The sequence below is a fragment of the Streptomyces sp. SCL15-4 genome (assembly GCF_033366695.1).
In the GTDB taxonomy this organism is placed as follows: domain Bacteria; phylum Actinomycetota; class Actinomycetes; order Streptomycetales; family Streptomycetaceae; genus Streptomyces.
The window spans coordinates 5,344,303-5,401,073 of sequence record NZ_JAOBTQ010000001.1; the positions used below are offsets into that span (position 1 = coordinate 5,344,303).

The 56,771-nt window shown below is 72.4% G+C and carries 48 protein-coding genes, 1 tRNA gene and 1 pseudogene (2 of these 50 only partly in view); 25 read left to right on the forward strand and 25 right to left on the reverse strand.

Annotated elements, in window-relative coordinates:
- Positions 1-278 carry the 5' end (the start) of a phosphatase PAP2 family protein gene (locus SCK26_RS23950; RefSeq protein WP_318203374.1) on the reverse strand. 667 nt of this gene lie to the left of the window's left edge, so only the first 278 of its 945 coding nucleotides appear in the window; it begins with the start codon at positions 276-278; its stop codon lies beyond the left edge, outside the window.
- 243 nt (positions 279-521) lie between these two features.
- Here SCK26_RS23950 and SCK26_RS23955 point away from each other — a divergent pair, with 243 nt between their 5' ends.
- Positions 522-1,118, forward strand: coding sequence for a histidine phosphatase family protein (locus SCK26_RS23955; protein WP_318203375.1), 597 nt, complete (start codon positions 522-524; stop codon positions 1,116-1,118).
- Between the two features lie 236 nt (positions 1,119-1,354).
- Here the strand turns inward: SCK26_RS23955 and SCK26_RS23960 are convergent, their stop codons facing one another.
- Positions 1,355-2,815: a hypothetical protein gene (locus SCK26_RS23960; protein WP_318203376.1), complete on the reverse strand. Its 1,461-nt coding sequence runs from the start codon at positions 2,813-2,815 to the stop codon at positions 1,355-1,357.
- Between the two features lie 273 nt (positions 2,816-3,088).
- Here SCK26_RS23960 and SCK26_RS23965 point away from each other — a divergent pair, with 273 nt between their 5' ends.
- Entirely contained in the window at positions 3,089-3,499 is a 411-nt protein-coding gene (locus SCK26_RS23965) for a hypothetical protein (RefSeq protein WP_318203377.1), read from the forward strand.
- A 96-nt stretch (positions 3,500-3,595) separates the two neighbouring features.
- Positions 3,596-4,459, forward strand: coding sequence for a fused MFS/spermidine synthase (locus tag SCK26_RS23970; RefSeq protein ID WP_318203378.1), 864 nt, complete (start codon positions 3,596-3,598; stop codon positions 4,457-4,459).
- Positions 4,460-4,544: 85 nt separating this feature from the next.
- On the opposite strand, the gene SCK26_RS23975 is transcribed toward SCK26_RS23970, so the two are convergent.
- Entirely contained in the window at positions 4,545-5,084 is a 540-nt protein-coding gene (locus SCK26_RS23975; RefSeq protein WP_318203379.1) for a hypothetical protein, read from the reverse strand.
- A gap of 118 nt (positions 5,085-5,202) precedes the next feature.
- On the opposite strand from SCK26_RS23975, the gene SCK26_RS23980 reads away from it, so the two are divergent.
- From SCK26_RS23980 to SCK26_RS23990, 3 genes are all read left to right on the forward strand, one after another.
- A complete protein-coding gene (locus SCK26_RS23980; protein WP_318203380.1) occupies positions 5,203-5,922 on the forward strand; it encodes a response regulator transcription factor in 720 nt (239 codons plus the stop codon).
- On the forward strand, positions 5,919-7,322 hold the full coding sequence (locus SCK26_RS23985; RefSeq protein ID WP_318203381.1) for a HAMP domain-containing sensor histidine kinase: 1,404 nt from the start codon (positions 5,919-5,921) through the stop codon (positions 7,320-7,322). Before SCK26_RS23980 ends, SCK26_RS23985 begins: the two co-directional genes overlap by 4 nt.
- A 110-nt stretch (positions 7,323-7,432) precedes the next feature.
- Entirely contained in the window at positions 7,433-8,878 is a 1,446-nt protein-coding gene (locus SCK26_RS23990; protein ID WP_318203382.1) for a cellulose binding domain-containing protein, read from the forward strand.
- 106 nt (positions 8,879-8,984) lie between these two features.
- Here the strand turns inward: SCK26_RS23990 and SCK26_RS23995 are convergent, their stop codons facing one another.
- Both SCK26_RS23995 and SCK26_RS24000 read right to left on the reverse strand, forming a co-directional pair.
- On the reverse strand, positions 8,985-10,409 hold the full coding sequence (locus SCK26_RS23995) for a GH1 family beta-glucosidase (protein WP_318203383.1): 1,425 nt from the start codon (positions 10,407-10,409) through the stop codon (positions 8,985-8,987).
- Between the two features lie 134 nt (positions 10,410-10,543).
- Positions 10,544-11,593, reverse strand: coding sequence for a LacI family DNA-binding transcriptional regulator (locus SCK26_RS24000; protein ID WP_318203384.1), 1,050 nt, complete (start codon positions 11,591-11,593; stop codon positions 10,544-10,546).
- Between the two features lie 491 nt (positions 11,594-12,084).
- Here SCK26_RS24000 and SCK26_RS24005 point away from each other — a divergent pair, with 491 nt between their 5' ends.
- The 5 genes from SCK26_RS24005 to SCK26_RS24025 all read left to right on the forward strand — a co-directional run bounded on the left by SCK26_RS24005 (position 12,085) and on the right by SCK26_RS24025 (position 18,700).
- Positions 12,085-13,407 carry an ABC transporter substrate-binding protein gene (locus tag SCK26_RS24005; RefSeq protein WP_318203385.1) on the forward strand — a complete coding sequence of 441 codons (1,323 nt, stop codon included), beginning with the start codon at positions 12,085-12,087 and terminating at the stop codon, positions 13,405-13,407.
- Between the two features lie 328 nt (positions 13,408-13,735).
- Complete coding sequence (locus tag SCK26_RS24010) at positions 13,736-14,728, forward strand: sugar ABC transporter permease (protein ID WP_318203386.1); 993 nt, start codon at positions 13,736-13,738, stop codon at positions 14,726-14,728.
- Positions 14,729-14,742: 14 nt separating this feature from the next.
- Complete coding sequence (locus SCK26_RS24015; RefSeq protein ID WP_318203387.1) at positions 14,743-15,663, forward strand: carbohydrate ABC transporter permease; 921 nt, start codon at positions 14,743-14,745, stop codon at positions 15,661-15,663.
- A 415-nt stretch (positions 15,664-16,078) separates the two neighbouring features.
- On the forward strand, positions 16,079-17,521 hold the full coding sequence (locus SCK26_RS24020) for a GH1 family beta-glucosidase (RefSeq protein ID WP_318203388.1): 1,443 nt from the start codon (positions 16,079-16,081) through the stop codon (positions 17,519-17,521).
- Positions 17,522-17,644: 123 nt separating this feature from the next.
- Entirely contained in the window at positions 17,645-18,700 is a 1,056-nt protein-coding gene (locus SCK26_RS24025; RefSeq protein ID WP_318203389.1) for a LacI family DNA-binding transcriptional regulator, read from the forward strand.
- A 108-nt stretch (positions 18,701-18,808) separates the two neighbouring features.
- Here SCK26_RS24025 and SCK26_RS24030 read toward each other — a convergent pair.
- From SCK26_RS24030 to SCK26_RS24045, 4 genes are all read right to left on the reverse strand, one after another.
- Positions 18,809-18,881: transfer RNA gene (locus tag SCK26_RS24030), tRNA-His, on the reverse strand.
- A 107-nt stretch (positions 18,882-18,988) separates the two neighbouring features.
- Complete coding sequence (gene orn, locus SCK26_RS24035) at positions 18,989-19,591, reverse strand: oligoribonuclease (RefSeq protein WP_318203390.1); 603 nt, start codon at positions 19,589-19,591, stop codon at positions 18,989-18,991.
- 119 nt (positions 19,592-19,710) lie between these two features.
- Complete coding sequence (locus tag SCK26_RS24040) at positions 19,711-20,934, reverse strand: helix-turn-helix domain-containing protein (protein ID WP_318203391.1); 1,224 nt, start codon at positions 20,932-20,934, stop codon at positions 19,711-19,713.
- A 379-nt stretch (positions 20,935-21,313) separates the two neighbouring features.
- On the reverse strand, positions 21,314-21,583 hold the full coding sequence (locus tag SCK26_RS24045) for a hypothetical protein (RefSeq protein ID WP_318203392.1): 270 nt from the start codon (positions 21,581-21,583) through the stop codon (positions 21,314-21,316).
- A 315-nt stretch (positions 21,584-21,898) separates the two neighbouring features.
- On the opposite strand from SCK26_RS24045, the gene SCK26_RS24050 reads away from it, so the two are divergent.
- Complete coding sequence (locus SCK26_RS24050; RefSeq protein WP_318203393.1) at positions 21,899-22,426, forward strand: universal stress protein; 528 nt, start codon at positions 21,899-21,901, stop codon at positions 22,424-22,426.
- Positions 22,427-22,553: 127 nt separating this feature from the next.
- Positions 22,554-23,114: a hypothetical protein gene (locus SCK26_RS24055; RefSeq protein WP_318203394.1), complete on the forward strand. Its 561-nt coding sequence runs from the start codon at positions 22,554-22,556 to the stop codon at positions 23,112-23,114.
- 70 nt (positions 23,115-23,184) lie between these two features.
- Here the strand turns inward: SCK26_RS24055 and glmS are convergent, their stop codons facing one another.
- Positions 23,185-25,002 carry a glutamine--fructose-6-phosphate transaminase (isomerizing) gene (glmS, locus tag SCK26_RS24060; protein ID WP_318203395.1) on the reverse strand — a complete coding sequence of 606 codons (1,818 nt, stop codon included), beginning with the start codon at positions 25,000-25,002 and terminating at the stop codon, positions 23,185-23,187.
- 72 nt (positions 25,003-25,074) lie between these two features.
- On the reverse strand, positions 25,075-25,332 hold the full coding sequence (locus SCK26_RS24065) for a hypothetical protein (protein WP_318203396.1): 258 nt from the start codon (positions 25,330-25,332) through the stop codon (positions 25,075-25,077).
- A 165-nt stretch (positions 25,333-25,497) separates the two neighbouring features.
- Here SCK26_RS24065 and SCK26_RS24070 point away from each other — a divergent pair, with 165 nt between their 5' ends.
- Positions 25,498-27,060, forward strand: a complete 1,563-nt coding sequence (locus SCK26_RS24070; RefSeq protein WP_318203397.1) for a metallophosphoesterase family protein — start codon at positions 25,498-25,500, stop codon at positions 27,058-27,060.
- Positions 27,061-27,085: 25 nt separating this feature from the next.
- Here SCK26_RS24070 and SCK26_RS24075 read toward each other — a convergent pair whose 3' ends face one another.
- Complete coding sequence (locus SCK26_RS24075) at positions 27,086-27,958, reverse strand: DUF4429 domain-containing protein (RefSeq protein ID WP_318203398.1); 873 nt, start codon at positions 27,956-27,958, stop codon at positions 27,086-27,088.
- A gap of 83 nt (positions 27,959-28,041) precedes the next feature.
- Here SCK26_RS24075 and SCK26_RS24080 point away from each other — a divergent pair, with 83 nt between their 5' ends.
- The gene (locus SCK26_RS24080) at positions 28,042-29,652 is read left to right on the forward strand and encodes a beta-N-acetylhexosaminidase (protein WP_318203399.1); all 1,611 of its coding nucleotides are present in this window, start codon (positions 28,042-28,044) and stop codon (positions 29,650-29,652) included.
- 68 nt (positions 29,653-29,720) lie between these two features.
- Here SCK26_RS24080 and SCK26_RS24085 read toward each other — a convergent pair whose 3' ends face one another.
- The 10 genes from SCK26_RS24085 to SCK26_RS24130 all read right to left on the reverse strand — a co-directional run bounded on the left by SCK26_RS24085 (position 29,721) and on the right by SCK26_RS24130 (position 42,840).
- Positions 29,721-31,490 (reverse strand): IucA/IucC family siderophore biosynthesis protein, encoded by a 1,770-nt coding sequence (locus tag SCK26_RS24085; protein ID WP_318203400.1) that lies wholly within the window; start codon positions 31,488-31,490, stop codon positions 29,721-29,723.
- Positions 31,487-32,011 (reverse strand): GNAT family N-acetyltransferase, encoded by a 525-nt coding sequence (locus tag SCK26_RS24090; protein WP_318203401.1) that lies wholly within the window; start codon positions 32,009-32,011, stop codon positions 31,487-31,489. Before SCK26_RS24090 ends, SCK26_RS24085 begins: the two co-directional genes overlap by 4 nt.
- Positions 32,008-33,321, reverse strand: a complete 1,314-nt coding sequence (locus tag SCK26_RS24095) for a lysine N(6)-hydroxylase/L-ornithine N(5)-oxygenase family protein (RefSeq protein ID WP_412080776.1) — start codon at positions 33,319-33,321, stop codon at positions 32,008-32,010. Before SCK26_RS24095 ends, SCK26_RS24090 begins: the two co-directional genes overlap by 4 nt.
- A complete protein-coding gene (gene desA, locus SCK26_RS24100) occupies positions 33,278-34,744 on the reverse strand; it encodes a lysine decarboxylase DesA (RefSeq protein WP_318203403.1) in 1,467 nt (488 codons plus the stop codon). The genes SCK26_RS24095 and desA overlap by 44 nt, the downstream gene beginning before the upstream one ends.
- A gap of 117 nt (positions 34,745-34,861) precedes the next feature.
- Positions 34,862-35,707 (reverse strand): siderophore-interacting protein, encoded by an 846-nt coding sequence (locus SCK26_RS24105; protein WP_318203404.1) that lies wholly within the window; start codon positions 35,705-35,707, stop codon positions 34,862-34,864.
- Positions 35,708-35,759: 52 nt separating this feature from the next.
- Positions 35,760-36,806: an ABC transporter substrate-binding protein gene (locus SCK26_RS24110; RefSeq protein ID WP_318203405.1), complete on the reverse strand. Its 1,047-nt coding sequence runs from the start codon at positions 36,804-36,806 to the stop codon at positions 35,760-35,762.
- Between the two features lie 385 nt (positions 36,807-37,191).
- Entirely contained in the window at positions 37,192-38,352 is a 1,161-nt protein-coding gene (locus SCK26_RS24115) for an acyl-CoA dehydrogenase family protein (RefSeq protein ID WP_318203406.1), read from the reverse strand.
- Between the two features lie 5 nt (positions 38,353-38,357).
- The gene (locus tag SCK26_RS24120; RefSeq protein WP_318203407.1) at positions 38,358-39,299 is read right to left on the reverse strand and encodes a hydroxymethylglutaryl-CoA lyase; all 942 of its coding nucleotides are present in this window, start codon (positions 39,297-39,299) and stop codon (positions 38,358-38,360) included.
- Complete coding sequence (locus tag SCK26_RS24125) at positions 39,296-41,212, reverse strand: acetyl/propionyl/methylcrotonyl-CoA carboxylase subunit alpha (protein ID WP_318203408.1); 1,917 nt, start codon at positions 41,210-41,212, stop codon at positions 39,296-39,298. Before SCK26_RS24125 ends, SCK26_RS24120 begins: the two co-directional genes overlap by 4 nt.
- Before the next feature lie 11 nt (positions 41,213-41,223).
- Positions 41,224-42,840, reverse strand: a complete 1,617-nt coding sequence (locus SCK26_RS24130) for a carboxyl transferase domain-containing protein (protein ID WP_318203409.1) — start codon at positions 42,838-42,840, stop codon at positions 41,224-41,226.
- Between the two features lie 96 nt (positions 42,841-42,936).
- Here SCK26_RS24130 and SCK26_RS24135 point away from each other — a divergent pair, with 96 nt between their 5' ends.
- The 4 genes from SCK26_RS24135 to SCK26_RS24150 all read left to right on the forward strand — a co-directional run bounded on the left by SCK26_RS24135 (position 42,937) and on the right by SCK26_RS24150 (position 46,838).
- Positions 42,937-43,533 (forward strand): TetR/AcrR family transcriptional regulator, encoded by a 597-nt coding sequence (locus tag SCK26_RS24135; protein ID WP_318203410.1) that lies wholly within the window; start codon positions 42,937-42,939, stop codon positions 43,531-43,533.
- A gap of 510 nt (positions 43,534-44,043) precedes the next feature.
- Positions 44,044-45,201 (forward strand): acyl-CoA dehydrogenase family protein, encoded by a 1,158-nt coding sequence (locus SCK26_RS24140; protein WP_318203411.1) that lies wholly within the window; start codon positions 44,044-44,046, stop codon positions 45,199-45,201.
- Between the two features lie 36 nt (positions 45,202-45,237).
- A complete protein-coding gene (locus tag SCK26_RS24145) occupies positions 45,238-46,113 on the forward strand; it encodes an acyl-CoA thioesterase II (protein ID WP_318203412.1) in 876 nt (291 codons plus the stop codon).
- 305 nt (positions 46,114-46,418) lie between these two features.
- The gene (locus tag SCK26_RS24150) at positions 46,419-46,838 is read left to right on the forward strand and encodes a hypothetical protein (RefSeq protein WP_318203413.1); all 420 of its coding nucleotides are present in this window, start codon (positions 46,419-46,421) and stop codon (positions 46,836-46,838) included.
- Between the two features lie 110 nt (positions 46,839-46,948).
- Here SCK26_RS24150 and SCK26_RS24155 read toward each other — a convergent pair whose 3' ends face one another.
- On the reverse strand, positions 46,949-47,737 hold the full coding sequence (locus tag SCK26_RS24155) for a phosphatase (RefSeq protein ID WP_318203414.1): 789 nt from the start codon (positions 47,735-47,737) through the stop codon (positions 46,949-46,951).
- A gap of 78 nt (positions 47,738-47,815) precedes the next feature.
- A pseudogene (locus SCK26_RS24160) lies at positions 47,816-49,326 on the reverse strand (PucR family transcriptional regulator ligand-binding domain-containing protein).
- 173 nt (positions 49,327-49,499) lie between these two features.
- On the opposite strand from SCK26_RS24160, the gene SCK26_RS24165 reads away from it, so the two are divergent.
- From SCK26_RS24165 to SCK26_RS24175, 3 genes are read left to right on the forward strand one after another with little or no spacing between them, the layout of a single operon-like run.
- Positions 49,500-50,966 (forward strand): sodium:solute symporter, encoded by a 1,467-nt coding sequence (locus SCK26_RS24165; protein WP_318203415.1) that lies wholly within the window; start codon positions 49,500-49,502, stop codon positions 50,964-50,966.
- A 57-nt stretch (positions 50,967-51,023) separates the two neighbouring features.
- A complete protein-coding gene (gene speB / locus SCK26_RS24170; protein ID WP_318203416.1) occupies positions 51,024-52,004 on the forward strand; it encodes an agmatinase in 981 nt (326 codons plus the stop codon).
- On the forward strand, positions 52,001-53,686 hold the full coding sequence (locus SCK26_RS24175) for a thiamine pyrophosphate-binding protein (RefSeq protein ID WP_318203417.1): 1,686 nt from the start codon (positions 52,001-52,003) through the stop codon (positions 53,684-53,686). Before speB ends, SCK26_RS24175 begins: the two co-directional genes overlap by 4 nt.
- Here SCK26_RS24175 and SCK26_RS24180 read toward each other — a convergent pair.
- Positions 53,674-53,925: an ATP-binding protein gene (locus tag SCK26_RS24180; RefSeq protein WP_318206190.1), complete on the reverse strand. Its 252-nt coding sequence runs from the start codon at positions 53,923-53,925 to the stop codon at positions 53,674-53,676. The genes SCK26_RS24175 and SCK26_RS24180 overlap by 13 nt on opposite strands.
- A gap of 52 nt (positions 53,926-53,977) precedes the next feature.
- Here SCK26_RS24180 and SCK26_RS24185 point away from each other — a divergent pair, with 52 nt between their 5' ends.
- The 3 genes from SCK26_RS24185 to SCK26_RS24195 form a co-directional block, all read left to right on the forward strand.
- Positions 53,978-54,151 carry a UTRA domain-containing protein gene (locus SCK26_RS24185; RefSeq protein ID WP_412080864.1) on the forward strand — a complete coding sequence of 58 codons (174 nt, stop codon included), beginning with the start codon at positions 53,978-53,980 and terminating at the stop codon, positions 54,149-54,151.
- 741 nt (positions 54,152-54,892) lie between these two features.
- Positions 54,893-55,816 carry a serine hydrolase gene (locus SCK26_RS24190; protein ID WP_318203418.1) on the forward strand — a complete coding sequence of 308 codons (924 nt, stop codon included), beginning with the start codon at positions 54,893-54,895 and terminating at the stop codon, positions 55,814-55,816.
- Between the two features lie 53 nt (positions 55,817-55,869).
- Positions 55,870-56,771: the 5' portion of an esterase-like activity of phytase family protein gene (locus SCK26_RS24195; protein ID WP_318203419.1), read on the forward strand. The gene runs 124 nt beyond the window's last position; the window shows 902 of its 1,026 coding nt (coding positions 1-902); the start codon lies at positions 55,870-55,872; its stop codon lies beyond the right edge, outside the window.

Consider the following 56,771-nt stretch of genomic DNA (forward strand, 5'->3'; position numbering starts at 1 on the left):
AGGTAGTGCAGCGAGGCGTACCAGAAGTCGGCCGGCACCCCGAGCCACGCCTCGTGGGTGAACAGCCGGTTCAGCGGGTGCTCGGCGTTGAGGTGCAGGGCCTTCTCGATGCGCAGGATCGCCAGGCCGTGGTCGACGGCGCCGGCGACGTCACCGCGCGCGAGGAGCCGGCCGGCCGAGTAGCAGCCGTAGACCAGCAGGATCAGCGGCAGCTCGGTCCACCAGCGCGGCCGGGAACGGAGGGCCACCTCGGTGCCCGGTGTCTCGGTCTGCGGCAATCCGATCGCCCTCCCCCTTCTGCTGTGTGCGCTGCGCCCCGGCGGGCGACCGTGCCACTTTACGGTGTCCCCACCGCGCCCATCAGGGGCCCGTCGGACACGCCTGGCAGGCGTCCGGCACTGGAAGACGCCGGGACCGCCCGCAGGGTTGCCTGTCCGCGCGGTGAGCGATGATGGAGGGACCGAAAACACTCGCAGATTCCGTGGCGTCCCGGGGCGTCACCCCGTCCGGAGAGGTCTCCCATGGCACCGCGCATCCTGCTGGCCCGGCACGGACAGACGGCCTGGTCGCTGTCCGGCAAGCACACCGGCAGGACCGATGTGCCGTTGCTGGAGGAGGGCCGGCACGGGGCCAAGCTGCTCGGCGAGCGGCTGCACCGCGCTCCGCTGGACGGGCTGGCGGACGCGGAGATACGCACCAGCCCGCTCTCCCGCGCGCGCGAGACGTGCGAACTCGCCGGGTTCGGCGAGCGGGCCGAGCGCTGGGACACGCTCATGGAGTGGGACTACGGCGCGTACGAGGGCATGACCCCGGCCGAGATCCAGGCGGTCCGGCCGGGCTGGCTGATCTGGCGGGACGGGGTCCCGCGGGGCGAGTCCGTCGCCGAGGTCACCGCGCGCGCGGACGAGGTGGTCGCCTGGGCGCGCTCGGCCGACCGCGACGTGCTGGTCTTCGCCCACGGGCACATCCTGCGCTCGATCGGGGCCCGGTGGCTCGGGCTGCCGCTGGACTTCGCGGCCCGCATCCGTCTGAACCCCACGTCCCTGTCCGTCCTGGGCTGGGCGTACGGCGAGCCGGCCATCGAGAACTGGAACGACGTGGGGCACCTGAGCGGGTGAGCGGGGCACGGGTGCCGGGTGCCGGGTGACCGGGTGATCCGCGCCGGGGCGGCGCGGGTGCGCGGCTCCGGCGGGTGGGTCCTGCCGGGCCGGGCGTGCGCGGGCGACGGGGCGTGTTCCGGCCGTGGGCCGGTGACCTGTCCGGGGCCGCGGGGCGGCGCGGGTGTGCGGCTCCGGCGGGTGGGTCCTGGCGGGGCGCGGGTGCGCCGCGCCGTGTCCCGCTCGCGGATCGGCGCCTACGCCGGCCCTCCGGCCCGTTGCGGCTTCGGCCCCTTGTACGACGCGTGGCGGTCCAGGAACTCCGACACCCCCGACGCCCGCCGGTGCGGCAGCAGTACCCGTGCCGTCCCGGCCAGCATCCCCTGGACGCGGGAGGACTGGACCTGGTCCAGCAGCGCGAGCACCCGCAGCCCGGCCTCCGCCGCCTCGTCGGGACGGCCCTCGCGGGCGAGGTCGTCGGCCAGCTCGGCGGTGTAGAGCGCGATGTTGCGGGTGAAGTGCGGGTCCTGCAACCGCGTGGCGCGCCGCGCCTGCCGGGCCGCCCGCCGCCAGTCGCCCAGCGTGGACCAGCACTGCGCCTCCAGTCCCGCCAGCTCGGCCTCGCCGTAGAAGCTCATCCACTCCGGGTCGGCGTCCGCACGGCCCCGCGCGAACAGGGCCTGCGCGCGGCCCAGCGCCCGCTCGCAGCCGGTGCGGTCGGCGAGCCCCGCCCAGCCGCCCGCCTCGCGCAGCGCCAGCAGGGACGACAGCCGGGCCGAGCCGAGCGGTCGCGCGGCGCGCTGCGCGGCCTGCGCGGCCCGGACCGCCTCCCGGGGGCGGCCCGCGTCCCGGGCGAGGAACGCGGTGTTGCAGAAGGCGTGCGCCTCCAGCCCCGGGTCCCCGGTCATCCGGGCGGTGGCCAGCGCCTCGGCGTAGTGCGAGCGCGCGTCGTCGAAGCGGCCGGAGTCATGGGCCAGCCAGCCGACGGAGATGGCGAGTTCCCCGGCGCCCGCGTGCAGCCGGTCGGCGGTGGTCTGCCGGGTGGCACCGGCGTCGAGCAGTGCGTAGGCGGCGCGCAGCGGGGCCGCCGCGCGCCGGTACAGGCCGTCCGCGCCGTGCCGGTCGTCGAGCAGCCGGATGCGGCGGACGGCCTCCTCCAGGGCCATCGCCTCGGACGTCCCGGCGCGCCGAGCCGGGACGTCCGCCGCAGCGGAGGTGGTCAGTCCCAGCGGGACCAGGCCGGCGGCGGCCGCCGCGGCGCCTGAGCCGGTCATGAATGCGCGACGCAGCACGTCGCTCTCCTCGGGGTTCGGGGGTTCGTTCTGCCAGGTTTCCTGCGTGTCGTACGGCTCGACGGGCCCCGGCGACTCACCGGGCGCCTGTCCCGGGGCGGGTCCGCGCGGCGCCGCCGGGGCCGTGCGCGCCGCCCGGCCGCGGACGGACGAACGGGGCACGAAGCCCAGGTCGGTGAGCGTGCGGCCGGGGAACATGTGCAGGAACACCCGTTCGTAGGCGTAGTTGGGGCAGCGGATCTCGCCCGCCTCGACGCGGCCGATGTAGCGCGCGTCACAGCTCACCCGCTCGCCGATCTCACGCGCGGCCCGTCGTACCAGCGCGGCGAACTCGGCCGGGGAGCGCACGCCCCGCAGCCGCCGGAAGGCGAGGTTCGGCCGGGGCGGCCGGTCGGGCTGTGACGAGGTCGCCGTTGACGACGCCATGGCCGGGTCCTCTCGTGCGAACCGTCGAACCGTGCCGGGACCGGGGCGGTTCGGGGCGGTTCCGGGACGGACCGCCCGAGTGACGCGCTGGTTCCGGCGGGCATGAACGTACCTGCTGTGCGGGGTCCGCCACGCGGTGTTTGACCACAAATCGGATATCTCACGCGCGATCTGCCAAGAAGTGCCATCCTTTGCGGCGCACTTGGGCCGTAGCCGTTGACGCGTTCGCGCGTTGTACCCCGTGGACCGCAACAGGGCTGTGTGGAGGCCGGCATGGAGACCAGCCAGAGCAACGAACCTTGTACGCCGCCGTCGTCGTCCGCGCCCGCCGCGGACGACCCGGCATGCGACCTCGTGACGGTACCGGCCCGGCAGGGGCTGGAGGCGGTCGACATCCTGCGGCGCGGTGCCGCGGAGGCCGTGGGACCCGTCCTGCACGACGACGACTGCGGCACCCTCGGCTTCCTGGTGCCGGCCGGTACGGCGGCCGGCTGGGACGTGCCGGGCAGCACCTGCACCGAGACGGACGGGCGCGGACTGCGGCTGGACCCCGGGCCGCCGGTGGCCGGCTCGGACTGGCTGCTGCCTCCCGGCGAGGCCGACCTCGCCACGGACCCGGCGATCCTGCGCCGGGCCCTGGGGGAGGCGGCACGGGTGATCGAGGCGGCGGACAAGTGCTGCTGAGGAGGCGCACGCGCCGGCACCGCCCGCCGCTGCCCTGAGCACCGGCGGACGGCTGCCGCTGCCGTGCTCCTCTCCGGCACCTGCGAAAATAGGAGGATGGGCAGGTCCAGGAACACCCGGCGCAGGCCGGCCGCCGCCGTCGAGGAACCGGTCGACGGCGGGCTCGCGCAGCTCGTCCCCGACCCCGATCGCGCCCGGGCCTGGACGCTGCTGATCGACGGGGCACCCCAGTCGCACGTCGACCTGGACGACCCGGCGTACCTCTCCTTCGAGTACCAGCGGCGCCTCGGCCATGTCATCGACCTGGCCGCCCCGCCCGGCAGGCCCGTGCACGCCGTGCACCTCGGCGGCGGCGCCTTCACCCTCGCGAGGTACGTCGCCGCGACCCGGCCCCGCTCCACCCAGCAGGTCGTGGAACGTGACGCGAGCCTGGTCCGGCTGGTCCGCCGCGAACTGCCGCTGGACGCCAGCGCGCGCGTCCGGGTGCGCGCGGTGGACGCCCGGGAGGGCCTGGCCAAGGTGCCGGACGGCTGGGCCGACCTGGTCGTCGCCGACGTGTTCAGCGGCGCCCGCACCCCGGCCCACCTCACCTCCACCGAGTTCCTCGACGAGGTCCGCCGCGCCCTGAAGCCCTCCGGCCTCTACGCGGCCAACCTCGCCGACGGCCCGCCGCTCGCCCATCTGCGCGGCCAGATCGCCACCGCCGCCGCCCGGTTCGGCGAACTCGCGCTGATCGCCGACGCGGCCGTGCTGCGCGGCAAGCGCTTCGGCAACGCGATCCTGGTCGCCGCCGACGTCCCGCTGCCGCTCGCCGAACTCACCCGCCGCGCCGCCTCCGACCCGCACCCGGCCCGGGTCGAACACGGCCGGGCGCTCACCGACTTCACCGGCGGCGCGGCGCCCGTGACGGACGAGGCCGCGGTCGCCTCCCCCGCCCCGCCACCGTCGGTGTTCCACTAGAACGGACCGGCCGGGCCGCGGTTCCGGCGGGACGGGGGGCGACCTTGCCGCGCCGCCGTCCCGCCGGCGCGGCAAGGTCACGGCCTCAGTAGGTGCCGACCTCCACGCGCGGCGGTCCGTCGTGCCAGGTGCAGAACACCGACACCCGGTCCGCGCCCCTGCTGAACTCCACCCGGATCCAGCTCGCCGTCTTCCACACCTGCATCGACCAGCCGGTCCCCGGGGTCGCCGAGACGAGCGTGGCGTCGGCCGGGCCGAGGTCGAACACCGCCCGGCCGCCGTCGGTGGCGTAGGACCGGACCCGGCCGGAGGCGGTCGCGGAGGCGGTGGGGGACGGGGTCCGGGCCGGGGCCGGAGTGTGCGTGGGCGTGTGCGCCGGGGCCGGCCGGTCCGGCTCCTTCGACGACGACGACGGCGACGGCGACGGCGGGGCCGGGGACGCGGAGGGCTCCGGCGGTGTGGGAGTCGCGTCCCGGACCGACGCGTCGGCCGCCGGGAGGGACAGGGCGCGCGGTGGTTCGTACGCCGTGCCGGCCAGCACCGTGTGCACGCCCCACCAGGACAGCGTGACCGCGGCTCCCGTCGCGGACAGCCAGGCCAGTAGGTGTACGAGTCCTCTGCGCATCGGCGCCATACTGCCTCACCGGTCACATCCGTCACACCGGTGACGGGGAGTTGTCCACAAGTGCCGGGTTGTCCACAGGCTCCGGACGGGTCCGACCGCATGGCGTACGGTGCGGCGCATGGCAAGTGTGCTCGTGGTCGAGGACGACCAGTTCGTACGCTCGGCGCTCATCCGGCAGTTGACCGACGCCGCCCACACGGTGCGCAGCGTCGGCACGGCACTGGAGGCGCTGCGCGAGGTCGCCCATTTCCGCTTCGACGTGGTCGTCCTGGACCTCGGACTGCCCGACCTGGACGGCTCCGAGGCCCTGAAGATGCTCCGTGGCGTCACCGACGTGCCGGTCATCGTCGCCACCGCCCGGGACGACGAGACCGAGATCGTCCGGCTGCTCAACGCCGGGGCGGACGACTATCTGACCAAGCCGTTCTCCGTCGAGCACCTGTGCGCCCGGATGGCCGCCGTGCTGCGCCGGGCCCGCTCCGGCGGCGCGGAGGTGCCGCCCTCGTCCGTGCTCCGGGTCGGCGGCCTGACCGTCGACCCGCTGCGCCGCCAGGCCGGGCTGGACGGCGTCCGGCTCGACCTCACCCGCCGCGAGTTCGACCTGCTCGCCTTCCTCGCCGCCCGGCCCGGTGTCGTCGTGGCGCGCCGGGAACTCCTCGCCGAGGTCTGGCGGCAGTCCTACGGCGACGACCAGACCATCGACGTCCATCTGTCCTGGCTGCGCCGCAAGCTGGGCGAGACGGCCGCCCGCCCGCGCTATCTGCACACCCTCCGAGGCGTCGGCGTCAAACTCGAACCCCCCGCTTCCCACCCCTCCTCGGGCGGCGGGCCGCGATGAGGTGGGCCCTGGTCAAGGTCTGTCTCGCGGTGACCACGATGGTCGTCGTCGCCTTCGCCGTCCCGCTCGGCCTGGTCGTCAAGGAGACGGCCCGCGACCGCGCCTTCTCCAACGCCGAGCGGGAGGCCGCCGCGGTCGCGCCCGCGCTGTCCATCACCACCGACCGGGACCAGCTGGAGCGGGTCGTGGCCTCGGCCGGGGCCGGCTCCCGGATGGCCGTCCACCTGCCCGCCGACGGCGGCCGGCCCGCGCTGGACCTGGGCCGGCGGCGCGCCGCCGCCCGGGACGTCCGGGCCGTGCGCCGACTCGGCCGCGCCTCCACCGCCGCCGTGCCCGGCGGCTCCACCCTGCTCCAGCCGGTCGCCCTCGGCTCCGGCGCGATCGCGGTGGTCGAGGTGTACGTCCCCGAGTCCGAGATGACCAACGGCGTCGGCACGGCCTGGGCGGTGCTCGCCGCCGTCGGCCTGGCGCTGATCGCCGGCTCGGTCGCCGTCGCCGACCGGCTCGGCGTGCGCATGGTGCGACCCGCGCGACGGCTGGTGGAGGGCGCGCGCGAGCTGGGCGAGGGCAAGCTGGGCGCCCGGGTGCCGGAGGACGGGCCGACCGAACTCAGGCTGGCCGCCAGCGCCTTCAACGCCATGGCCGACCAGGTCGTGCGGCTCCTCGCCAACGAACGCGAGCTGGCGGCCGACCTCTCGCACCGGCTGCGCACCCCGCTCACCGTGCTCCGGCTGAACGCGGCCTCCCTCGGCGGCGGACCCGCCGCCGAGCAGACCCGGGCCGCCGTCGCCCAGTTGGAGCGCGAGGTCGACACCATCATCCGCACCGCCCGGGAGGCCAAGCCGCAGACCGCCGCCCCCGGACCCGGCGCCGGCTGCGACGCGGCCGAAGTGGTGCGTGAACGCATGGAGTTCTGGTCCGCGCTGGCCGAGGACGAGGGCCGCAAGTGGCGGGTGGCCGGGGTGGACCGGCCGGTGCGCCTGCCCGTGGCCCGCGCCGACCTGGCCGCCGCCCTCGACGCCCTGCTCGGTAACGTCTTCCGGCACACCGCCGAGGGCACCGCCTTCGCGGTAGACGTGCACAACGGCGAGGACGCGGTGATCGTGCTCGTCTCCGACGCGGGCCCCGGCATACCCGACCCGGAGGCGGCGATGGCCCGCGGCCGGGGCTCGGGACACACCGGCTCCACCGGACTCGGCCTGGACATCGTCCGCCGGCTCGCCGAGTCCACCGGCGGCGACGTACGCATCGGCGCCTCGGTGCTGGGCGGCACGGAGGTGCGGATCCGGTTCCAGCCGTCCGGAAGAGGGCCGGTGGGCCGAGGACCGCGGCGCGCCGTGCGCAGACGCCGGCCGGGCAGAAGGACCGTCGCCTTTAACCGTCCCCGATCCCTTCCTTAAGCGCACCCTAAGGACCGCGGCGCAAGCCCCGAACAGGCGGTTTGTCCCTTCCCGGCTCGCTAGCGTGCTGCCGCACCCCACCCCCGTGAACAGCGAAGGCAGGCACGCGCATGAGCACGCACCGGCGCAGGATCAGTGGCAGGAACAAGGCGATAGGCGGCCTGCTGGCCGCGGCCGTGATCGGCGGCGGCGCGGTCCTGCTCACCGGCACCGCCAGCGCGGCCGGGGTGAACGCCGCGTACACCAGGACCAGCGACTGGTCCACGGGCTACACCGCCCAGTACGTCGTCACCAACACCACCGGGCAGACCGAGAAGACCTGGACGCTGGAGTTCGACCTGACCGCGGGCGCCACGCTCTCCTCCCTCTGGAACGGCGAGTCGAGCGTCAGCGGCCGGCACGTCACCGTGAAGCCGGCCGCCTGGGACACCACCGGGCTGGCCCCGGGCAAGTCGGTGACCGTCGGCTTCGTGGTCAACGGCGGCGGCGACCCCACCGGCTGCCGCATCGACGGAGCCCAGTGCGCCGCGGACGGCGGCGCCACCCCCGAGCCCAGCGGCCGTCCCACCCAGACCACCCCGGCCCCCACCCCCACCAAGACGAGCACGCCCACCCAGACCCCCGCCCCCACCCCCACCCAGAGCACCGGCACCGGCACCGCCGACACCGCCGGCTTCGCGCCCTACGTCGACACCTCCCTCTACCCGGCCTTCGACCTGCTCGGCGCGGCCGACGCCACCGGGGTGAAGAACTACAACCTCGCCTTCGTCACCGACGGCGGCGGCTGCACCCCGAAGTGGGGCGGGGTCACGGACCTGACCGCGGACGCCGTGGCCGCGCAGATCGGCGCGCTGCGCGCCAAGGGCGGTGACGTCCGGGTCTCCTTCGGCGGTGCCTCCGGCTCCGAGCTGGCCACCACCTGCTCCTCCGCGGACGCGCTCGCGACGGCGTACGGCAAGGCGGTCGACGCGTTCAAGCTGACCAAGGTGGACTTCGACGTCGAGGGCGGCGCGCTGCCCGACAAGGCGGCCAACACCCGCCGCGCCCAGGCCGTCGCCAAGCTCCAGGCGCGCCATCCCGGCCTGGACGTCTCCTTCACCCTCCCGGTGATGCCCGAGGGCCTCACCCAGGACGGCGTCGGCCTCCTCGCCGACGCCAAGGCCAACGGCGTGAAGATCACCACCGTCAACATCATGGCGATGGACTACGGCGCCTCGTACAGCGGTGACATGGGCGGTTACGCCGAGCAGGCCGCGACCGCCACCCAGGCCCAGGTCAAGAGCGTGCTCGGGCTGTCCGACGCCGCCGCCTGGAAGGCCGTCGCCGTCACCCCGATGATCGGCGTCAACGACGTCTCCTCCGAGGTGTTCAAGGTCGAGGACGCCACCCAGCTGGTGGACTTCGCCAAGGCCAAGGGCCTCGGCTGGCTGTCCATGTGGTCCGCGACCCGGGACAAGAGCTGCGCGGGCGGCCCCAAGCCCTCCGCCGACCCCGTGTGCAGCTCCCTCACCCAGGACCCCTACGCCTTCTCGAAGGCGTTCGGCGCCTACAGGTGACCCGACCCGTCACGCGGAACCCGGGCCCAGGCCCGGACATCCGGCGCTCCCACCGGGAATGACGAAGGGCGCGGCCCACCCCCCACGACAGGCCGCGCCCTCCGGGCTAGACGGCCGGCACCGGCGGCAGCGCTCCCGTGCGGGCCGCCTCGCCGTACCAGTGGGCGCTGGACTTCGGCGTCCGCTCCAGCGTCGCGTAGTCCACGTAGACCGCGCCGAACCGCTTGCCGTAGCCGTACGCCCACTCGAAGTTGTCCATCAGGGACCACAGGTAGTAGCCGCGCACATCGGCGCCGTCGGCCAGGGCGCGGCGCACCTCCGACAGATGGCCGTGCAGATAGGCGATGCGCTCGGGATCGTGCACCCGGCCGTCCGGGTCGGGCTTGTCGTCGTAGGCCGCGCCGTTCTCGGTGATGTACAGCGGCAGGCCCGGCGCCTCGCGCGTGTAGCGCATGATCAGGTCGTACAGGCCCGTCGGATCGATGGTCCAGCCCATCTCCGTGCGCTCGCCCGGCGTCTGGTGGAACAGGATGTCGTCGGCGCACGGCCAGGGGGAGTGCTCGCTGGAGCCGTGGCCGTCCGGGCGGGGGCCCTTGATCTCGCCGGGCGCGGCGGAGACCAGCGCCGGTGTGTAGTAGTTCAGGCCCAGCGCGTCCAGCGGCGCGTTGATCGTGCGCAGGTCGGTGTCCAGGACGTGACTCCAGTCCGTCACCGAGCGCGTGGCCTGAAGCAGCGACTCCGGGTACGCACCGTGCAGCATCGGACCGTGGAAGACCCCGTTGGCCAGATCGTCGATGCGGCGGGCGGCGGCCAGGTCGGCCGGGTCCTGGCTGAGCGGGCGCACCACCGAGGAGTTGAGGCTGATCCCGATCCGGTTGCCGGCCGGCATCGCCGCCCGCAGCGCCGACACGGCCAGTCCGTGCCCGAGGTTCAGATGGTGCGCGGCGCGCAGGGAGGCCGCCGGGTCGGTACGGCCGGGCGCGTGCACCCCGGAGCCGTAGCCCAGGAAGGCGCTGCACCAGGGCTCGTTGAGGGTGATCCACTGCTCCACCCGGTCGCCCAGCGCCTCACCGACCAGCCGCGCGTACTCGGCGAAGCGGAACGCGGTGTCCCGCTCCGGCCAGCCGCCCGCGTCCTCCAGCTCCTGCGGGAGGTCCCAGTGGTAGAGCGTGAGCGCCGGCTTGATGCCGTGCTCCAGCAGCTCGTCCACCAGCCGGCGGTAGAAGTCCAGGCCGCGCTGGACCGCCGGACCCCGGCCCGTCGGCTGCACCCGGGGCCAGGACACGGAGAAGCGGTACGCGGTCAGGCCCAGCTCCGCCATCAGCGCCACGTCGTCGCGGTAGCGGTGATAGTGGTCGACCGCGATGTCCCCGGTCTCGCCGCCGGCCGTGCGGCCCGGTGTGTGGCTGAAGGTGTCCCAGATCGACGGGGTGCGGCCGTCCTCCCCCACCGCCCCCTCGATCTGGTACGCCGAGGTCGCGGCGCCCCAGAGGAAGGCGGGCGGAAAGGTCTTCGTCATCGGTTCGGGCATGGAGGCTCTCCCAGGGGTCGAGTGCCTGCATTATGCATGGGAGCGCTCCCACGATGGAAGGGGGACGGGCGACGGGGTGTCGGGAAAGGGGGGCGTGCGGTGGCGTGCCGGGGCGTGCGGAGTGCGCACCTGCGTCAGGCCGACTCCCGCACCACCAGCTCGGTCGGCAGCACCACCCCGCGCCGGCACATGCCGTGCTGGGCGATCTCCTCCAGCAGCAGGGTCGCCATCGTGCGGCCCATCTCCGCCAGCGGCTGGCGGACGCTGGTCAGCGGCGGGTCGATGTGCCGGGCCACGATGGAGTCGTCGAAGCCGACCAGCGCCACGTCTCCCGGGATCCGGCGGCCCGCCGCGCGCAGTTCCTGCACCGCGCCCGAGGCCATCACGTCCGAGGCCGCGAACACGGCATCGAGGTCCGGGCGCCGGCGCAGCAGTTCCCGCATGGCCGCGCGTCCGCCCTGCTCGGTGAAGTCACCGGCCGCCACCAGCTCCTGCGTGACGGCGACCCCGGCGTCCCGCAGCGCGTCCCGGTAGCCGTCGAGCCGGGCCCGCGCCGCGTCCATGTCCAGCGGGCCGGTGATGGTGGCGACGGTCCGCCGGCCGCCCGCGAGCAGGTGCCGCACGGCGAGCCGGGCCCCGCCCCGGTTGTCCGCGCGGACATGGCCGAGCCGCTCCGTCTCGCCCCGGCGTCCGGCCAGCACGGTCGGCACGGCCAGCTCCGCGAGCCGGTCGGGCAGGGTGTCCTCGGCGTGCACCGCCATCAGCAGCACGCCGTCCACCCGTTGCGCGGCCAGATAGCCGGCCAGCCGGCCGTACTCGGTCTCGTCGCCCGTGAGGACCAGCAGCAACTGCAGCCCCGCGCTGGAGAGTCCGGCGGACACGCCCAGGATGATCTCCGAGAAGTACGGCTCGGCGAAGAGCCGGCTCTCGGCGTCGGGCACGACCAGCGCGACCGAGTCCGTGCGGCGGGTGGCCAGGGAGCGGGCGGCGCGGTTGGGGACGTAGCCGAGTTCCGCGATCGCCCGCTCGACGGCCGCCCGGGAGTGGTCGCTGACCTTGGGGGAGCCGTTGATGACCCGGGAGACCGTGCCGCGCCCCACGCCGGCCCGGGCGGCCACGGCGTTCAGGGTCGGTCGCCGGACGTCCGCCGTCCGGTACGGCTGCGGCTGTTCGGCAGGACTCATCGTTCACCTTCCGGCGGTCCGGGGGAGGGGCGCTTCATTCTGGCCCAGGAATTCCGGCGGCCGTCCCACGCCGGCGGGCGGATGTCCGGAAGGAGGGATTGACCCGCCGGTGACCTGGATCGACGCTGGACCGGACAGCCGGACGGCGGGCCCGTCGCGCCAGGCGGGGCGACACGTTCCCGTGACGTGCGGAACACGCTTGCGCAACAACGCCGACTTCAAGTCTTGACACCCGGCCCGCCACCAACGAGTCTTCCGGCATGCCGCGTGGGAGCGGTCCCACGGGGTGACCGGGGCTCTCTTCCGTTCGGACAAAACCACCCATGGCCTTCCCCTCTGACCTGCATGGCACAGCGTTGACCAGCACCTTTCCACCGCACACCGCGTGCTGTTGGCTAGCCGCTGCTCACACCGAGAGGGCAGGTTGGGACCGCCCGGCCCGGCGGTCCGAATCCTGAGGTCCCGTTCCCACTGGAACAAGGAGTAGTGGAATGCGCATCACCCGTACCGGCGGTGGTCACGGCCGCAGAGCAGCGGTCGTGGCCACGACGGCCCTGACCGCCTCCGCCCTGCTGCTGACCGGCTGCAGCAGCGACGACGGCGAGTCGGGGGACACGGACGCCAACGGCAACATCACCCTCACGGTGGCCGACTACGGACAGTTCGGCTACAAGGAAGCCAAGCTGTTCGAGAAGTACCACGAGCTGCACCCGAACATCACGGTCAAGGAAGAGACCACCGCCAGCGAGCAGGACTACTACCCGAAGCTCCTTCAGCAGCTGAACACGGGCAGCGGCCTGGCGGACGTCACCGGCATCGAGGTCGGGCGCATCAAGGAGGTCGTCGACACCCAGGCGGCCAAGTTCACCGACCTCAGCAAGACGATCAACGTCGCCGACTGGGTGTCCTGGAAGGCGAAGCAGGCCACCGCCAAGGACGGCACGGTGATCGGCGCCGGCACCGACATCGGCCCGATGTCCCTGTGCTACCGCAAGGACCTCTTCGAGAAGGCGGGCCTGCCCACCGACCGCGCGGCCGTCGCCAAGGCCGTCGCCGGCGGCTGGGAGGACTACCTCAAGCTCGGCGAGCAGTACAAGAAGAAGGCGCCGTCCGGCACGTACTTCATGGACTCCGCCTCCGCGATGTACAACGCGGTCGTCTCCTCCTCCGGCAAGCAGTACTACGACGCCGACGGCAAGGCCGTCTACAAGGACAGCCCGTCCGTCCAGCAGGGCTGGAACCTGGCCGCGGAGGCCGCCGACAAGAAGCTCAGCCAGGGCCTGCCGCAGTTCACCGACGCCTGGTTCGCGGCGCTGCGCAAGGGCAGCGTGGCCACCGTGGCCTGCCCCGCCTGGATGTCCACCCAGATCGTCACCTACTCCGGTGACAGCTACAAGGGCAAGTGGGACATCTCCCGCGCGCCCGGTTCCACGGCGGCCAACTGGGGCGGCTCCTTCCTGACCGTTCCCAAGAGCGGCAAGCATGTCAAGGAGGCGAGCGAGCTGGTCAAGTGGCTGACCGCCCCGGAGCAGCAGGCCGCGGTGTTCAAGGCCGCCGGCATCTTCCCGTCGAACCAGAAGGCATACGAACTGCCGGACGTGAAGAACGCCAAGCTCCCGTACTTCAGTGACGCCCCCATCGGCGAGATCTACGCCGGAGAGGCCAAGACCATCCCCGAGGCGGTGCTCGGCCCGAAGGACGGCGTGATCAAGGACACGATCTCCACCCAGATCAACAACATGGAGCAGCGGGGCACCAAGCCCGACGACGCCTGGAAGGCCGCGACCGAGACGCTGGACAAGGCGCTCGGCTGACCGGCCCGGGTGCGGGCGGCCCTCCGGCCGTCCGCACCCCGCCCGCACCAGGCCCCCCGTCCCCGCCGCCGGACAGCGCAGACCGGCGCGCGGCACGGGGACCGAAGGCCCGTGCGGGTGAGCGCCCGACGACGTGGAGCGGTGCCCGGCACAGGGCGCCGCCGCGGCGTCACCGGCGGGGACCGGCGGCCGACGGCCGGGCTCCGCCTCACACGCACGTCAGGCCGCGGCACGGGTCGTTCGCCACCGTACCGATCCGCGCGGGGAGCGGCGGACCGGCCCCGGACCCGCCCCCACCGGCCGAAACCTTCAGGGAAGGACTCCCTCCGTGGCAACGACAACCCCCTCCCGGGGTGCCTACACCCCGCCGCCCGGCGGCTCCGGCGCAGCGTCGAGCGGACGCGGCACATGGCGCAGCCGGCTGTGGCGCTTCGACGACAAGGCGTCGCCGTACGCCTACATCGCCCCCTTCTTCCTGATCTTCGGCGCCTTCGGGCTCTACCCGCTCCTCTACACCGGCTGGATCTCCCTGCACCGGGTGGAGATGACGGGCCTGGACCAGTCCGAGTGGGTCGGCCTGGACAACTTCGCCAGGATCCTCCAGGACGCCGAGTTCTGGACGGCCGTCTTCAACACCTTCGTCATCGGCGTCATCTCCACCGTCCCGCAGCTGCTGGTGGCCCTGGGCCTGGCCCATCTGCTCAACTACAAGCTGCGCGCCAGTACCTTCTGGCGGACCGTCATCCTCACCCCGTACGCCACCTCGGTCGCCACGGCCGCGCTGGTCTTCGCGCTGGTCTTCCGCGCCGACGGCGGCATCCTCAACTGGGTGCTGCACTTCTTCGGCGCCGGCAACATCAACTGGGGCAACGGGACCTGGACGTCCAAGATCGCCATCTCGGTCATCGTGATCTGGCGGTGGACCGGCTACAACGCCCTCATCTACCTGGCCGCGATGCAGGCCGTGCCCAGCGATCTGTACGAGGCCGCGTCCATCGACGGGGCGTCGCGCTGGCAGCAGTTCCGCAAGGTGACCATTCCCTCGCTGCGGCCGACGATCCTGTTCACCATCGTCATCTCGACCATCGGCTCGATGCAGTTGTTCGGTGAGCCGCTGCTGCTCCAGGGCGGCACCCTCGGCTCGATCGGCGGCAGCGAGCACCAGTACGAGACGCTCAGCATCTACCTCTTCAACTACGGCTGGAAGCTGGGGCATCTGGGACCGGCGGCGGCCGTGGCCTGGGCCATGCTCGTCCTGCTGCTGCTGATCGCCCTGATCAACTGGATCGTCGGCCGGTTCATGCGCAAGAACGCGGCCTGACGGGAGCGACATCGATGACCACGACCAGTCCCACCACTTCCTCGCCGGAGCTTCTCCCGGCACCGACCCCCCTCGCCCCCGGCAAGGGCCCGGGCCGCCTGCGCATGGGCGCCGGCCAGCAGTTGCGGGGCGGCCCGTTCACCTACGTCGCCCTGATCGTCGTCGGCCTCGGCTCGGTCTTCCCGCTGTACTGGACGCTGGTGGCCGCCTCGCACGACCAGCAGCGGGTCCTGGACAGCCCCCCGCCGCTGGTGCCCGGCGGCCGGCTGTGGAGCAACCTCCAGGCGGCCTGGGACCAGGCGCACCTGGGCAAGGCCATCGTCAACAGCGTGATCGTGGCCGGCAGCATCACCGTCGCCACCCTGTTCTTCTGCACCCTGGCCGGATACGCCTTCGCCAAGATGCGCTTCCGCGGCCGCAACGTGCTGATGACCGCGGTCATCGCCACGCTGACGATCCCGCCCCAGCTCAGCGTCGTCCCGCTGTTCATGATGATGTCGGACATCGGGTGGGGCGGAAAGCTGGAGTCGGTGATCTTCCCGACCCTGGTCGGCGCCTTCGGTGTCTTCTTCATGCGCCAGTACCTCATCGAGGCGCTGCCGTACGAGCTGATCGAGGCGGCCAAGGTGGACGGGGCCAGCAACATCCGCATCGTGTGGAGCGTGGTGCTGCCGGTGGCCCGGCCCGCGATGATGGTGCTGGGCATGCTCACCTTCGTCCAGGCATGGAACGACTTCTTCTGGCCCTTCCTCGCGCTGAGCCAGGAGGACCCCACCATCCAGGTGGCGCTCGGCCAGCTCAGCGCCTCCTACACGCCCGACCAGAGCATCGTCATGGCCGGTGCGCTGATCAGCACCCTGCCGCTGCTGCTGGTCTTCGTGATCTTCGGCAAGCAGATCGTCGGGGGGATCATGGCGGGCGCGGTCAAGGGCTGACCGGCCCCGCCGCCGGGCCGGCCCCCGCCGCGGGGCCGGCACGCCGCCGGACGGACCCACCGCGCGAACGCGCGTCCGGTGCGCGCCTGCGTTCGCCGGCCTCCGCCCGCGGTATCCGTCCCGCGTCCGGTGCGCGTCCGCGCCCGCCGGGCCTCGCCTCCCGTACCCGTCCCGCGGCCGGTGCGCTCCCGAGCACGCCGGCCCCCGTTCCCGTCCCGTGTCCCACCGCCGGCGCGCGCCCCGCCCGCCGGCCCACCCCTCGTGCCCGGTCCGGTACCGCCCACCTCCTCCATCCGCCCCGCAGCGGGCGTACCGGACCGGGCACCCCCGGCCCCACCGGGGCCGCACCTTCCTCCCGCACCGCCGGACCGCCGTCCGCCGTCCGTTTCCTCTTCGCTTTGGGAGCGCCCTCACCATGACCGCCGTACGACCCGAGACCACCGTCCAGCCGGCCTCGGACACCTCCTTCCCGACCGGCTTCGTCTGGGGTGCCGCCACCGCCGCCTACCAGGTGGAGGGTGCCGCCACCGAGGACGGCCGCACCCCCTCCATCTGGGACACCTTCAGCCACACACCCGGCAAGATCCGCAACGGCGACACCGGTGACATCGCCGCCGACCACTACCACCGCTACCGCGACGACGTGGCGCTGATGAAGGACCTCGGCCTCAAGGCCTACCGGTTCTCCATCTCCTGGCCCCGCGTCCAGCCCACCGGCCGGGGCCCGGCCGTCGAGCGCGGCCTGGACTTCTACCGCCGGCTGACCGACACCCTGCTGGAGGCGGGGATCACCCCGGTCGCCACCCTCTACCACTGGGACCTGCCGCAGGAGCTGGAGGACGCGGGCGGCTGGCCGCACCGCGACACCGCCCACCGGTTCGCCGACTACGCCGCCCTCGCCGCCCGCGCCCTCGGCGACCGGGTCGGGCTGTGGACCACCCTGAACGAGCCCTGGTGCTCGGCGTTCCTCGGCTACGGCTCCGGCGTGCACGCCCCGGGCCGGACCGACCCGGCCGCCACGCTGCGCGCCGCCCACCACCTGAACCTGGCCCACGGCGAGGCCGTCGGCGCCCTGCGCACGAACCTGCCCGCCTCCGCGCAGGTCTCCATCACCCTGAACCTGCACCAGGTGCGCCCGCTCACCGACAGCCCCGAGGACGCCGAGGCCGCGCGCCGCATCGACGCGGTCGGCAACCGGGTCTTCACCGGCCCGCTGCTGGACGGCGCCTACCCCGAGGACTTGCTGCGCGACACCGCGCACCTGGTCGACTGGGACGACCTGGTGCGCGCCGGGGACCTGGCGGAGATCTCCCGTCCTCTCGACGTGCTCGGCGTCAACTACTACGCGCCGACCGTGGTCTCGCTGCCCGCCGACGGCGCCTCCAGCACCCGCAACGACGGCCACGGCGCCAGCGACCACTCCCCGTGGACCGGCTCCGAGCAGGTCGCCTTCCACCTCGCCAACGACAATCTGACCGCCATGAACTGGGCCATCGACGCGAGCGGACTGCACACCCTGCTGACCGGCCTGTCCGCCGCGCACCCCGGCCTGCCGCTGATGGTCACCGAGAACGGCGCCGCCTTCGACGACTACGTCTCGCCCGAGGGACGGGTCGAGGACCCGCAGCGCATCGCCTACCTCCACTCCCACCTGGACGCCGTCCGCCGGGCCATCGCCGACGGCGCCGATGTGCGCGGCTACTTCCTGTGGTCCCTGCTGGACAACTTCGAGTGGTCCTACGGCTATTCGAAGCGTTTCGGCGCCGTCTACGTCGACTACGCCACCCAGAGCCGCATCCCCAAGGCCAGCGCCCGCTGGTACGCCGAGGTGATCCGGGACAACGCCCTGCCCGCCTGACGACCGCGCCGCGGCGGGTCCGGCCCGGCACCGGCCGGGTCCGCCGCGGCCCGCGGAATCGAAGGCGCCGCCGTCACGCTGTTACATTCCTGGCCTGACGGCGGTGAACGGAAGGCGGCGACCATGGCAGGCAACGGTGTGAGGGGCCGGGGCGGCCGGCGGCCCACCCTGGAGGAGGTCGCCGCGCGGGCCGGGGTCGGACGGGGCACGGTCTCCCGGGTGATCAACGGCTCGCCCCGGGTCAGCGACGCCACCCGCGCCGCGGTCGAGGCGGCCGTCGCCGAGCTGGGCTACGTCCCCAACACCGCCGCCCGCGCCCTCGCCGCCAACCGCACCGACGCCATCGCGCTGGTCGTTCCCGAGCCGGAGACCCGGTTCTTCGCCGAGCCCTACTTCTCCGACATGCTGCGCGGGGTCGGCGCGGAACTGTCCGACACCGAGATGCAGTTGCTGCTGATCTTCGCGGGCAGCGACCGGGAGCGGCAACGGCTGGCCCAGTACCTGGCGGCGCACCGGGTGGACGGCGTGCTGCTGGTCTCCGTGCACGCCGACGACCCGCTGCCCGACCTGCTGGCCGAGCTGGAGATCCCGGCCGTGATCAGCGGCCCGCGCTCGCCGGCCGAATCGCTCACCTCGGTGGACTCCGACAACTACGGCGGCGCCCGCGCGGCCGTGGAACACCTGCTGTCCCGGGGCCGCCGCCGGATCGCGCACATCACCGGCGCGCTGGACGTCTACGGCGCCCAGCGCCGCGCCGACGGCTACCGCGACGCCCTCGCCGAGGCGGGCCATCCGGCGGACGAACTCCTCATCGAGCCGGGCGACTTCACCGAGGAGGGCGGCCGGCGCGCGATGACCACGCTGCTGACCCGCCATCCCGACCTGGACGCGGTCTTCGCCGGCTCGGACGTGATGGCGGCCGGCGCCCGCCAGGTGCTGCGCGAGGCGGGCCGCCGCATCCCCGAGGACGTGGCGCTGGTCGGCTACGACGACTCGGCGATCGCCCGCCACATGGACCCGCCGCTCACCAGCGTCCGCCAGCCCATCGAGGAGATGGGCCGCGCGATGATCGACCTGCTCCTCACGGAGATCGCCGGCCGGGGCCCGGCCGCGGCGCGGGCCACGGCCCCCCGCCGGGCGGTGCTGCCGGTGCAGCTGGTCGTCCGGGCGTCGTCGTGACGCACCTCGCCGGCCGGGCCCGCGGCCCGGCCGGCGAGGGCGACGGAGGGGAAAAACGAATCAGCCGGTGACCCGTCATTTCGACGGAGTCACCGGCTGATCACTCGGGGTGAGTGACGGGACTCGAACCCGCGACATCCTGGACCACAACCAGGTGCTCTACCAGCTGAGCTACACCCACCACGACCGGCGGTGGAACTTGTCGTTTCCCCGACCGGCCGAGAAGAAGTCTACAGGGTTCTCAGGGGTGCTCGCGCACACGTTTTCGCGGGGACGGCGGCGGGGCGGCTACGGCGCGGGGACGACGTGCCGGGCGGCGATCGCCTTGGCGGTCTCGGAGTCCGGGCCGGGCTGGGGCACGAAGACGGCCTCGCGGTAGTAGCGCAGCTCGGCGATCGACTCGCGGATGTCGGCGAGCGCCCGGTGGTTGCCGTTCTTCTCCGGGCTGTTGAAGTACGCCCGCGGATACCAGCGGCGGGCCAGTTCCTTGATCGAGGAGACGTCGACGATCCGGTAGTGGAGGTAGTTCTCCAGGGTCGGCATGTCCCGCAGCAGGAAGCCGCGGTCGGTGCCCACGGAGTTGCCGCACAGCGGGGCCTTGCCGGGCTCCTTCACGTGCTCGCGTACGTACGCCAGGACCTGCTCCTCGGCGTCCTGGAGGGTCGTGCCGCGCTCCAGCTCCGCGAGCAGCCCGGACGCGGTGTGCATCTGACGCACCACCTCCGGCATCGTCTCCAGCGCCCGGGCCGGCGGACGGATGACGATGTCCACCCCCTCGCCGAGTACGTTCAGCTCGGAGTCGGTGACGAGGGCGGCCACCTCGATGAGCGCGTCGTCGGACAGCGAGAGGCCGGTCATCTCGCAGTCGATCCACACCATGCGATCGTTCATGCGACCACCCTAAAGCGCACCTCAGCTTTTGCGTGCCCCCGTGTTCCGCGCGCAGGGCCGTCGTAGCGGTCGCGGAGCCGGGAAAGGGGGCGGGACGTGCCCGCCCCCTTCCGGTGCGCTCAGTTGCCGCTGCGCGGTCCCGGCAGCAGGCCCACCGCGCCCGCCGGGGCGCGGCGGCTCTGGAGCGGGACTCCGCCGTCGCGGTGCTCGTGGAGCAGCGCCGGGACGGGGCCGCTCACCGGGCCCGGACCGGACAGGCCCGCGGGCGCGCCCTGCGGTCCGTTCACCGGCACCGCCGGCTCCGGCTCACCCGGCTTGTCGCCCTGCGGCCGGCGGGCGCGGTAGGCGGCCCGGTAGGCGGCGGGGGACGAGCCGAGCTGGCGGCGGAAGTGGCCGCGCAGGGCCACCGGGGAGCGGAAGCCGCAGCGGCCCGCCACCTCGTCCACCGAGTAGTCCGACGTCTCCAGCAGCCGCTGCGCCTGGAGCACCCGCTGCGTGATCAGCCACTGCAACGGCGCGCTCCCGGTGAGCGAGCGGAACCGGCGGTCGAACGTGCGGCGGCTCATATAGGCGCGTGCCGCCAGCGTCTCCACGTCGAACTGCTCGTGGAGGTGTTCCAGCGCCCAGGCGACGACCTCGGCGAGCGGGTCGGCGCCGATCTCCTCGGGTAAAGACCGGTCGAGGTAGCGCTCCTGCCCGCCCGACCGGCGCGGCGGGACCACCAGGCGCCGGGCGAGCGCGCCGGCCGCCTCGTTGCCGTGGTCCGTCCGCACGATGTGGAGACAGAGGTCGATCCCGGCCGCCGTGCCCGCCGACGTCAGCACATCGCCGTCGTCGACGAACAGCTCCCGCGGATCGACGTGCACCGACGGATAGCGCTTGGCCAGCGTCGGCGCGTACATCCAGTGGGTGGTCGCCGGTCGGGCGTCCAGCAGTCCGGCCGCCGCGAGCACGAAGGCACCGGTGCACAGCCCGACGATGCGGGCGCCCTCCTCGTGTGCCCGGCGCAGCGCGTCGAGCGCCTCCTCCGGCGGCGGCGAGGTGATCGACCGCCAGGCCGGCACGACGACCGTCCCGGCGCGTGAGATCGCCTCCAGCCCATGCGGTGCCGTGAGTTCCAGGCCCCCCGTGGTCCGCAGCGGGCCTTCCTCGCCCGCGCACACCAGCAGGCGATAGCGCGGTACGCCGGCGTCCTGGCGGTCGATGCCGAACACCGACAGCGGGATGGAACTCTCGAAGATGGGGCCGCCGCTGAACAGCAGCACCGCGACGATCTCCTTACGGCGACGCCCGGACAGCTTCCGGGCTGCGGCATCCTGTGCGGCAGTGGAGTCGTGGCTCATACTGCTAAGCCCCCCTCGGTGGTCGCGGCTCCTCGGTTGTGTCGCTCCTGCACGTTTCCCCTCGGTCCTGCACGAGTCCCCCGCCGTAAAGACAGTCAAGATCGAATTTACTGGCTCCCGCGATACGCGGTGACCAAGTTCGACACGCCGGACATTGTCGACATGACAACTTGGCGTGAAGCATTCGATCACGAAGCGTTGCACTCACGAGGCGTGCAGGGAAGTGCGCCTTGTGGCAGTGGCCAAACCGCATAGGGTGCACGCCGGCCCGCGGACCCTTTCCTTGCAGGTGGAACGGGGATTGGAGGGTGGGTCGGGACCCTCTTGGGCGATATCCAGAAGTTGGCTGAAAAGCAGCGCTCCGAGGCGCGAAAACAGGTCAGTCGACCGGTGTCTGACCTCGGGTGTGACGTCCGCCTCTTTGCGCCGCGCAACGGGCCGCGCAGCGCTCGGACCGGCGCAGCAGCACCCGGCAGGCGGCCGTGACGGCGGTGAGGCCCAGCGCGGTGCCGGCGGTGCCGGCGAGCGAGGTGCCGTACCAGAGCAGGACGACCGGTACGAGCACGCAGCTGAAGGCCGCCCACCGGATCAGCTCGCCGACGGCGTCCGGCGCGGGGCGGGGGTCGCTGCTGGATCGGGGACCGGGCATCTCGTACTCCCTGTGGCGGTGGCTCACGCGGGTTCAACGCGCGTTCGACCGGCCGGTCACCGACCGTACACCTGTGAACGCCGAGCAAACCGCCTGTACGGGGCAGCAACCATTGCGTTACGGGCGCGGCTCGTGCATGCTCCGGTGAACCCCTACGGATGTCGGGGGACCGCTTACGGAGCGTGTGCGGGATCTGGGCTCAGGAGGAGTGCCGCCGTACCCTCGGGGGTATGGGCTTGGGAAGATGGTTCCCGGACACAGCTCCGCCGCACACTGTCGTCCCTTTCCATAAAGGATCACAACGCCGAGACAGCCATGGCCGGTCACGAATTCTTCGAACCCGCGGACCGCAAGCGGCCGGTCGCCGACCCCACGGCGGCCGATCCCCTGGCGGCGGACGCGTCACGCCCTTCCTGCGACCCCGCCTTCCGGCACGGAGTCGTCGTCGGCTTCGACGGCTCCACCTCCAGTGAGCGTGCCCTCGCCTACGCGATCGGCATGGCCCACCGCTCCCACTCCGGCCTGATCATCGTGCACGTCGCCAACCGGCTGCCCACGACCGTGTGGGCCGGCTGCGAACCGCCCGTCTTCGTCGATGTGCCGGACCACCGCACCGAGGTCCTGGGGCTCGAACTGGCCTGCGCGGACTATCTCGCCGAGGTGCCGTGGATCCTGGTCGAGCGGGGCGGGGACATCTGCCACGAACTCGAAGAGGTGGGCCGGGAGTACGAGGCCGACGCGATCGTCGTCGGCTCCACGCACGGCCTCGTCGGCCGGATCTTCGGCTCCGTCGCCGGACGGCTCGCCAAGCGGGCGCGGCGGCCCGTGATCGTCATCCCCTAGAGCACCCCGCGCTCCCTCAACTCCCTTTGCGCGCAAGCGACCTACTGACGCGTAGCAGGTGTCCGTGCCCTGGTGGAGGGCATATACCGGGAATCGCACCACCGCACCTGCACGAAGGGAGCCCGCCGTGGACAACGACGTCTCCGCGGGAAACGTGAGCACCGCCGTGGCCGGCCGGCTGGCCCTCGCCCTCACCCTCTTGGCGTTCGGGCTCGGCACGACCGGGGTCATCCACGGCGTGGACGCCTCCGACACCGTGACCGTGGCGCACTACGTGGGCGGGGTGACCCTCTTCCTCGTCGGTCTGCTGGCCCTGCACGACGGCGCCGCCGCCTCCGGCGCGGGATATGTGGCCCTGGGCGCCCTGTGGTTCGCCTGGGCCGTGTCGGACCGCGGACCGGCCAACGCGGCCGGGCTCTTCCTCGTGCTGTTCGCCCTGGTCGCCCTCACCCTGACCCTCACCGGCCGGGACGGCCTGGGCCGGCTGCTGTACGGACTGCTGTTCCTCGCCATGCTGGTGCTGGCCGTCGCGGCCTTCGCCGGCAGTTCCTTCCTCGCGAGGGCCGGAGGATGGGTGGCCGTCGCCTCGGGCGCGGTGGCCTGGTACGCGGCGACGGCGGCGCTCGCGCACTGGCCGACGGTGGTGTCCCGGCGTGCCGCGGGCCGGCGGGTGACGGCCACCGGCTGACAGCGAGCGGCATGAGAAGGACCCCCGCGTGCACTGGTGGCACACGCGGGGGTCCGTTCTGCTCTCGCGCCTACTCGACCGTGACCGACTTGGCGAGGTTCCTCGGCTTGTCGATGTCCCGGCCGAGCGCCTTCGCCGTGTGGTAGGCGAGGAGCTGGAGGGGGATGCCCATCAGGATCGGGTCCAGTTCGTCCTCGTTCTTCGGGACGATGATCGTCTGGTCCGCCTTCTCCTGGTGCTGGTGGGCCACCGCCAGGATCTTGCCCTCGCGGGCCTTGATCTCCTCCAGGGCCGCGCGGTTCTTCTCCAGCAGGTCGTCGTCGGGGACGATCGCGACCGTGGGCAGGGCCGGCTCGATGAGGGCCAGCGGGCCGTGCTTCAGCTCGGAGGCGGGGTAGGCCTCGGCGTGGATGTAGGAGACCTCCTTGAGCTTCAGGGAGGCCTCGCGGGCCACCGGGTAGCCCCGGACGCGGCCGATGAAGAGCATCGAGCGGGCGTCGGCGTAGCTCTCCGCCAGCCGCTTGATCTCCTCCTCCTGCTTGAGGATCTCGGAGATCTGCTGCGGCAGCTTGCGCAGGCCCTCGATGATCCGCTTGCCGTCGCGCACCGACAGGTCGCGGGTGCGGCCGAGGTGCAGCGCCAGCAGCGCGAAGGCCACCGTGGTGTTGGTGAAGCACTTGGTGGAGACGACGCAGACCTCGGGACCGGCGTGGACGTAGACACCGCCGTCGGCCTCGCGGGCGATCGCCGAGCCGACCACGTTGACCACGCCGAGGACCCGCGCGCCCTTGCGCTTCAGTTCCTGCACGGCGGCCAGGACGTCGTACGTCTCACCGGACTGCGAGACGGCGATGTACAGGGTGTCGGGGTCCACGACCGGGTTGCGGTAGCGGAACTCGGAGGCGGGCTCGGCGTCGGCGGGGATGCGGGCCAGCTCCTCGATCATCTGGGCGCCGATCATGCCCGCGTGGTACGAGGTGCCGCAGCCGAGGATCTTCACCCGGCGGATCCGCCGGGCCTCGCGGGCGTCCAGGTTGAGGCCGCCGAGGTGCACGGTGGAGAACCGGTCGTCGATGCGGCCGCGCAGCACGCGGTCCACGGCGTCGGCCTGCTCGGAGATCTCCTTGTGCATGTAGGTGTCGTGGCCGCCCATGTCGTACGACTCGGCCTCCCACTCCACCGTGGTGGGCTCGGCGGTGGTGCGCGTGCCCTCGGTGGTGTAGGTGCGGAAGTCGTCGGCCTTGAGGGTGGCCATCTCGCCGTCGTCGAGGGTCACTATCTGGCGGGTGTGGGTGACCAGCGCGGCGATGTCGGAGGCGACGAACATCTCCTTCTCGCCGATGCCGAGGACGACCGGGGAGCCGTTGCGGGCCACCACGATCCGGTCCGGGAAGTCGGCGTGCAGGACGGCGATGCCGTAGGTGCCCTCGACCAGCCGGACCGCTTGGCGGACCTTGTCCTCCAGCTTCTCGGCCGTCGAGCGGGCGATCAGGTGGGTGAGGACCTCGGTGTCCGTCTCGGAGAGGAACTCCACGCCGTCCGCCTCCAGCTTGCGGCGCAGGTCGGCGGCGTTGTCGATGATGCCGTTGTGGACGACGGCCACCTTCTGGTCGGCCGACATGTGCGGGTGGGCGTTCACGTCGGAGGGGACGCCGTGGGTGGCCCAGCGGGTGTGGGCGATGCCGGTGGTGCCCTTGAAGCGCGCCGGGACCTTGGCCTCCAGGTCGCGCACCCGGCCCTTGGCCTTGACCATCTTCAGGCCGGGCGTCTTCGGGGAGGTGACGACGAGGCCCGCGGAGTCGTAGCCGCGGTACTCCAGGCGCTGGAGGCCCTCCAGGAGGAGGGGGGCGACGTCACGCTTCCCGATGTATCCGACAATTCCGCACATGTAGAGAGATATCCCTTGACTGTCGCTGGTCCGGGCCGAGTGGGCCGGGCTGTCCTGGGCGGGCCGCGGCCGTCAGCCGTAGACCATGCGGCGCAGCTGCCTGAGCGTCAGCTCCGGCGGCGCCACCGCCCGGTACTTCAGGTCCGCCTCGATCCGCTGGAAGATCTCCGCGTTCAGCAGGCCCTGGGCCTGGAGTTCGCGGTGGCGGCGACGGACGTACTCCTGGGTCGTCTCGTCGAAGTAGGCGAGCACGTCCTGGACCACGCGCAGTGCCTCGCCCCGGTTCAGGGGCGTGGACCGCGTCAGATGATCTACGAGTTCGTCGTGCACCCGGTAGATCCTGGGGTACCCGCGCCGGTTTCGCAAGAATCGTGCCCGATTCCGGGCAGAGGGCTGTTGAAACTCTTATGGCGCCCTGTTCGCCCGCCGTCCATCCGGAGTCCCGTATCCCGTTGCCCGAGCCGACCAGTTTCAGACGCCATGGACATTCCTCGTATGGGCGTTCCCGAGAAGCTGGCCGAGCGCATGAGCATGGCCGAACAGCACGAGTACCTGCGCGCCAGATTCTCGCGGCGCACCATGATCAGGGGCGGCGCGGTCACGCTGGGCGCCGTCACCGGTGGCGCGTTCGTGCCGGGTGCCACCGCGCAGGCCGCCGCGCCGGCCCGCCCCGCCGCTCCCGCCGCCCCGGTCGACGGCGCCCGCGTCGCGCCCTTCGGCCGCCACCTGGCCTGGGGCAACGACCCGCGCACCGAGGTCACCGTCTCCTGGCAGGTCCCGGTCGCCGTCAAGAAGCCCTTCATCCGGATCGGCGCCCACCCCTGGGACCTCTCCCGCAAGCTGGAGGCCGAGGTCCGCACCCTGTACACCCCGGCCGGGGTCGGCGCGAGCGGCGACCACACCCAGTACTACCTGCATGCCAGGCTCACCCGCCTGCGCCCGGGCCGGACCTACTACTACGGCGTGGGCCACCAGGGCTTCGACCCGGCCGAGCCGCACCTGCTGGGCACCGTGGGCACCTTCACCACCGCCCCCGCCCACAAGGCGCCCTTCACCTTCACCGCCTTCGGCGACGAGGGCGTCGGTTACCACGGCCTGGCCAACAACAGCCTCCTGCTCGGCCAGAACCCCGCCTTCCACCTGCACGCCGGCGACATCGCCTACGCCGACCCGTCCGGCGCGGGCAAGACCGCCGACACCGGCTTCGACGCGCGCACCTGGGACTCCTTCCTCGCCCAGACCGAGACCGTCGCCAAGCAGGTCCCGTGGATGCCGGCGTACGGCAACCACGACATGGAGGCCTGGTACTCGCCCAACGGCTACGGCGGCGAGGACGCCCGCTGGACCCTGCCGGACAACGGCCCGGACCGGAAGAACCTGCCGGGCGTCTACTCCTTCGTCTACGGCAACACCGCCGTCATCTCGCTCGACGCCAACGACATCTCCTTCGAGATCCCTGCGAACCTGGGCATTTCCGGCGGAACGCAGACCAAATGGCTGGAAGGACAGCTGAAGAAGTTCCGCGCCGCCAAGGACGTGGACTTCGTCGTCGTCTTCTTCCACCACTGCGCCTACTGCACCTCCACCGCCCACGCCTCCGAGGGCGGAGTGCGCGAGGAGTGGGTGCCGCTGTTCGAGAAGTACACCGTGGACCTGGTCATCAACGGCCACAACCACCAGTACGAGCGCACCGACGTGATCAAGGACGGCCGGGTCGTCAAGAAGCTGCCCATCGGCGGCACCGCCTACCCCGAGACCGAGGGCGTGGTCTACGTCACCGCCGGCGCGGCCGGCCGCAGCCTGTACGCCTTCTCCGCTCCCGACACCTACGAGGGCCACGAGCACGAGACCGACTCCGTGGCCTCGTTCGTCAACACCGAGGACGGCAAGGTCCACGAGACCGTCGGCTGGTCCCGGGTGCGCTACCTGAACTACTCCTTCCTGCGCGTGGACGTCAGCCCCGCGCCGAAGGGCCGCCAGGCCACGCTGAAGGTGTCGGGCATCGCCGAGACCGGCGACCGCGTCGACCACTTCACCGTGTCCCGCACGGCCAAGTAGGCCTCCCGGTACGCGGCGGCGGTCCTCACAGGCGCTTGAGGACCGCCTGCTTGGCCAGCGCGAACTCCTCGTCCGTGAGCACCCCGTCGCGGTGCAGCCCGCCCAGCTCCCGCAGCCGCCGCAGCAGCGTGTCGTGGTCGTCCCCGGCCGTCTCCCCGGCCGGCTGCGCCGGAATCCGCCGTGCGTCCGCCCGCGCGGCCGACGGGTGCGGCAGCCGGGCCTGCACCGCCGCCGCGACCAGGGCCATCAGCGGGTCCTTCCGGAACCCCCGCAGCTCGACGGCGTTCGGGTCGTACTTGGGCGGCGCGCCGACCGGTGCGCCGCGCACCAGGAACCGCAGGTGCCCGTTCTCCAGGCCGGCCGCCGGCTGCCACTCCACACCGGTCAGGTCGGCCAGGTCGATGGTGCGCGGACCGGCCGACGCCTTGGACTCCTCCGTCTTCCAGTTCCACTCCAGCCGCACCCGCTCCCCGTCGAAGGCCGCCGTGCCGTCCCCGGCCGAGGCGGACACCGGCAGCGACGGCCCCGGCAGCAGGTACTCGTCCACCGGGCCGGCGGGAACCCCGTCCAGCAGCAGGGCGTTGCGCACTTCGTCGGTGACGTACTCGGCCACGCCGTACCGGTCGGGCTCCACGGCCAGCCGGTAGGGGTCGTGCGGGCCGGCCAGCCGGCCGGCGGTGGCCTGGAGGAGGGGATCGGCGCCGTCGCGCAGCCGCAGCCCGAGCCGCCCCGACTTGCGGCCCTGCTCGAACGAGATGCCGGCCAACGCCTCCAGGGGCACGAGGAGTTCGCCCAGTTCACGCCGGAGCGGACTCACCCCCTTGTCCCGGCCCGGAGTGATCCGCAGCGCGTCGCCGTCGAAGGCCCAAGTGCCGTCCTTCTGGATGATGTCCGCCATATAGGAATTGTTTCACCCGTTCTGCGGGACAGTCAGGGTAGACCCCGTTCGACGGTCACCTCCCCCCACCGATGGGAGCGCATGTGAGACCGAACCACGGCACGACTCCCCGGATCCTCCCCCACCTCCTCGCCACCCTCCTGCTCGCGGCGGTCGGCGTCGTCGCCCTCGACGCGGCCCCCGAGGCCCGGGCCGCCACCCAGGCCCCGCCGATCCCGCTGGACCGCGTCATCCCCGCACCCGCCTCGGTCACCCCGGGCGGCACGCCGTACCGCATCACCCGCGCCACCCGCGTCCGTGTCGACGGTTCCGCCGAGGCCCGCCGCGTCGGCGCCTACCTCGCCGGCATCCTGCGCCGCTCCACCGGCTACCCGCTGCCGCTCACCGGCCACGGCAAGGGCGGCATACGACTCCGCCTGGACAAGGGCGACTTCGGCGCCGAGGGCTACCGGCTGGACAGCGGCGCCGGCGGGGTGACCCTCACCGCGCGCACTCCCGCCGGGCTCTTCCACGGCGTCCAGACCCTGCGCCAGCTCCTCCCGCCGGCCGTCGAGAAGAAGACCGCGCAGCGCGGCCCCTGGCAGATCGCCGGCGGCACCGTGCGGGATCGCCCGCGCTACGCCTACCGGGGCGCCATGCTCGACGTCTCCCGGCACTTCTTCACCGTCGCCCAGGTCAAGCGCTACATCGACCAGCTGGCCCTCTACAAGGTCAACGCACTGCACCTGCACCTCAGCGACGACCAGGGCTGGCGCATCGCCGTCGACTCCTGGCCGCGCCTGGCCACCTACGGCGGCGCCAACGAGGTCGGCGGCGGCCGGGGCGGCCACTACACCAAGGCCGACTACCGCCGGATCGTCCGCTACGCGGCCTCCCGCTACCTGGAGGTCGTCCCCGAGATCGACATGCCGGGCCACACCAACGCGGCCCTCTCCTCCTACGCCGAGCTGAACTGCGACGGCGTGGCACCCCCGCCCTACACCGGCACCAAGGTCGGCTTCAGCTCGCTGTGCGTGCCCAAGAAGATCACCTACGACTTCGTGGACGACGTGATCCGCGAGCTGGCCGCGCTCACTCCCGGCCGCTATCTGCACATCGGCGGCGACGAGGCCCACTCCACCAGCCACCCCGACTACGTCACCTTCATGGACCGCGTGCAGCCGGTCGTCGCCCGCTACGGCAAGACGGTCATCGGCTGGCACCAGCTCACCGGTGCCCGCCCGGCCCAAGGCGCCCTCGCCCAGTACTGGGGCCGGGACCGGACCGGCGCGGCCGAGAAGGAACAGGTCGCCAAGGCCGCCCGCAACGGCACCGGCCTGATCCTGTCCCCGGCCGACCACATCTACCTCGACATGAAGTACACCAACGACAGCCGCATCGGCCTCACCTGGGCGGGCCTGGTGGAGGTGCGGCGCTCCTACGACTGGAATCCGGGCGCGTACCTCGCCGGAGTGCCCGACTCGGCCGTCCGGGGCGTCGAGGCACCCTTGTGGACGGAGACCGTGCGCGACTCCGCCGACATCGAGTACCTGGCCTTCCCCCGGCTCGCCGGAGCCGCCGAGCTGGGCTGGTCGCCGGCCGACCGCCTGGGCTGGGAAGGCTACCGGGCGCGGCTGGCGGCACAGGGCCCGCGCTGGGACAACCTCGGCATCCGCTACTACCGCTCGCCACAGGTCCCCTGGCCCGCACGCTGACCCGGCGACAGCCGACGGGCACCCCGGAAGGACCGTACTTCCCAGGTGCCCGTCCGTTCGCGGGGCCGTCAGAACCGGGCGAGAGGGTTCTTCAGGGTGCCGACCAGCTGGAGCGCGCCGGAGGGGTCGGCGAGGTCCACCATCTGCCTGTTGTCGCGCAGCTGGAGCCGGTTGAGGCAGGACAGCGCGAATCGAGGGGCGAACATGTCGTACTGCCGGAACCGGTCGGCCAGCCGCGGGTTCGCCTCCTGGTACGCGCGGGTGACCTCGGCGACCGTGCGCCAGAAGCCGTCCTCCTCCAGGATTCCCTCGGCGGCCAGCTGCGCGGCGAGGAAGCGGAAGAAGCAGTCGAAGACGTCCGTGAAGATCGACAGCAGCTTCTTGTCCTCGGGAACCTCCACGCGGATGCGCCGCACCTCCGGCGGCAGGTCCGCGTCCGGGTCCATGACGGCGATCTCCTCGGCGATGTCCTTGTAGACCGCCCGCCGCACCGCGCCGTCCCGCAGCACCAGGATCGTGTTCTCGCCGTGCGGCATGAACACCAGGTCATAGGCGTAGAAGCTGTGCAGCAGCGGCACGTAGTAGGCCCGCAGGTACCGGCGCAGCCACTCCACCGGGCCGAGGCCCGACCGCTCGATCAGCGCGCCCGCGAAGGACGCGCCCTCGTGGTCGACGTGCAGCAGCGAGGCCATCGTCGCCAGGGACTCGCCCTCCTCCAGCGACGGCACCGGGCTCTCCCGCCACAGCGCGGCCAGCATCTTGCGGTACGGCGAGTAGCGGTCGGTGGCCCGCTCGTACTCCAGGTGCCGGTAGCCGACCGCGGCCCGCTCCCGGATGATCGACAGACCGCTCGCCTTCAGCACCGGGTCGTCCTCGATCAGCCGGGCCAGCCAGTCGTTGATCGCCGGGGTCGCCTCCATGTAGGCGGCCGACAGACCGCGCATGAAGCCCATGTTGAGGACCGACAGGGCCGTCTTCACATAGTGCTTGTGCGGGGCGCTGGTGTTGAAGAAGGTACGGATCGACTGCTGGGCCAGGTACTCGTCGTCGCCCTCGCCGAGCAGGACCAGCAGGTCGCGGGCCACCTCGGCGGCGAAGGTGACGCTGAGCTTGTTCCACCACTGCCAGGGGTGGACCGGGATGAACAGGTAGTCGGCCGGGTCCAGGCCCCGGTCGGCGAGGCGGGCCCGGAACCGCGCCACCGTCTCCTCGCCCAGCTCCTCGCGCAGGAACGACTCGTACTCGATTCCCACGCCGGCCGTGAAGGCGGCCCGCGAGCGGTGCGCCGCCAGCCACACCAGCCGGACGGGGCTCGCGGTCTCCGGGGCGTACGACAGGTACTCGTGGACGCCGAAGCCCAGCCGGCCGTTGTTCGCGACGAAGCACGGATGGCCCTCGGTCATCCCGGTCTCGATCGCCTGGAACCCGGCGCGCGTCAGCTCCGCCGAGGTCACCCGGGGCTTGGTGAGCTTGTAGCAGGTGCCCGACAGGGTGGAGGAGATCTCCTCCAGGTACACCGGCAGGATCTCGTCGCTCAGTCCCAGGGACTCCTTCAGCTCGATGAAGAAGTCCAGCGCGGCGAGCGGCAGTTCGCCGCCGTCGCGGTGCCGGGTGATCGAGTCGGCGTCGATCTGCCAGTGGTCCAGGGCCCGCCGCACGGCACGGAACCGGTAGGCGGTCAGCCCGTCGTCACTGCGCACCGCGTACCGGCCGCCGTCCTCCTCGGGCGTGATCAGCCGCTCGTGCGCGAACTCGGCGAGCGCCTTGCGCACCAGCAGCCGGTTGGCCTTCGCCCACCGCTCGGGGGACAGATGGGCCACGGCGTCGGCGAGGGTCATGCGGTCACCGCCTTCTCGAACTGCTCACGGGTGCAGAAGCTCAGCAGTGCCCGCTTCTCCGGCTTGTCGATCTCCCGTTCGGGCACGAACCCGACGGCCGCGTTCAGGGCGTGCACCGCCGTGTTGCGCACATCCGGCTCCACCACGACCCGCTCCACCGCCGGGTCGGCGAACAGGTGCGCCATCACGGCGGTGATCACGGCCCGGGTGAACCCGTGCTCCGGGCTGTCCGTGGCCGGGGTCAGGAAGTGCATGCCGACGTCCCCGGGCCGCGCCTCGTACAGCCCCACCAGCTCCCGGCGCGCGGGGTCGTAACGCTCCATCAGGAACACCGGCTCGCCGCCGCGCAGTCCGAACAGTGCGTGATGGTGCTCGTCCGCCGCGATCTCCATATAGGCCCGCTCGACGTCCTGGAGTCGCGCGTCCTGCATCATCCAGAACGCCGCCTTGGGATGCGTGACCCAGGAGTGCAGCAACTCCGCGTCGTTCAGGGGGTCGACGGGACGGAACGTGAAAGTCATACGGCGAACTCCTGGAAGGCGATGGACTTTTCGACCGGGTAGTACTCGGTGCCGAGGAGTTCTCGGATGATGTACGCGTTCCGGTACGCGCCCATGCCCAGGTCGGGGCTGGTGATGCTGTGGGTGTGGACGCCGGCGTTCTGCAGGAAGACGCCGCGGCCGGTGATGTCGACGGCGTAGTTGCGGGCCACGTCGAAGCGGCCGTGGCCGTCGAAGCGGAGGCGGTCGCGGACCGGGGCGAGGAAGGCCGGCGGGGTGTAGTGGTAGCCGGTGGCCAGGACCAGGCCCTCGGTCTCGATCTCGAAGTCCTTGTCCTGCTCGTCCTGGTGGAAGCCGAGGGTGTAGGCGCCGTCCCGGTACGCGGCCGTGCGCAGCGTGGAGTTGGTCAGCAGCCGGGTGGGCACCGGACGGTCGCCGCTCTCGACGTCCTTCTGGTACAGCAGGTCGAAGATGGAGTCGATCAGGTCCGAGTTGATGCCCTTGAACAGGCCCTTCTGCTGCTTCTCCAGCCGGTAGCGGGTCTCCTCGGGCAGCGACCGGAAGTAGTCGATGTAGTCCGGAGAGGTCATCTCCAGGGTCAGCTTGGTGTACTCCAGCGGGAAGAACCGCGGGGAGCGGGTGACCCAGTTGAGCCGGTAGCCGTGGTCGTCGATCCCGGCGAGCAGCTCGTAGTAGATCTCGGCCGCGCTCTGTCCGCTGCCGACGACGGTGATGGACTTCTTCTCCAGCAGCTCCGCCTTGCGGTGCATGTACTGGGAGGTGTGCAGGAAGTCCCCGCCGAGGTCCCGGCACGCCTCGGGGACGAACGGGACCGTGCCGGTGCCCAGCACCAGGTGCCGGGCGCGGTAGGTGTCCCCGGCCGCGGTGCGTACGACGTACAGCTCGTCGTCGTAGGTCACCTCGGTGACCGTGGTGCCGAAGCGGACACTGGTCAGTTTCCCGGCGGCCCAGCGGCAGTAGTCGTCGTACTCGACGCGCAGCGGGTAGAAGTTCTCGCGGATGTAGAACGAGTACAGTCTGCCCTTCTCCTTCAGGTAGTTCAGGAAGGAGTACGGCGAGGTGGGGTCGGCCAGGGTGACCAGGTCGGACATGAACGGGGTCTGGAGGTGGGCGCCGTCCAGGAACATCCCGGCGTGCCACTCGAAGTCGGGCTTGGACTCCAGGAAGACGCCGTCCAGCCCGGCGATCGGCTCGGTGAGGCAGGCGAGGCCGAGGTTGAAGGGGCCGAGCCCGATCCCCACGAAGTCGTAGGTCTCGGTCGGGCTGTCAGGACGCGCGGTCAAGGGTCTCTCCCAGGTACTGCTCGGCATGGCCGGCGATCAGATCGAGGACGGCGGCGATGTCGGCCGTCTTGGTCTCGGGGTTGAGCAGGGTGAACTTCAGGTAGTGGCGGCCGGCCACCTTGGTGCCCGCGACGACGGCGTCACCGGAGGCGAACAGGGCCTTGCGGGCGTAGAGGTTGGCCCGGTCGATCTCGGCCGGGTCGGTGACGGCGGCCGGGACGTAGCGGAAGACGAGGGTGGAGAGGGAGGGTTCGACCACGACGTCGTAGCGCGGGTCGGCGGCGAGCAGCTTCCAGCCCTCCCGGGCCAGGTCGCAGACCTCGTCGAAGAGCTGTCCGATGCCGTCGGCACCCATCGTGCGCAAGGTGACCCACAGCTTGAGCGCGTCGAAGCGGCGGGTGGTCTGGAGGGACTTGTCCACCTGGTTGGGGATACGTTCCTGCACCGCGCGGCGGGGGTTGAGGTAGTCGGCGTGGTAGGTGGCGTGCCGCAGGGTGGCCGCGTCCCGGACCAGCACGGCCGAGGAACTGACCGGCTGGAAGAAGGACTTGTGGTAGTCGACGGTGACGGAGTCGGCGTGCTCGATGCCCTCGATGCGGTCCCGGTACTTCAGGGAGGCGAGCAGTCCGCAGCCGTAGGCGGCGTCGACGTGCATCCAGACGCCGTACTGGGCGCACAGTCCGGCGATCTCCGGCAGCGGGTCGATGGAGCCGAAGTCGGTGGTGCCGGCGGTGGCGACGACGGCCATCGGGACCAGGCCGTCGCGCGCGCAGCGCTCCAGCTCGCGGGCGAGGGCGACGGTCTGCATGCGCTTGTCGTGGTCGACGGGGACGGAGACGACGGCGTCCGGGCCGAGGCCGAGCAGTTTCGCGGACTTCCTGACGCTGAAGTGGCTGACCTCGGAGGCGAAGATGCGCAGTTTCGACAGTGAGGCCCCCTCTTCCCACCCTGCCGGCCCCGGCTTGGCCTCCTCGCGGGCCAGCAGCAGTGCCTGGAGGTTGGACTGGGTGCCGCCGGAGGTGAAGACGCCGTCGGCGGCCGGGCCGAGGCCGATGCGGGCGGTGGTCCAGTCGATGAGCCTGCGCTCGATGAGGGTGCCGCCGGCCGACTGGTCCCAGGTGTCCAGCGAGGAGTTGACGGCGGAGAGCACGGCCTCGGCGAGCACCGCCGGGATGACGACCGGGCAGTTGAGGTGGGCGAGGTAGCGGGGGTGGTGGAAGTAGATCGCGTCCCGCAGGTAGACGTCCTCCAGCTCGTCCAGGACGGCGGCGGTGTCGCCCAGTGGACGGTCGAGGTCGATGGCGTCGACGGCGGGGGAGAGGGCGTCCGCGGTGACGCCGGTGAACGGACGGTCGGTGGTGGCGAGTTTGGCCGCCACCCGCTCGACTCCTTCGGTCACGGAGCGGCGGTAATGCTCCGCCGTGAGGCCATTGAGCAGGTGCGAGCGCATGTGGGGGTCCTCCGAGGGGACGATCCGTGCGGGGTGATCTTAGGTTAGCCTAACCTAAGTTTCTCGGATGGAGGTGTGCCTCTCCCAAGGCCGGAACAGGCCAAAGGAAGGGGCGGGCTACTCGCCCGTCGCGCGGAGCTGTTCCTCCGTCAGGCCCTGGCGCCAGTAGCCGACGAACGTCACGCGCCGCCGGTCCACCCCGCGCTCGCCGACGAAGTGCCGCCGCAGGGACTTGACCCGGCCGGCCTCCCCGGCGAGCCACACGTACGGCCGCTCGGCGCCGGGCAGCGGGGCGGCCCGTAGGGCATCGACGGCCATGGGGGCCCCGTCGTGCCGTACGAGCCACGTGATCTCCGCGTCCGCCTCCGTGCGCACGTCCTGTACGTCCCCGGCGTGCGGCACCTCCAGCCAGGCCCGGACCCGGGTGCCGGCGGGCAGGGACTCCAGGATCGCGGTGGCGGCCGGTACGGCCGTCTCGTCGCCGCACAGGACGACGAGGTCGGTGTCGCCGGGCGGGCGGAAGCGGATCGCGCGGTTGTCGGCGACGGCCGGCCCGAGCAGCAGCACCCGGTCGCCGGCGGCGGCCCCCGCGGCCCAGCGGGAGGCGGGACCGGCGGGCAGGGCGGCGCCGGGCTCGGTGCCGTGCAGGGCGAAGTCGATGTCGATCTCGTCGGGGTCGCGGCGCAGCGCCCGCAGCGTGTACGAGCGCATCACGGCCCGTACGTCGTCCGGAAGTTCCCGCCAGCCCTGCCACCAGCCGTCGCCCAGCTCCAGCGGGACCACCGGCTCGCTCTGCCCGGGGTGCGGCAGGAACAGCGACAGGGACTGGTCGCACCCGTCGGAGTGGAAGGCATGCAGGTCGCAGCCGGTGAAGGTGACCCGGACCAGGGACGGGCCGAGCCGCCTCGTCCGTGCGACCTGGAGGGAGAAGAAACGGAACGGGGCGGCTACGGCCGTCGTCATGTGGGGCTCCTGAGGGCGGTTTTCAGGGCGTTGTGGGGGGCCGGGCCGTCGGTCAGCCGACCTTCTTGGCCTTCTCCAGGGCCTCGGCCAGGTTCGTGAGCAGCGGCACGCACTTGTCGTAGGAGAGGATCGGCTCGGGGGAGCGGGAGATGACCTGGCCGGCCTTCACCGCGGGCAGCTTCTTCCAGGTGGCCTTGGTGATGTCGGCGGGCTGGATGGCCGAGGAGCGGTCGTCCATCATGATGATGTCGGCGTGGTACTTGTCGACGTTCTCCCAGCTGAGCGACTCGTACCAGCCGCCGCCCTGCTTCTTGGCGCTCTCCGGGGGCTCCACGAAGTTCACGCCGAGGGACTTGAAGTACTCCAGGTCGATGGAGAGGTTGCTGCCGGAGACGTAGAACAGCTGGTCGCTGGCGCTGCCGGCCATCACCTTGAGGTCCGGCTTGGCCTTGGCGGCGGCGCGCAGCCGGGCGGCGGCGTCCTCGAAGCGCTTCTTGGCGTCGGTGACCTTGGCGGCCTTCATGTCCGCGCCGAGCGACGCGGCGAGGTCCCACATGCGCTGCAACGGCTGGGTGAGCGCGCGGTCGTAGACGGAGATGCCGACGCTGGGGGCCAGCTGCGCGATCTTCTTCTTCGACTCCTCGGGGACGTACCAGAGGGTGCCGGTGCCGTCGAACATCGTCGAGATGAGCACGTCCGGGGCGAGGGAGGCGTACTTCTCGATGTTGAACTGGCCCCAGGCGTTGCCGAGGACGGTCACCTTGCTGATGTCCATGTCGCCGGCCTGGACGTCCGGCTTGCCGTCGGCGGTCTTCGTCGGGCCGAACACGCCCTTGACCTGGATGCCGTAGTCGTACAGCGCGGCGCCGACGCCGGTGAACGCGACGATGCCCGCGGGGACCTTGTCCAGCTTCACGGTCGTGCCGCGGTCGTCCTTGAACGACCAGGGGCCCGACCCGCCCGCACCCGCGCTCCCGCCGGAGCCGCCGTCTTTGCCCTTGTCGTCCCCGCAGGCGGCGAGCGCGGCCCCGAGACCGAGGGCGCCGCCCGCGGCGAGCAGTCCGCGGCGGGAGAGATGGGTGGCACGGGCAAGGGACATGGGTATGACTGCTTTCGACCCGGGGCGAAGAGCCCGCCGGACAAGTTCGAAGGTAGGTTAGCCTAACCTCATCTGATGTCCAGGGGGTGGGGTGAGGACGCGCCCCGGGGCCGGCGCCGGGCTCCGGGTTCGGCGGCCTGCTGGTGGCCTCGCTCCTCCGTCGTCCCCTTCCTTCTGCGCCACTCGTTCCAGAGCAGCCCTCCCCGCGATCCGGTGGCCGAGGAGCCCGAGCCGGCCGCTTTCTCCGGGCGGTCTTACCGCAGCCGTGACGACTCCGTTCCGGCCCGCCGCCGTTGAACGTCGTCCGATGCGGCAGCGGGGTGCCCGGGGAGTGGCCGGCCCGGCCGCTCCCCGGGCACCCGTAGTCCCGCGCGAGTGGTGTGCCTCAGCCTGCCAGGCCCAGTTCGCGGGCGATCAGCATCCGCTGTACCTCGCTCGTGCCCTCGCCGATTTCCAGGATCTTGGAGTCGCGCCACATGCGGGCCACCGGGTACTCGTTCATGAAGCCGTAGCCGCCGTGGATCTGGGTGGCGTCGCGGGCGTTGTCGACGGCGACCGTGGAGGAGTGGAGCTTGGCGAGGGCCGCCTCCTTCTTGAAGGGCTCGCCCGCGACCAGGCGGGACGCCGCGTCGCGCCAGGCCAGCCGGGCCGTGTGGGCCTTCATCTCCATGTCGGCGATCTTGAACTGGATGGCCTGGTTGGCGCCGATCGGGCGGCCGAAGGCGTGACGTTCCTTCGCGTACTTGACCGACTCGTCCACACAGCCCTGGGCCAGGCCCGTGGCGAGCGCGGCGATGGCGATCCGGCCCTCGTCCAGGATGCGCAGGAACTGGGCGTACCCGCGGCCCTGTTCGCCCAGCAGATTGGCGGCCGGGACCCGGACGTCCTGGAAGGACAGCTCGCGGGTGTCGGAGGCGTTCCAGCCGACCTTCGAATAGGGCGCCGCCACCGTGAAGCCCGGCGTGCCGGACGGCACGATGACGGCCGAGATCTCCGGACGGCCGTCCGGCTTGCGGCCGGTCACCGCGGTGACGGTCACCAGGCCCGTGATGTCCGTGCCCGAGTTGGTGATGAAGCACTTGGTGCCGTTGATCACCCACTCGTCCGTGTCCGGGTCCAGGCGGGCGGTCGTACGGGTCGCTCCGGCGTCGCTGCCGCCGTCGGGTTCCGTCAGGCCGAACGCGCCCAGGATCTCGCCCGAGCACAGCCGCGGCAGCCACTCGCGCTTCTGCTCCGGCGTGCCGAACAGATGCAGCGGCATCGCGCCCAGCGAGACACCCGCCTCCAGCGTGATCGCCACCGAGGAGTCCACCCGGGCCAGCTCCTCCAGCACGAGGCCGAGCGCCAGATAGTCGCCGCCCATGCCGCCGTACTCCTCCGGGAACGGCAGCCCGAACAGGCCCATGCGGCCCATCTCGCGGACGATCTCGTACGGGAACTCGTGCCGCTCGTAGAAGTCGCCGATCTTCGGCGCCACGACATCGTGCGCGAACTCCTCCACCGTACGGCGGAGTTCCTCCAGCTCGGGGCTGAGACGGTGGTCCATGCTGATCACTGGTCCTTGTGGGAGAGAGCGCGGACGGTACGGGACGGGCTGGGCCGGCCCAGCTGTTCGGCCATCCACACGCTGGTGGCGGTCAGACGGCCGAGGTCGGCCCCCGTCTCGATGCCGAGCCCGTGCAGCATCCAGACGAGGTCCTCGGTGGCCAGATTGCCGGTGGCGGACTTGGCGTACGGGCAGCCGCCGAGTCCCCCGGCGGAGGCGTCCACGGTGCTGACGCCGTGCTGGAGGGCGGCCAGGGTGTTGGCGAGCGCCTGGCCGTAGGTGTCGTGGAAGTGCACGCCGATCGCGTCCGTCGGCACGCCCCGCTCGTTCAGCAGGGCGAGCAGCGCGCGGACCTGGCCCGGGGTGGCCACCCCGATGGTGTCGCCGAGGCTCAGCTCGTCGCAGCCCATGTCCCGCAGCGCCACGCACACCCGCGCCACCTGGGCGAGCGGCACCGGGCCCTCCCACGGGTCGCCGAAGCACATCGACACATAGCCCCGCACCCGCACGCCCTCGTCCTTCGCGCGCCGCACCACCGGCTCGAACACCGCGAGGGACTCCTCCAGCGTCCGGTTGAGGTTGGCCTTGGCGAAGGACTCGGTGGCGCTGGCGAACACGGCGACGTACCGCGCGCCGAGGGCCAGCGCCCGGTCCAGGCCGCGCTGGTTGGGCACCAGCACCGGAAGGGCCGCGTCCAGGTCCTTGACCCGAGGGAACAGCTCCTCCGCGTCGGCCAGTTGCGGCACCCACTCGGGGCGGACGAAGCTCGTCGCCTCGATGGTGGTCAGGCCCGCGTCCGCCAGCCGCCGGATGAACTCGGCCTTCACCGCCGTCGGTACGGCCGTCTTCTCGTTCTGCAGGCCGTCGCGCGCGCCCACCTCGTGAATCCGCACCCGCGCGGGCAGTCCCTCGGCCGGTACGGCCATGGGCAGTCCTTCGACGCTCATCCGGCCGCCTCCTCGTGCGGTGCGATGACGGCCAGCACCTGGTCCATGGCGACCGTGCTGCCCGGCGTCACGTCCAGTTCGGCGACCGTGCCGGCGTGCGGTGCGGAGATGACGTGCTCCATCTTCATCGCCTCCACCACCAGCAGGCTCTGCCCGGCGGCCACCTCGTCGCCGACGGCCACCTTGACCACCGTGACCGTGCCCGGCATGGGCGCGGTCAGGGAGTCGGCGCCCGCGTGGGCCGCCCGGTTCAGCGAGGCGGCGACCGGGTCGTGGTCGCGCACCTGCCAGGCGTCGCCGTCCCGGCCGAGCCAGTCGCCGGCGCGGCGGAAGGTGTGCCGGACGCCGTCCAGGGTGACGCTCACCCGGTCGCCGGTGACGGTGTGCTCGCCCCGCGGGGTGCGGGCCACCGGTTCGCGCACCCGCAGGTGGAAGACCGGCGGCTTCGGAGTGCCGCCCAGCCGCCAGCCGTCCGGCACCGAGAACGGGTCGGTCCAGCCCGCACCGCGCGGCTTCAGCGCGTGCAGCCGTACGGCCGCCGCCGCCTCGTACACCTCCTCCGGCACCTCGGCCGGGACCAGGTCGTCCACCACCCGCTCCACCAGCCCGGTGTCCAGCTCGCCGGCGACCACCGCCGGATGGGCCAGCAGCCGGCGCAGGAACCCGGCGTTGGTCTGCACGCCCAGCGTGACCGTCTCCGCCAGGGCCGCCCGCAGCCTGCGCAGCGCGGTCGCGCGGTCGGGGCCGTAGGCGATCACCTTGGACAGCATCGGGTCGTACAGGCTGCCCACCTCGGTGCCCTCGCTCAGCCCGGAGTCGGTGCGCACCCCGTCGCCTTCGGGTTCGTCCAGCAGCAGGACCGTTCCGCCGGAGGGCAGGAAGCCGCGTGCCGGGTCCTCGGCGCAGATCCGGGCCTCGACGGCGTGCCCGGTGAGGGTGACGCCGGACTGGTCGAAGGACAGCGGTTCGCCGGCCGCGACCCGCAGCTGCCACTCCACCAGGTCCAGTCCGGTCACCAGCTCGGTGACCGGGTGCTCCACCTGGAGCCGGGTGTTCATCTCCATGAAGTAGTACTGCGACGGGTCGCCGCCCGGGACGATGAACTCCACCGTGCCCGCGCCCCGGTACCCGCACGAGCGCGCCGCCTGCACGGCCGCCTCGCCCATCGCGGCCCGGGTCCTGTCGTCGAGGAGCACACTCGGCGCCTCCTCGACGACCTTCTGGTGGCGCCGCTGGAGGGAGCACTCGCGCTCGCCGAGGTGCACCACGTTGCCGTGGCCGTCGGCCAGCACCTGGATCTCGATGTGCCGGGGCCGGTCGATCCACCGCTCCACCAGCAGCGTGTCGTCGCCGAAGGAGGCGCGGGCCTCCCGGCGGGCGGCGGCGATCTCCTCCTCCAGCACGGTCAGGTCCCGCACCAGGCGCATGCCCTTGCCGCCGCCGCCGGCGGACGGCTTCAGCAGCACGGGCGCCCCGAGGGCGCGGGCCGCCTCGGCCAGCTCGGGATCGCGTCCGCCCGGCACCACCGGCACCCCGGCCGCCTCGACCGTCTCCTTGGCCCGGATCTTGTCGCCCATCAGCGCGATCGCGTCCGCGGGCGGGCCGATGAAGACGAGCCCCGCCTCCTCGCACGCCCGCGCGAAGGCCGCGTTCTCGGCGAGGAAGCCGTAGCCGGGGTGGACGGCCTGGGCGCCGGTGCGGGCGGCGGCATCGAGCAGCCGCTCCACGGACAGATAGCTTTCGGCGGCCGGCGGCGGACCGATCCGGACCGCCGTGTCGGCCTCCCGGACGTGCCGCGCGTCGGCGTCGGCGTCGGAGAAGACCGCCACCGAGCGCACGCCCAGGGCGCGCAGCGTACGGATCACGCGTACGGCGATCTCGCCCCGGTTGGCCACCAGCACTGTGTCGAACACGGTTCCCCTCCTCACATCCGGAAGACGCCGAACTGGGGGTCTCCCAGAGGCGCGTTGGCGCAGGCCGTCAGGGCCAGACCGAGGACCTGACGGGTGTCCAGCGGGTCGATCACGCCGTCGTCCCAGAGCCGGGCGGTGGCGTAGTAGGCGTTGCCCTGACGTTCGTACCGCGCGCGGATCGGCGCCTTGAACGCCTCTTCGTCCTCGGCGGGCCACTCCTCGCCGCGGCCCTCCAGCTGGTCCCGCTTGACGGTCGCCAGCACGGACGCGGCCTGCTCGCCGCCCATCACGGAGATCTTGGCGTTGGGCCACATCCACAGGAAGCGCGGGGAGTAGGCCCGGCCGCACATCGAGTAGTTGCCCGCGCCGTAGGAGCCGCCGACCACCACGGTCAGCTTCGGCACGCGCGTGCAGGCCACCGCCGTGACCATCTTGGCGCCGTGCTTGGCGATGCCCCCCGCCTCGTAGTCCCTGCCGACCATGAAGCCCGAGATGTTCTGGAGGAACACCAGCGGGATGCCGCGCTGGTCGCACAGCTCGATGAAGTGCGCGCCCTTCTGGGCGGACTCGGAGAACAGGATGCCGTTGTTGGCGACGATGCCCACCGGGTGGCCGTGGATCCGCGCGAACCCGGTCACCAGGGTCTGCCCGAACTCGGCCTTGAACTCGGCGAACCGGGAGCCGTCGACCACGCGCGCGATGATCTCGCGGACGTCGTAGGGGGTGCGGGAGTCGACCGGGACGGCGCCGTAGAGACCGTAGGGGTCGACCTTGGGCTCGACGGACGGCAGGACCTCCCACGGCGGGGACTGCCGGGCCGGGAGCGTGGCCACGATGTCCCGGACGATCCGGAGCGCGTGCGCGTCGTCCTCGGCGAGGTGGTCGGTGACCCCGGATACCCGGGAGTGCACCTCGCCGCCGCCCAGTTCCTCGGCGGTGACGACCTCGCCGGTGGCCGCCTTCACCAGGGGCGGCCCGCCGAGGAAGATCGTGCCCTGGTTCCGCACGATCACGGCCTCGTCGCTCATCGCCGGGACGTACGCCCCGCCCGCCGTGCAGGAGCCCAGCACGGCCGCGATCTGCGGGATGCCGGCGCCGGACATCCGCGCCTGGTTGTAGAAGATCCGGCCGAAGTGGTCCCGGTCGGGGAAGACCTCGTCCTGCATCGGCAGGAAGGCGCCGCCGGAGTCGACCAGATAGACGCACGGCAGCCGGTTGTCGAGGGCCACCTCCTGGGCGCGCAGGTGCTTCTTGACCGTCATCGGGTAGTACGTGCCGCCCTTGACCGTGGCGTCGTTCGCCACGATCACGCACGCGCGGCCGGCGACCCGGCCGATGCCGGCGATCACCCCGGCGGCCGGGGCCTGCCCGTCGTACATCCCGTCGGCCGCGAGCGGCGCCAGCTCCAGGAAGGGCGAGCCCGGGTCGAGCAGTGTGTCCACCCTGTCCCTCGGCAGCAGTTTGCCGCGCGCGGTGTGCCGGGCCCGCGCCCGCTCGCCGCCGCCGAGGGCCGCCGCGGCCAGTTTGCCGCGCAGCTCCTCCACGAGTGCGAGATGGGCCCTCTCGTTGGCCCGCCAGCCCTCCGACGCGGGATCGGCCGCGCTGCGAAGCTCCGGTGCCTCCTGCATCCTGCGGTCCCCTCACCGGTGTCCGAACCTGTTAATGAGCGTTAACCATTTCCTTCAGGTTAACGACCGCTAACCGCGCTGTCTAGAATTGTCGGCATGGCCAGCAGAACCGACGCCCCCACCCGCCGTGAGCAGATCCTCAAGGAGGCCGCACGGCTCTTCGCCGAACGCGGATTCCACGGCGTCGGCGTCGACGAGATAGGCGCCGCGGTCGGCATCAGCGGCCCCGGCCTGTACCGGCACTTCCCCGGCAAGGACGCGATGCTCGCCGAGCTGCTGGTCGGCATCAGCGGACAGCTGCTCACCGGGGCCAGGCGCCGGCTGGCGGAGGCCGACGGGATTCCCGCGACCCGGGTCCTTGACTCCCTGATCGAGGGCCACATCGACTTCGCCCTGGACGACCGCCCGCTGATCACCCTGCACGACCGGGAGCTGGACCGGCTGCGCGACAGCGACCGCAAGCTGGTGCGCCAGCTCCAGCGGCAGTACGTGGAGCTGTGGGTGCAGGTGGTCCGCGACGCCTATCCGGGCCTGACCGAACCGGCCGCCCGCTCGGCCGTCCACTCCGTCTTCGGCCTGCTCAACTCCACCCCTCACCTCGGCCGCGCCGGCACGCTTCCCGGCCGGGGCACGACGGCGACCCTGCTGCACCGCATGGCCCGGGGCGCCTTCGAGGCGGCCGGGGAGGCGTAGCCGCCGGGCGTGCCGTGGCGCGGCCGACCCGGGGGAGGCGGCGCCACCGGTGACGAGCTGCGCCGAACGTGCCCGGAGCGCCCCGGCCCGATGCCGCCTGCCGCACGCGGACGCGGACGCGACTCCTCCGCCCCGCCGCCGCCCACGCACGCGGCGCCCCACGCCGCCACGAACCGTGCCCGGGGGTGATTCCGTCGGTCAGGGGTGGCTCGTGTCCGGGGGTGGGCTCGTCGGGCCAGGACTTCATGCCCGTGGGCCGGCTCGTCCGTCGGGGGCTTCGTCCGGTGGGCCGGGTCGGCTGTTGTGGGCCGTGAGGGAGGCGTGACCGGTGTGCCGCCGGGGGCCGGGCCTTTTCGGGGTGGCGAGGTGCGGTCTCCTCGTGCCGGCTCGGAGGGCGTGACGAGTATTACGGCCGAACCCCTCTGGACGGAGTTCCGTACTCGCCGGTACGGTGAATGAGCAAGCGCTTAGACATGCCGAAGTCATGCCAAGGTACGTGGAGGTGGCGGCGTGCGCCGTACGGTGTTCAACGAGGATCACGAGGCGTTCCGGGAGACCCTTCGCGCCTTCATCGAGGCCGAGGTCGTCCCGGTCTACGACGAGTGGTTCGCCGCCGGCCAGGCGCCGCGCGACTTCTACTACAAGCTCGGCGAGCTGGGCGTCTTCGGCATCAGCGTGCCCGAGGAGTTCGGCGGCGCGGGCCTGGACACCCACAAGTTCGAGGCCGTCCTCTACGAGGAGACCGCGCGCGCGGGCGTACAGTTCGGCGGCTCCGGCGTGCACGTGCTGCTCGCCCTGCCCTACATCAAGATGCTCGCCACCGAGGAGCAGAAGAAGCGCTACCTGCCGAAGTTCGTCACCGGCGAGGAGATGTGGGCCATCGCGATGACGGAGCCGGGCACCGGTTCCGACCTCGCGGGCATGAAGACCACCGCCAAGCTGAGCGAGGACGGCACGCACTACGTCCTCAACGGCGCCAAGACCTTCATCACGGGCGGCGTGCACGCCGACAAGGTGATCGTCTGCGCCCGCACCGCCGCGCCGACCGCCGAGGACCGCCGCCACGGCATCTCCCTGTTCGCCGTGGACACCAAGTCCGAGGGCTACTCCATCGGCCGCAAGCTGGACAAGCTGGGCCTGCGCACCTCCGACACCGCCGAGCTGGCCTTCGTCGACGTCAAGGTGCCCGTCGAGGACCTCCTCGGCGAGGAGAACAAGGGCTTCTACTACCTCGGCCACAACCTGGCCTCGGAGCGCTGGGGCATCGCCTTCGGCGCCTACGCCCAGGCCAAGGCCGCCGTCCGGTTCGCCAAGCAGTACGTGCAGGAGCGCACCGTCTTCGGCAAGCCGGTCGCCCACTTCCAGAACACCAAGTTCGAGCTGGCCGCCTGCCAGGCCGAGGTGGACGCCGCCGAGGCCGTCGCCGACCGCGCCCTGGAGGCGCTGGACGCCGGCGAGCTGACCCCCGCCGAGGCCGCCTCCGCCAAGCTGTTCTGCACCGAGGTCGCGCACCGCGTCATCGACCGCTGCCTCCAGCTGCACGGCGGCTACGGCTACATGAACGAGTACCCGATCGCCCGCCTGTACGCGGACAACCGCGTCAACCGCATCTACGGCGGCACCAGCGAGATCATGAAGACGATCATCGCCAAGGACATGGGCCTGTAAGGGCACCGCGGCCACACCGGGGTATACCTGCACCTCATGAGCCAGGCACTCCAGGACCTCCTCGATCTGCTCGACCTGGAGCAGATCGAGGAGGACATCTTCCGCGGCCGGTCCCGCCCCGCCGTCGTCCCGCGCGTCTTCGGCGGGCAGGTCGCGGCGCAGGCGCTGGTCGCCGCCGGGCGCACGGTCCCCGCCGACCGGCCCGCCCACTCCCTGCACGCGTACTTCCTGCGCCCCGGCGACCCGGGCGCGCCGATCGTCTACACCGTGGACCGCATCCGCGACGGACGGTCCTTCACCACCCGCCGGGTGGTCGCCGTCCAGCACGGCAAGCCGATCTTCCACCTCTCCGCGTCCTTCCAGGTGTACGAGGACGGCCTGGACCACCAGGCGCCCATGCCCGCCGCGCCCGACCCGGCGACCCTGCCCACCTCCCCGGAGCGGCTGCGCGGCTACGGCCACCTCGCCCCGGAGGTCGTCGAGCGGTTCCTGGAGGCCCGCGAGGCGGTCGACCTCAGGTACGTCGACGAGCCGCCGTACGGCCGCTACGGCGAGCCGCGCGAACCGCACTCACAGGTGTGGTTCCGCGTCAACGGCAAGCTCGACGGCGACGACCCCTTGCGCCACGTCGTCCTCGCCACCTACGTCTCGGACATGACCCTGCTGGACTCCGTGCTGCTCGCCCACGGGCGCGGCGGCTGGGCGGTCGGGGACGTCGTCGGGGCGTCGCTGGACCACGCGATGTGGTTCCACCGGCCCTTCCGGGCCGACGAATGGCTGCTGTACGACCAGGAGTCGCCGTCCGCGTCCGGCGGCCGGGGCCTCGGCCAGGCCCGCATATACACGCAGGACGGACGGCTCGCCATCACGGTCATCCAGGAGGGCGTGGTCCGCGTTCCGAGACAGCCGTGACAGCCGTGTCGTTCGAGATGACTTGTGGCGTATGTCCGATTAGGCTCTCTGAGTGAAGGCCGCAGTGAACGGCATGCCCCGGATGCGGGATTTCCGGAACCTCCGGCTCCCGGCCGCAGCACCCGCCGGCGCGATCGCGTACGGGTGGACTGTGGGGGCATCGGTGAAGACGCCGTCTCGTTCGATCCTGCTGCGGTGACACGAGAAGACCGCGCCGCATCTTCCTCATCAGCCGCGGCGACGGCCATCCACCTCGCGCTTCCTCCGAGGAACCGCGAGAGACGATGGAGATGGAAGGTATTCCCATGCGATCACAGCGCACGAGGCGTCTTGTCGCGTTGTCCGCCTCCGGCCTGCTGCTGGCAGGCGGGGCCGCGTTCGGCACGGCCGCGACGGCCTCCGCGTCGGACTACGGCAGCGACAGTTCCTACAGCCGGGACGACGGGGGCCATGGCTGGTGGAACAACGATGACGATGACGACGACTACGGCTACGGCGACCACGACGGTGGCTACGGCGGCGACCACGACGGTGGTTACGGCGGTGACCACGGCGGCTACGGCGGTGACCATGGCGGCTACGGCGGTGGTGACCACGGTGGCGGCGGCGACCACGGCGGCGGCGGCGGCGACCACGGCGGCGGTGGCGGCGACCACGGCGGCGGTGGCGGTGGCCACGGCGGCGGCGGTGGCGGCGGTCACGGCGGCGGTGGCGGCGGCCACTGATCCGAGGTGAACAACGGAACATGGTGTGCGGCCTCCTCGCGGGGCCGCACACCGCTTTGCGCGCGCCTCTTGACGCCCGGTCAGGTGGCGTCCGGTCAGGTGGGGACCCGTCAGTCCAGTCCGGCCGCTGCCAGCAGATACGCCGTCATCGGGTCGTAGTAGCGGGGACTGGCCACGTGGTCGTCGAGCGGGACCACCACCTGCACGGTTCCCTCGGCCTCGGCGAGGAACAGCGCCGGGTCGTTGGAGTCGGCGTACCCGACCGAGTCGACGCCGTGCTGTCCCGCGTATCCGGCCCAGCCGTGGTCGGCGACGACCAGATCGGGCAGCGGACGCCCCTCGCGCTCGAGTCCGGTAAGGACGGCCCGCATCGGCTCCCCGGAGTGGGTGTGCCACAGCGTCGCCCCGTGCTCCAGCACGGCCACGTCCGCGAACTGCATCACGTACCCCTCGTCCGTCCGCAGCCCGTCCGGCACGACCACGATCTCGCAGCCGGCGGCACGCAGCGCGGCGGCCGTGGCCCGGTGCACGTCCAGCAGCCCGCCCGGGTGCCCGGTCGCGAACAGCACCCGCTGGCGTCCCTCGGCCGCCTTGCGCAGCCGCGCCGCCATCCGCTCCAGCGCCGCCACGGTCAGTTCCGGGTCGATGGTGTCCTGTCCGTACCGGTACTCCGGGTCGTCGTTGACGCCCACCCGCTCGGCCATGACCGCCAGCACGTCCTGCTCGTCCGTCCAGCGGTCGCCCAGCTCCAGGCCGAACCAGAAGTTGCGGACACCGTTGGCGAGCTGACGGTAGTGGGAGAGGTTGTTCTCGCGGGGCGTGGCGACGTCCCCCGCGATGCGGGTGCGCACCAGATGGTCGACGAGCTGGGCGCGGCTGGGTGTCCCGGATATCGGCATGGCTCCCATTGTGGGGCAGCGCGGGGCGCCGGTCCCGGGGATACCGCCCGCTGGGACGGGGGTCACGCGGCGGCGCGGTCAGTCCTGGCGCAGTGCGAACCACAGCTCCATGCGCACGTCCGGATGGTCCAGGTCGGTGTCCAGCAGGGCCGCGCAGCGGGCGATGCGCTGCCGCACGGTGTTGCGGTGCACGCCTAGCGCCACCGCCGTACGGTCCCAGCTGCCGTGCAGCGACAGCCAGGTGCGCAGCGTCTCGGCGAGCGCGGGCCGGCCCGCGAGGGGGGCGAGCAGGGTACGGGCGTGGGCCTCGGCGTCCGCCGCCGGCACGAGGTCCGCGAGCGCGGGCGGCCGGCGTGCCGGAGCAGCGGGGCGCGGGTGGCGCGGGCGCGGGCCAGGGCGCGGGCGGCCTGGGTGTCGGCGGCCGGCCACTCCCGGGGCCCGGCCGGGGCGCTGACGCCGAGGGTCCAGCCGGGCTGCGGCTGCGGCACCCGGTCGGCGGGCACCAGGACCCGTACGACGTCGTCGGCGAGGTCGACCAGCGGCGACGCCAGGGCGGCGCCGAGCGCGGAGGCGGTGACCGGGTCCGGCGCCTGGGCCTCCGGCCGGGCGTGCACGACGAGCCACCGGCCGGCGCCGAGCAGCGGGGCGACCTCCTCGGGCGGGGCGCCGAGCAGCAGCCGTACCAGCGCGGAGGACCGGGCCGCGCCGGCCCCGCTGTGGTGCTCGCCGGTCAGCAGGGCCAGCAGCACGGCGGCGACCGACGCGATGGTGTGGTCCCCGGCCTCCCGCCGCGCACTCGCCACCCCGAGCACGAACCCCTCCCCGGCCCCGAGCGCGTACACGGCGAGGTGGACCCCGCCGCGGGTGTCGGTGGCGGAGGCGGGGTGCGCGGGGGTTCTCGCCGGGTGGGAGGCGGGCCTCACCACGTCGGCCAGAGCGGCCAGGGCCGCCCGCACGTCCCCCGGCGTCTCCTGTCCCGCTCCCGCGATCTCCGTGCCGTCCGGGCCGTAGAGGACCGCCCGGCCGGACAGGTGCCGGGAGAGCCGCCGGAGGACGGAGGGGATGGGGTCGGGACGGGCGGCGGCTGCCGCGAGGCTCCGCTGGGCCTCGGTGACGCGGCGCAGCTCGGCCAGCCGGGCCTGGGCCATCAGCTGCCAGACCGCGCGGGCCACGGCCGCGAACGTGGTCTGCGGCGGGACCTCCAGCAGCGGCAGGCCGTGCCGCTCGCAGGCGGCGACCAGGGCGCGCGGGACCGCCTCGTGCACCGGGGCCACGCCGAAGCCGAGGGCCGCGCCGCCCGCCGCCACGATCCGGGAGACGTACGCGTCGAAATAGGTGCCGGAGCCGGCCGCCTCCGGAATGTGCACTCCGGCCGTGAGCAGCAGCTCGCCGCCCAGCAGATAGGGGTAGGGGTCGGTCATCTCCGAGGTGTGCGCCCCGTGGAGCACGGTCCCGGTGTCCGCCGGCCCGGCGATCTGCCGCAGGGCCAGGTCCTCGCGGGCCAGCAGCGCCTGGAGCGGGACGGGCGGGGTCGGCGGGACCGCAGGGGCCGGGGCGATCGTTTCCGGCATGGTGTGCACACCCTCCATCCCGCCCCGTTCCTCTGGAGGAAACGTACACTTCGCAGTCGCTTTCCGGCCACCTACTGTCAAGGGAGCACGGCAGCCGCGGGTACGGGCGGATGTCCCCGCGAGCCGCTGCCGACCCCTGCGGAGTATCTGCACGACACGCCACCGGACAGTGCGCGAAGGAGGGCCGCCCCATGGCCGTCGACTACACAGTGATCGTCGTCTATCTCGCCGGCATGCTGGCGATGGGCTGGTGGGGCATGCGCCGCGCCAAGTCCAAGAGCGAGTTCCTGGTGGCGGGCCGCCGCCTGGGCCCGGCCATGTACTCCGGCACCATGGCGGCGATCGTCCTCGGCGGCGCTTCCACCATCGGCGGCGTGGGCCTCGGCTACCGGTACGGCCTGTCCGGCGCCTGGATGGTCCTCACCATCGGCCTCGGCCTCCTCGCCCTGTCCGTGTTCTTCTCCGCCCGCATCGCCCGCCTGAAGGTCTACACCGTCTCCGAGATGCTGGACCTGCGCTACGGCGGCCGGGCGGGCGTGATCTCGGGCGTGGTCATGTGGGCGTACACCCTCATGCTCGCGGTGACCTCCACCATCGCCTACGCCACCATCTTCGACGTGCTGTTCGACGTGAACCGCACGGTGGCGATCGTCATCGGCGGCGCGATCGTCGTGGCGTACTCCACCCTCGGCGGGATGTGGTCCATCACCCTGACCGACATGGTGCAGTTCGTCGTCAAGACGATCGGCGTGCTGCTCCTGCTGCTGCCCATCGCGGTGGTCAAGGCGGGCGGCTTCGCCGAGATGAGGGCGAAGCTGCCGGCCTCCTACTTCGACCCGCTGGGCATCGGCGGCGAGACGATCTTCACCTATGTGCTGATCTACACGTTCGGCATGCTGATCGGCCAGGACATCTGGCAGCGCGTGTTCACCGCCCGCAGCGACCGCACCGCCCGCTGGGGCGGCACGGTGGCCGGGACCTACTGCCTGGCCTACGCCGTGGCCGGCGCGGTGATCGGCACGGCCGCCAAGGTGCTCTACCCGGAGCTGGGCAGCCCCGACGACGCCTTCGCCACCATCGTCAAGGACGAACTCCCCGTCGGAGTGCGCGGCCTGGTGCTGGCCGCCGCCCTGGCCGCCGTGATGTCGACCTCCTCCGGCGCCCTGATCGCCTGCGCCACGGTCGCCAACAACGACATCTGGTCCCGGCTGCGGGGCCTCGCCAAGCGCTCCGGGGAGCACGAAGAACACGACGAGGTCGCCGGCAACCGCGCCTTCATCCTGGTCATGGGCCTCGCCGTGATCGGCACCGCGATCGCGCTGAACAACGTGGTCGAGGCGCTCACCGTGGCGTACAACCTGCTCGTCGGCGGCCTGCTGGTGCCCATCCTCGGCGGCCTGCTGTGGAAGCGCGGCACGGCCCGCGGCGCGCTGGCCGCCGTCGGCGTCGGCGGCCTGGCCGTCATCGGCCTGATGGCCGGCTACGGCATCCTCGCCAACGAGCCCGTCTACTACGGCCTGTCGGCCTCCCTCGTGGCCTACGTCGCCGTCTCCCTGGCCACCCGGCCCACCGACGAGGCGGTGCTCGCCGCCTGGCGCGAGCGCCTCGCCGGGCGGTCTTCCGAACTCCCGTCCGAAACGGTCCCGGCTCACCAGTAGAGTCATAGGGAAAGCAGTACATGCGCGACGAAGCGCAGGAAAGAAGGCATTTTCACCATGAGCAGCAACGAGACGCCCCGCGGCCCCGTCGACTCCTCCCGCGTCCCGCGGTACGCCGGCCCCGCGACCTTCGCCCGGCTGCCCCGCCTGGACGAGGTCGGCACCGCCGATGTCGCCGTGGTGGGCGTGCCGTTCGACTCCGGCGTCTCGTACCGGCCGGGCGCCCGCTTCGGCGGCAACGCCATCCGTGAGGCGTCCCGGCTGCTGCGCCCGTACAACCCGGCGCAGGACGCCTCCCCGTTCGCCCTGGCGCAGGTCGCCGACGGCGGTGACATCGCGGTGAACCCGTTCAACATCAACGAGGCCGTGGAGACCGTCGAGGCCGCCGCCGACGACCTGCTCGGCACCGGCGCCCGCCTGATGACCCTCGGCGGCGACCACACCATCGCCCTGCCGCTGCTGCGCTCGGTCGCGAAGAAGCACGGCCCGGTGGCCCTGCTGCACTTCGACGCCCACCTGGACACCTGGGACACCTACTTCGGCGCCGAGTACACCCACGGCACGCCGTTCCGCCGCGCGGTGGAGGAGGGCATCCTCGACACCTCGGCCCTCTCCCACGTCGGCACCCGCGGCCCGCTGTACGGCAAGCAGGACCTCACCGACGACGAGAAGATGGGCTTCGGCATCGTCACCTCGGCGGACGTCTACCGCCGCGGCGCCGACGAGGTGGCCGACCAGCTGCGCCAGCGCATCGGCGACCGCCCGCTGTACATCTCCATCGACATCGACTGTCTGGACCCGGCGCACGCGCCCGGCACCGGCACTCCGGAGGCGGGCGGCATGACCTCCCGCGAGCTGCTGGAGATCCTGCGCGGGCTGGCGTCCTGCAACCTGGTGTCGGCCGATGTCGTCGAGGTGGCGCCCGCGTACGACCACGCCGAGATCACCTCGGTCGCGGCCTCCCACACGGCCTACGAACTGACCACCATCATGAGCCGCCAGATCGCCGCGGCCCGGAAGGACGCTGAAGCGAAGTGACCCACGACCACGACCTGGTACTCCGCCCCACGCCGGCGCAGATCACCGCCGCCCTGAACCCTCCCCCGGGGCGCAACGGCGGAGACCTGGTCGTGGAGACGCTGGCCGGGCTCGGCGCGACGACGGTCTTCGGCCTGCCCGGCCAGCACGCCCTCGGCATGTTCGACGCCCTGCGCCGCTCCTCGCTGCGCTACATCGGCCTCAGGGTGGAGAACAACGCGGGCTTCGCGGCCGACGCGTACGGCAGGGTCACCGGCGAGGCGGCCCCGCTGCTCCTGTCGACGGGCCCGGGCGCGCTGACGTCGCTGGCCGCGCTCCAGGAGGCGGCGGCGGCCAGCGCGCCGGTGCTGGCGATCAGCAGCCAGGTCCCGGTGGCGGGCCTGGGCGGGGCCCGCAAGGGATATCTCCACGAACTCCCCGACCAGTCGGCCTCGTTCCGGGGCGTGGTGAAGTCGGTCCACACGGTCCGCAGCCAGTCCCAGATTCCGTCGGCGATCGCGGCGGCCTGGAAGTCGGCGCTGACGGCTCCGCACGGCCCGGTGTGGGTGGAGATCCCGCAGGACGTGCTGCTGGCTCCGGCCGCGCTGCCGGTGGTGACGGCGATGGACGCCACCCCGGACGACCTGGTCCCGCGCCCCGAACTGACGGCGCTGGCCGCCGACCTGCTGTCGCGTGCCGTCCGCCCGGCGGTCATCGCGGGCGGCGGGGTCGTACGGTCGGACGCCTCGGGCAAGCTGCGGCTGTTGGCGGAGAAGCTGAACGCGCCGGTGGTGACGACGTTCGGCGGCAAGGGCGCGTTCCCGTGGAACCACCCGCTCTCCCTCCAGTCCTGGCTGGAGGACCGGCATATGACGGACTTCCTCGAGGACGCGGACGTCCTGCTGGTGGTCGGCTCGGGCCTCGGCGAACTCTCCTCGAACTACCACACGTTCGCGCCGCGGGGCCGGGTGATCCAGATCGAGGCCGACCTCGGCAAACTGGAGTCCAACCACCCGGCCGTAGGCATCCACGCGGACGCCCGCACGGCCCTCCAGGCCCTGCTGGAGACGACGCAGGAGCGCCGGGACGAGTCGGCACCGGAGCGCGTGCGCGAGCTGCTGGCCAAGGTGGCGGCCCGGATAGACGGGCAGAACCTGACCCTGGAACAAAACGTCCTGTCGGCCGTCCGCCGATCCCTCCCCGCCGGCTCCCCGTCCTTCTGGGACATGACGATCCTGGCGTACTGGGCCTGGTCGGCGTTCGACGCGCAGGGCCCGAACCTGATGCACTCGGCCCAGGGCGCGGGCGGCCTCGGCTACGGCTTCCCGGCGGCCCTCGGCGCGGCGGCGGCCGACCCGACCCGCCCGGTCCTGGCGGTCTCCGGCGACGGCGGAGCGCTGTACTCGATCGCCGAACTGGCCACGGCCAAGCAGTACGACCTCCCCGTCACCTGGCTGGTCATCGACGACGGCGGCTACGGCATCCTCCGCGAATACATGACGGACGCCTTCGGCGAACCGACGGCCACGGAACTCCACCGCCCGGACTACGTGGCCCTGTCGGAGTCCTTCGGCGTGACGGCCACCCACACGACTCCGGAAACCCTGCAACAGGACCTGACCCGGGCCCTGTCCACCCCGGGCCCGTCGGTGGTCGTACTCCCGGCGGTCCTGCGCATGTTCGCCCCGACTCACCTGGACTGACCACAGGCCGGCAGCGACAGCCGGGGACAGCGGCCCCAGCGCATCGAGAGGGCGCTGATGATGGCGAGGCCACGGCCCTGTCCGTCGTCGGCCGCCGCCGTCTTCGGCGGCGGCCGGGCCCGGCTGGCGTCGGCGACCTCCACGCGCAGCCGGCCCTCGTACCAGGCGAGGCGGACACCGATCTCCCGGCCTGCCGGCCTCCGGGCGTGCCGCCCGCCGGAGACCGGGCCGGGTGGCACGTACGCGAGGCTCGCGGAGCCGGGGCACGGGCCCGTCCGGTTCCGGGAGGAGATCCGGTCCCGGATGCCCGGCGCGCAGGAGGCCGAGCGGCTGGAGTCGCCGGCGGGCGTGCCGGTCGTACTCGTCGCGCGTACCGCCTTCGACTCCGAAGGGCTCGCCGTCGAGGTCAACGAGATGGTGCTGGACTCGTCGGCCTACGACCTGGACTACGACTTCGAGGCCTGACTCGCCGGTGATGGCCAAGTGCGCCGTCCGCCCGCCGACTTGATGGTCGAAAGGCGCCGACTCGGTCCACGGGCGGCCAGTATGCTCTGAGTCGCCGGTACTTCGATCGCCGTCCAGTGCTCCGGCCCGCCAGGGCCGGATCCCGCAGCGCGCGGGACGCTACGGCGAGAGGAGCGCTGGCATGGCAAGGAGCAGGCGTGGCACCACAGAGAGCGAGCCGGAACCGCTTCCCCGATGGGTGCGGGCCGCGGTCGCGCTTTTGACGCCATTGGCCCCCCTTGTCGCGGTGTGTGTGCAGGTGTTCGCCAAGTAGGGCGACGACGTGGATGTGGTTCGGGCCGAAGGGACGACTTCGCCGGATGCAGCGAGGCGAGTCCGACCGGCCTGAGATCGGCCGGACCCACCCGGCGCATGCGCTGCGGTCTGGCTCCGGTGGCACCCGGGGCCAGACCCCGCCGCGCTGACGTACACCGACGAATGCGCGCCCGTATCCCCGGTGGCGCCCATCGGTACGGCGCACGTCACCCGCAACTCTAGCCAAAGCCGTCCGCACTGGACGGTTTTCGGAATCAGGCGGACGGAGCCTGCGCGGTCGCGGTCCGGTGATGATCCGGTAAAGAACCCCTGTTTTCCGAACACGCGTGCAACTTTCGACCGCTCTGACGAGTCCCATCAGGCAGCGCACGGGTGCGCTCAACGGCGTTCAGGGGGACGCCCGTTCGACTTCCAAGGGGACTTTTCATGACTCACCGGACCACCGGCCGGGCCGGCGCGCTCGCGGCCGTCGTCAGTGCCGCGCTGCTCATACCCGCCGTCGCCGCCGCCACTCCGGCCGCCGCCGCCACCCCGGCCGTGACCTGTACGTCGGCCAAGGCGGGCCTCGCCGCCAAGCTGAAGAAGGACATCACCTCCGCCCTCGCCGGCCGCAAGGGCACCGTCGCCGTCGGCCTGTACGACCGCAGCACCAAGACCACCTGCACCCTGCGGGCCACCAGCGCCTACGACTCGGCCAGCACCGTCAAGGTGACCGTGCTCGCCACGCTGCTGTGGGACGCCAAGAAGCACAACCGGTACCTGACGAGCACCGAGCAGTCGCTCGCCAAGGCCATGATCACCAAGTCCGACAACGACGCGACCAGCAAGCTCTGGAAGCAGCTCGGCATGACGAAGATCAAGGGCTTCCTCAAGGCCGCCGGCATGACCAAGACCGTGCCGGGCACGGGCGGCTACTGGGGCCTGACCCAGGAGAACGTCAACGACGAGCAGAAGCTGCTCCAGCTCGTCACCGCCAAGAACAGCGTGCTGAGCGACAACTCCCGCGACTACATCCAGAAGCTGATGGGCCAGGTCGTCTCCTCGCAGCGCTGGGGCACCCCGGCCGGCGCGCCGTCCTCCGTCTCCGTGCACGTCAAGAACGGCTGGCTGCAGCGCTCCACGCACGGCTGGCGCGTGCACAGCCTGGGCACCTTCAAGGGCGCCGGCCACGACTACGTGATCACCGTGCTGACGCAGGACAACAGCACCATGAACTACGGCGTGACCACCATCCAGAACGTTGCCAAGGCCATCCACAAGGACCTGGTGCCGGCCACGACCGGTGTCACCCGCTTCACTCCGACCAGCCAGCCGCGCGAGGCGTTCGTCGCCGCGCCGCCGCAGGGCTGACGCTTCACCGGGCGGCTTCCCGCACGCCACCGGCCGGCCCTACGGTGACGGCCATGCGCCTGAGAACCGTATTCGCCGGCCTCGCCGCCGGCCTGGCGGCGGTCACCTCCCCGACCGCCGCCGGGCCCGCCGCCGCCCACTCGCCGGGCAACCACGCCTGTTCGCCGTACGTCGTCCTCGACCGCTTCTCCGACGCGCTCGACAAGACGACGTACGAGGGCACGTACACCGGCAACCTCTCCGCACTCGCCGTGGACCGGGACGGCTCGCTCGCGGCCCTCGGGGACCGCTCGTCGCTGTTCCGGCTGGACGCCCGTACCCTCCGGCCGAAGGCGGTCGTCCGCCTCGCCGACGAGAAGGGCGCCGACCTCGACTCCGAGGGCCTGGCCGTCGACCGCGACGGCACCCGGCTGGTGTCCTCCGAGACCGAGCCGTCCGTACGCCGCTACGGCCCCGCCGGCGAGATCCTGGACCGGCTCCCGGTGCCCGCCGCCCTCCGGGTCGCCCCGGCCGGCCGGGCCACCGCCAACCAGACCTTCGAGGGCCTGACCCTGCTGCCCGGCGGCCGCACCCTGCTGGCCTCCATGGAGTACGCGATAGCGGGCGACTCCGCCGGGATCGTCCGCTTCCAGACCTGGCGGCGCCACCGCGGACACTTCACGCCCGCCGCCCAGTACGCCTACCGCACCGACCCCGGCCTCGGCGTCCCCGAGGTCCAGGCCACCCCCGACGGCCGCCTCCTCGTCCTGGAGCGCGGCTTCACCGCCGGCGTCGGCAACACCGTCCGCCTCTACCTCGCCGACGCCCGCCACGCCACCGACACCGCCGGCATCGAGAACCTGACGGGCCAGAGCGGCGTACGGCTGGTGAAGAAGACCCTGCTGGCCGACATCGCGGCCTGCCCGAGCCTCGGCGCCACGGCCCGGCAGCCCCAGCCCAACCCGCTGCTGGACAA

Coding starts and splice junctions, on each gene's coding strand:
- SCK26_RS23955 (WP_318203375.1), top strand. CDS start 522: ATGGCACCGCGCATCCTGCTGGCCCGGCACGGACAGACGGCCTGGTCG.
- SCK26_RS23960 (WP_318203376.1), bottom strand. CDS start 2,815: ATGGCGTCGTCAACGGCGACCTCGTCACAGCCCGACCGGCCGCCCCGG.
- SCK26_RS23965 (WP_318203377.1), top strand. CDS start 3,089: ATGGAGACCAGCCAGAGCAACGAACCTTGTACGCCGCCGTCGTCGTCC.
- SCK26_RS23970 (WP_318203378.1), top strand. CDS start 3,596: ATGGGCAGGTCCAGGAACACCCGGCGCAGGCCGGCCGCCGCCGTCGAG.
- SCK26_RS23975 (WP_318203379.1), bottom strand. CDS start 5,084: ATGCGCAGAGGACTCGTACACCTACTGGCCTGGCTGTCCGCGACGGGA.
- SCK26_RS23980 (WP_318203380.1), top strand. CDS start 5,203: ATGGCAAGTGTGCTCGTGGTCGAGGACGACCAGTTCGTACGCTCGGCG.
- SCK26_RS23985 (WP_318203381.1), top strand. CDS start 5,919: ATGAGGTGGGCCCTGGTCAAGGTCTGTCTCGCGGTGACCACGATGGTC.
- SCK26_RS23990 (WP_318203382.1), top strand. CDS start 7,433: ATGAGCACGCACCGGCGCAGGATCAGTGGCAGGAACAAGGCGATAGGC.
- SCK26_RS23995 (WP_318203383.1), bottom strand. CDS start 10,409: ATGCCCGAACCGATGACGAAGACCTTTCCGCCCGCCTTCCTCTGGGGC.
- SCK26_RS24000 (WP_318203384.1), bottom strand. CDS start 11,593: ATGAGTCCTGCCGAACAGCCGCAGCCGTACCGGACGGCGGACGTCCGG.
- SCK26_RS24005 (WP_318203385.1), top strand. CDS start 12,085: ATGCGCATCACCCGTACCGGCGGTGGTCACGGCCGCAGAGCAGCGGTC.
- SCK26_RS24015 (WP_318203387.1), top strand. CDS start 14,743: ATGACCACGACCAGTCCCACCACTTCCTCGCCGGAGCTTCTCCCGGCA.
- SCK26_RS24020 (WP_318203388.1), top strand. CDS start 16,079: ATGACCGCCGTACGACCCGAGACCACCGTCCAGCCGGCCTCGGACACC.
- SCK26_RS24025 (WP_318203389.1), top strand. CDS start 17,645: ATGGCAGGCAACGGTGTGAGGGGCCGGGGCGGCCGGCGGCCCACCCTG.
- orn (WP_318203390.1), bottom strand. CDS start 19,591: ATGAACGATCGCATGGTGTGGATCGACTGCGAGATGACCGGCCTCTCG.
- SCK26_RS24040 (WP_318203391.1), bottom strand. CDS start 20,934: ATGAGCCACGACTCCACTGCCGCACAGGATGCCGCAGCCCGGAAGCTG.
- SCK26_RS24045 (WP_318203392.1), bottom strand. CDS start 21,583: ATGCCCGGTCCCCGATCCAGCAGCGACCCCCGCCCCGCGCCGGACGCC.
- SCK26_RS24050 (WP_318203393.1), top strand. CDS start 21,899: ATGGCCGGTCACGAATTCTTCGAACCCGCGGACCGCAAGCGGCCGGTC.
- glmS (WP_318203395.1), bottom strand. CDS start 25,002: ATGTGCGGAATTGTCGGATACATCGGGAAGCGTGACGTCGCCCCCCTC.
- SCK26_RS24070 (WP_318203397.1), top strand. CDS start 25,498: ATGGGCGTTCCCGAGAAGCTGGCCGAGCGCATGAGCATGGCCGAACAG.
- SCK26_RS24075 (WP_318203398.1), bottom strand. CDS start 27,958: ATGGCGGACATCATCCAGAAGGACGGCACTTGGGCCTTCGACGGCGAC.
- SCK26_RS24085 (WP_318203400.1), bottom strand. CDS start 31,490: ATGACCCTCGCCGACGCCGTGGCCCATCTGTCCCCCGAGCGGTGGGCG.
- SCK26_RS24090 (WP_318203401.1), bottom strand. CDS start 32,011: ATGACTTTCACGTTCCGTCCCGTCGACCCCCTGAACGACGCGGAGTTG.
- SCK26_RS24095 (WP_412080776.1), bottom strand. CDS start 33,321: ATGCCGAGCAGTACCTGGGAGAGACCCTTGACCGCGCGTCCTGACAGC.
- desA (WP_318203403.1), bottom strand. CDS start 34,744: ATGCGCTCGCACCTGCTCAATGGCCTCACGGCGGAGCATTACCGCCGC.
- SCK26_RS24105 (WP_318203404.1), bottom strand. CDS start 35,707: ATGACGACGGCCGTAGCCGCCCCGTTCCGTTTCTTCTCCCTCCAGGTC.
- SCK26_RS24110 (WP_318203405.1), bottom strand. CDS start 36,806: ATGTCCCTTGCCCGTGCCACCCATCTCTCCCGCCGCGGACTGCTCGCC.
- SCK26_RS24115 (WP_318203406.1), bottom strand. CDS start 38,352: ATGGACCACCGTCTCAGCCCCGAGCTGGAGGAACTCCGCCGTACGGTG.
- SCK26_RS24120 (WP_318203407.1), bottom strand. CDS start 39,299: ATGAGCGTCGAAGGACTGCCCATGGCCGTACCGGCCGAGGGACTGCCC.
- SCK26_RS24130 (WP_318203409.1), bottom strand. CDS start 42,840: ATGCAGGAGGCACCGGAGCTTCGCAGCGCGGCCGATCCCGCGTCGGAG.
- SCK26_RS24135 (WP_318203410.1), top strand. CDS start 42,937: ATGGCCAGCAGAACCGACGCCCCCACCCGCCGTGAGCAGATCCTCAAG.
- SCK26_RS24145 (WP_318203412.1), top strand. CDS start 45,238: ATGAGCCAGGCACTCCAGGACCTCCTCGATCTGCTCGACCTGGAGCAG.
- SCK26_RS24150 (WP_318203413.1), top strand. CDS start 46,419: ATGCGATCACAGCGCACGAGGCGTCTTGTCGCGTTGTCCGCCTCCGGC.
- SCK26_RS24155 (WP_318203414.1), bottom strand. CDS start 47,737: ATGCCGATATCCGGGACACCCAGCCGCGCCCAGCTCGTCGACCATCTG.
- SCK26_RS24165 (WP_318203415.1), top strand. CDS start 49,500: ATGGCCGTCGACTACACAGTGATCGTCGTCTATCTCGCCGGCATGCTG.
- speB (WP_318203416.1), top strand. CDS start 51,024: ATGAGCAGCAACGAGACGCCCCGCGGCCCCGTCGACTCCTCCCGCGTC.
- SCK26_RS24190 (WP_318203418.1), top strand. CDS start 54,893: ATGACTCACCGGACCACCGGCCGGGCCGGCGCGCTCGCGGCCGTCGTC.